This window comes from Rhodococcus artemisiae (assembly GCF_036327795.1).
Lineage (GTDB): Bacteria > Actinomycetota > Actinomycetes > Mycobacteriales > Mycobacteriaceae > Rhodococcus > Rhodococcus artemisiae.
The window spans coordinates 228,922-285,450 of the sequence record NZ_JAUTXY010000005.1 but is presented as its reverse complement, the minus strand read 5'-3'; the positions used below and the strand labels follow the sequence as shown (position 1 = coordinate 285,450).

Genomic DNA, 56,529 nt, shown 5'->3' with positions numbered 1-56,529 from the left:
ACGGGGTGGATACCGGACAGTGAGCCCTTCCGGCGCCCGACGGGGGTACGGACCGCTTCCACGATCACGGCGTCACGCATGAGAAATATCCTTCGTTCGAGAGGTTCGGAGAGGGGTGTGAGGCATCATCGCGGTGCCATCCGGATCGCGCCGTCGAGCCGGATCGTCTCGCCGTTGAGCATTCCGTTCTCGACGATATGGATGGCGAGAGAGGCGAATTCGGCGGGATCGCCGAGCCGGGAGGGATGTGGCACCGACGCGGCGAGCGAGTCGCGGACGTCCTGACGTGCCCTCGCGAGCAGCGGGGTGTCGAACGTGCCAGGGGCGATGGTGCATACCCGGATGTTCCGGCTCGCGAGATCCCGCGCGGCGGGGAGTGTCATGCCGACGACGGCAGATTTGGCTGCGGCATAATTGATCTGCCCGATCTGGCCCTCGAATGCGGCGACGGACGCGGTGAGCACGCATACTCCGCGGTCGCCGTCGATCGGCTCGTTGGAGGCCATCGCCTGCGCCGCGAACCGGAGCACGTTGAATGTGCCGACGACGTTCAGGCGAACCACGGACTCGAACGGCTCCAGGTCGGCGGCGGCGCCGTTCCTGTCCAGGACTCGCATGGGCCTGCCTCGGCCGGCGCAGTGGACAACCGCGCGGACGGGTCCGCTCTCGGCTGCCGCAGCGAACGCCGCTGCCACGGCATCGGCGTCGGTGACGTCCGCCGCGACGAAGCCGGCGCCGGGCCCGAGTTCCTCGGCCCTGACCGCCCCGTCGGAGGAGGGGAGATCGACGAGGGTCACGGTGGCGCCGCCTTCGATCAACCGAGCGGCGGTGGCAAGGCCCAGGCCGGATGCGCCGCCTGTGACGACGGCGTTGATGTTCTTGATCTGCATGGTTTCTTTCGGTTTCGCTCGTGGCTACTTGGATGCGAGCAACGCGGGGAGTGCGCGTGCCAGATTGCGTTCGTGGAGTTGGGACGCTCCCTCGTAGATGCGCAATGCTCTGACGTCGCGCCACATGCGCGGCACCGGACTGTCGCCGACGATGCCCTCGCCGCCGAGAACCTGCACGGCCCGGTCGGCGACCTCCGACGCCATCTCGGTGCAGTACAGCTTCGCCGCCGAGATCCGTTCCTTCGGCGGCCCGGCGAGATCGAACTCGCGGGCGCAGTCGAGAACCAGCGCGCGGCCGGCCTCGAGTTCGGCGTAGCTGCGCCCGAGCATGCTCTGGACGGCACCGAACTCGGCGATCGCCTGCCCGAACTGGTGACGTCGGGTCGCGTGGGTGCTGGCCTCGTCGAGCAGGCGAGCGGCCTGCCCGACTGCGGTGGCGGCAACATGGGTGCGGGCGTGGTTGATGCCCCGCATCGCTTGACGCAGCCCCGACCCCTCGGTCCCGCCGAGCACCGCGTCCCGTTCGACCCGGACGTTGTCGAACACGATCTCCGCGATCGGCCCCTCAGCGTGCCCGTTCATCTGCTCGGGCAGTCGGGTGGTGACTCCGGGCGCGGTCCGGTCGACCAGGAACGCCGACAGCGCACCATTCGATTCGTCCGTGACCGCAAAAACCATCAGGACGTCGGCCCAGGCGCCGTTTGTGATGAAGCGCTTGGAGCCGTTCAGCACGTAGCCGTCTCCGGACCTCCGCGCTGTGGTGCGTACGGCGGTCGCGTCGGTTCCGGCCGCGGCCTCGGTGAGAGCGAACGCCGCGACGCAGTCCCCATTCGCCATCGCCGTGAGGTACCTCTCCCTCTGGACATCGGTGCCGAAGGTGGCGACGGCCTGCGAGACCAGGCCGATGGTGGTGGAGAAGCGTGAGCGGTACACCACGGACGCCCTCGTGAACTCGAAGGTGAGCCGCACCTGCTGCTCGACGGTCCAGCCGAGGCCGCCGTGTCCGCGCGGCAGGGTGATGCCGAACAGTCCGAGTTCCGCCATCCGCCGGACAAGAGGTTCGGGGACGTGACCGAGACGCACCATCTCCCGCTCACCCGGAATCAACTCGTCGTCGGTGAACCGCCGGATGGTGTCGAGGTACTCGTCGAACTCCATGCCCCGGATTGCGTTGTCGATCATGTCAGAGCCCCAGCGATCGGGAGACGACGCTTTTCATCACTTCGCTGGTGCCGCCGAAGATCCGGGTGACCCGCGCATCGGCGTAGAGACGCGAGATCGGGTACTCGCGCATGTAGCCGTATCCGCCGTGGAGTTGCAGGCAGCGATCGACCACGCGGGCCTGCATCTCGGTGCAGAACAGTTTCGCCTTGGCAGCGTCCGCGGCGGACAGCATGCCCGCGTCGAGCGCCACGAGGGCACGATCCACGAGTGCCTGCCCGGCTTCGATCTCCGTGGCGCACTCCGCGAGGACGAACTTCGTGTTCTGGAAGTCGGCGACCCGCTGCCCGAACACCTTGCGGTCCTTGACGTAGTCGGTGGCCAGCTGGAGAGCGGCGGTCGCGGTGGCCTGCGCGGTGACGGCGATGGTGATGCGCTCCTGCGGCAGGTTGTGAGCCAGCATCGAGAACGCCTTGCCTTCGGTTCCGAGCAGGTTCCGGGCGGGCACGCGGACGTTGTCGAAGAGCAACTCCGCGGTGTCCTGGGCCTTCAGGCCGAGTTTCTCCAGATTGCGGCCCCGGCTGAAGCCCGGCATTCCCGCTTCGACGACGAGCAGCGACAGGCCGTCCCGTCGGTTGTCGGAATCGCGGGAGGTGCGGGCGACGACGACGATCAGGTCGGCGTTGATCCCGCCGGTGATGAAGGTCTTGGCGCCGTTCAGGATCCAGTCGTCACCGTCGCGCACGGCCGTGGTGGCCATCCCGGCGAGGTCGGAGCCGGTGCCGGGCTCCGTCATCGCGATGGACGCCATCAGGCTGCCGTCGGTGAAGCCGGGGAACCAGCGTCCCCGCTGCTCCTCGTTCGCGTACTCGAAGAAGTAGGGCAGCACGGTGCTCAGGTGCACCTGGAGTCCGCCGAGGGTGGCGGCCGCGTAACCGGTCTCCTCGATGACGATGGCGTTGAACAGGAAGCTGTCGATGCCGCCGCCGCCGAACTCCTCCGGAACCTGCAGGCCGTTGATCCCGAGTTCCGCGGTCTTGGTGAAGAGTTCACGCGGAACGAGGCCGGCGCTCTCCCAGTCGGTGAGGTGCGGGGTCACCTCCTTGCCGATGAACTGGCGGACGGTGTCGCGGAAGGCGTCATGGTCGGAGTCGAACAAGGAGCGGTGCATGGGGGGCCTCACAGGGTTGATGGGCGGTGCCGCCGGGGCACCGGGTCGTTCTGGTGGATAGGTCTTCTCAGTGGGTGCGCACGACGCCGGAGTCGGCGAGGGTGTCGATCTGGGTCGCTGTGTATCCGAGTTCCGTCAACAGCTCCGCCGAGTGCTGGCCCAGCCCGGGGGCGCCCGTCGTCGAGCGACTGGGCAGGCTGCTCAGATGCCAGGGCGAGCCGAGCGTCGTGTGCTGTGCGCCTTCGGGATCGGTGACGTCGATGAAGATTCCGGATGCCTCGACGTCCGGGTTCTTGCGCACCTCGCCGTACGTGCTGATGCGTCCGGCGACGACGCCGTTCGGCGTGAGCAGGGCCATCGCCTCGTCACTGGTCATCCGGGCGAACTCGGACCGGAGTTCGGTCAGCAGGGCGGCGCGATGCTCGACGCGGGTCTCGTTCGACTGGAAGCGGGGGTCCGCCGCGATGTCCGGCCGGCGGAGCAGGGAGCACAGTCGGTCGAAGTGCACCACCGAGTACGCGGACACCACGATGGCGCCGTCCCTGGTCGGCATGACGTCCGCGGCCGGTGCGACCGTCGGTTGGCCGTTGCCCTTGCGCATCGGCTCGGTACCGGTCATCAGGTATTCACCCCAGTTCGGGCCCTGCAGGTGGACGGCCACCTCGAGGAGAGAGGTTTCGACGGTGTCGCCCTCCCCGGTGCGCAGCCGCCGAATGTAGGCGCCGAGGATCGCCTGGGCGAAGACGTGTGCGGCGGCAGCGTCCACGACGGGAAACCCGACCCGCTGCGGTTCACCGTCGGCTTCACCGGTCACCGACATGATTCCGCTCTCGGCCTGTGCCGCGATGTCCAGTCCGGCACGATCCTTGGACGGGCCGCCGAGTCCGAACCCGCTGACCGTGGCGTACACGACGTGCGGGTTCGCGCCGCGGACATCGGTGGCGCCGAGACCGAACGAATCCATCACTCCCGGCCGGAGGTTCTGCACGATGATGTCCGCGTCCGCGATGAGCTGATGTGCGATCTGCTTTCCCTCCGGGGACTTCAGATCCAGTGCGATGCAACGCTTGTTGCGGTTGTAGTTCCGCAGGATCGCCTCGCCGTACAGGCCGATGAGCCGGGACGACTCGCCGTGCACCGGCTCGACCTTGATCACGTCGGCGCCGAGGTCGACCAGGATCTGGGTCGCGGCCGGGGCGGCGATGAACTGACCGAAGTCGATGACGCGGACGCCTTCCAGGGGTGCGGTCATGATGTTCTCTCCTGTACGAGTGCGTTGAGCTTGGCGATGTCACGTTCGGGGCGGACGAACCACGTGGCCACCGCACCGCCGACCGCCATGAGCAGTCCGGTGAGGGCGAATCCGTGGCCGTAGCCAGTGATCTTGTCCTGTGCGTTGCCGACGAAGAAGCCGAGCACGAGTGGGGCGATGACGCCTGCCATCGAGTAGAAGGCGACGAGGAATCCGAGCACGGGTCCGCGCTTGCTCGGGTGCACGACGTCGGCGACCGCGGTGAAGGCGACCGCGTAGGCGGCGGAGTTCAGCGAGAAGGCGAGGCTGATGAACACCATCTGAGGGAGGCCCTGCGGCAGGAGGGTGAAGGCGACCATCGAGATGCCCGCCGTGACGATCAGTCCTCCGGCGAGGTATCCGCGCGAGATCCGGCGTGACACACCGCGAGCGGTCAGCCGGTTCGACAGCAACCCGGCGCCGATCGCGCCGGCAGCCGCGAAGGCGTAGGGCAGCATGATCAGCCGACCGGTGGTGGCGGTGTCGTAGCCGAGACCGTCGGAGAGGTACACCGGAAGCCAGGCCACCTTGAGAGTGGTCGACCAGTAGGCGAAGAACGTGAGCAGGGCGATACCGATCACGGTTCCGGTGGTGGCCAGGGACTTGTACGAGACGTCGGGGAGAGCCGCAGTGGCCGAGTCGTTTTCGGTCGCAGCACTCACTATCGGTGCGTTCCGTCCGAACGCGAGCCAGGCGGCGGTCCACAGGACTCCGGCACAGATGAGGACGCCGAAGGCTGCGTGCCAGGACCAGGTGACGATCACCCAGGTGAGGATCGGGGCTGCGAGCAGCGGCCCGACGGAGGCTCCGGCGGTCACGATGCCGCCGGGCAGCGCCCGCTTGTTGGCCGGGAACCACGAATGCACGCTGTGGGTCGCCAGGGCGTAGGCGGGTCCCTCGGCGAATCCGAGCACGATGCGGCAGGCGAGGAGGACACCGAAGCTCACCGGCCCCAGCAGGGGGACCATGGTGACGATCCAGACCAGCATCAGCATGGCGAGCAGCCACCGTAGGCCGATGCGCGACGACAGTGCGCCGATGATGATGGCGCCAGCGGCGAACAGCCAGAAGAATGCACTCTGCAGCATCCCGAACTGCTGCGGTGTGATACCGAGGTCCTCCTGAATATGGACTCCGGCAAATCCGAGCACTGCCTTGTCGGCGAAGTTGAGGAGGAGGAAGGCGAACAGGAGGCCGGTGACGATCCAGGCTCGTCTGTACGACGGCGCGGCGGCGACCGGGGTGCGCTGCGTGATGGTTTCGGACATGGGACGGCTCCAGGAGATGTGGTGGAGGGGAGGTCAGCGGCCGGCGAAGCTCGGTGCTCGCTTCTCCAGGAAGGCCGCGGCTGCTTCACGGGCGTCGTCGGAATGGAAGGTGTGCACCATTCGATCGACTTCGGTGACCAGGTAGTCGCCGAGCGAGACATGTTCTGCCTGAAGAATGTTCGCCTTCATGGCGCGCAATGCGAGGGGTGCGGAACGGGCGAGGCGCGAGGCGAATTCGTCAGCCGTGTCGAGGAGGGGGACGTCCTCGACCACGACTTCGGTGACGAGTCCGAGCCGGTGTGCCTGTACTGCCGTGATCTTGCCGGGCGTGAGGAAGAGTTCGCGTGCGCGAGCGCCTCCGAGAATTTGGTTGATCAGCCAGACCCCGCCGAGGTCGCCCGACAGTCCGGCGCCGACGAAGGCGGTGTTGAAGACGGCCCGCAGCGAGGCGATCCGGTAGTCCGCCGCGGCTGCCAGGGACAGGCCGGCTCCGGCGCAGGCTCCGTCGATCGCGGCGACGGTGATCTGGGGCATGCGGTGGAAGTCGACCAGGGTGGTGCTCACCTGGCGGAGTCGGGCGGTGTCGCCGGCGACGGAATCCCGGCGCAGCGTCCGATTCTCCGGGGCGGCCGCGAGGTCGGCTCCGACGCTGAAGTCGGTGCCCTGTCCGGCCAGCACCACGACGTGGATGTCGGGTCGGCGCGACAGGTCGCTGATGACGGTGTCGAGTTCCTCGAACACGGTGTACGACACAGCGTTACGACGACCAGGGTTGTCGAGGAGGACCGTGGCGACGGCTCCGTCGATCGTGCAGTGGACTCGCCCGGTCATGGGCCCTCCTCGGATGTCGGTGAATGCCGTGTGAACTGGCACACATCCATTGAAGGGGTCACGACCGACTAGGTCAAAGACATGTTTTCATCCAAAATGACTGCAATTGGCTATTGGTTACCTGGGCGGACATCGGTGTGCTCGCGCGTGCGTTCGCGAACCCGACGGTCGGCTTCCTGCATCGAGAGCAAGGCGGAATCGAACAGTGAATGCCCGGCCGCCCGGTGTGCCTCGAGGTTCTGAAGCCACATTTCGAAGGATCGCCGGGAGAAGTCGAGGAACGCACGCGCTGCGGCGGTCATCCGCCCCGGACGGTGGACCACTCCCAGTTGCCGGGACAGGTGCGGCGACAGCTCGCGCACCACTCCGTTGTGGCGGTGGGCCTCGAGGGCGATGCGGAGCGGGATGATCGCGGCGCCGCCGCCTGCCATCACGATCGGCAGCACGGCCCCGCGTTGGGGGACCTCGACCACGATCCGCGGCTCCACCCCACGAAGGCGGAGTGTCTCGTCGAGGTAATCCCTTGTGGCGGTACCACGCTCACTCATCACGAAGGGAACGCCCGCAAGGGCGTCGGCGGGCACCGGGTCGGGCCACAGCGCATCGGTGCCCGGCGGGCAGACGAGCACGAAGTTCTGCCGGACCAGATCGGCGGTGACCAGATCGCCGCCGGCGATGGGCATCGGGAGGAAGCCCAACTCGCAGGCACCCGACCGGACCAGGTCGATGACGTCCGCGGCGTCGTCTCGTTCGTCGATCCGGAATTGCACGTCGTGGTTCCTGGCTCGAAATCGGGCTACCCACACCGACAGCGGGTCGGTGGACATGTCCGAGATCGCGGCGATGTCGATGCGACCGCCGCTCGGCCGGCCCGCGCTACGGACCGCGTTCGCCGCGGCCTCCGCGTCCCGCAGGATCATGCGCGCCGGGCCGACGAGCGCCTCGCCCGCCGGCGCCAGTACCAGACCGCGGCCGACCCGGTGAAACAATTCGGTCCCCAGGTCCTTCTCGAGTTTGCGTACCGCCTGGGACAGTGAGGGTTGTGCTACCCGCAAAGCGGCGGCGGCTCGGTTCACCCCACCGTTGTCGACGACAGCGAGGAAGTACTCCATCTGGCGCAGGTCCATGACCCGAAACTAGTCCGATCCGGGTGCGTACCGCCCTGGATCCGACACGAATCCGGATGATGCACTATATCCGCCCGCCGGCACCCTCACGCGGTGTGGGACGCCCCGATAGCCGATTCGACGATCACGACGAGGGTGTCGGTGAGCAGGGTGTGGACTTGTTCGCGGGTCAGTGATCGGCGTTCGATCCATTCCCGGCCGGTGGATTTGATCAGACCGCCATAGGCGCGAATCATCGGGTGGAGCGCCATGGCCTCTTCCTCGGTGATGGCAGGTCCGAGTGCCTCGAGCAGGCGATCCGCGGCAAGGTCGTCTGCATCGCTGAGGATCTTCCCGACGTCCGGGTCGCTTGCCATACCTCCGCCGGCGACCGCGACGAGCCAGGTCTTGCCGTGGCGCTCGAGGATGGTCAGGAACCAGTCGATGAAGGCGTCGGCGCGCTCGGTGAGAGTGCCGTCGGGGACGGTGACCCGGTCCGGTGGTGGCACGGTGACCATCGCTTTGATGACCTCGAGGTAGAGGTCGCGCTTGCCTCCGAAGTAGTGGTTGATGAGTCCTCGCGCGACACCGGCTTCTTTCGCCAGTTCGGTGGCCGACACCGACGCGTAGGGGCGTTCACCGAACAGTCGGATGGCGCAGTCGAGGATCTGTCGGCGACGCGCGTCGGGTTCGAGACGCTGTCGCTGGGGTTCGGCCTCCAAGCTCATGGAAATACCTTCTCACTCCTGGTGGCCCCCGCTTCGGGTGGGCGAACCTCCGGCCCGAAATTCTTATTGACAGTGTGCCAACAAGCACATTACCTTGGTGGCACTCACGGGAACAGAAGCGAACCCGATCATCGCGCGACACCGGAGGCGCCGTGTCCACAGCACTCATCACCACGCCCGAAGCGAGCGAGCCGGCTGCTGTTCGGGAACTCGCCCGTGACTTCTTCACCAAGGAGGTGGCGCCGCTCGAGTCGAAGTTCATCGAGCAGGGTTATCCCGACCGATCCGTCTACCGCAGGGCCGGCGACCTGGGTCTTCTGTGCATGTCGGTCCCCGAGGAGTACGGCGGCGGCGGTGCGACCTTCGCCTACGAAGCGATCCTGTTCGAGGAGCAGATCCGCTCCGGTGACAGCGCGATGCAGCTCGGCGTGCACACCGGTATCGTTCCGCACTACATCCTCGCGTACGGCACCGAAGAGCAGAAACAGCGTTGGCTGCCGAAGCTCGCGTCGGGGGAGTGGATCGGCGCCATCGCGATGACCGAGCCGGGAACCGGATCCGACCTGCAGGCCATCAGTACCCGCGCCGTCAAGTCCGGAGACGACTACCTCGTCTCCGGCGCAAAGACTTTCATCTCCAACGGCCGAAACTGCGACCTGCTGATCATCGCCGCGAAGACCGACCCCGATGCGCGGGCGTCGGGACTGTCGCTGCTCGTCGCCGAGGTATCCGACGACACAACGGGTTTCGAGCGTGGACGTGTACTGGACAAGATCGGGCAGAAGGGCCAGGACACCGCCGAACTGTTCTTCGACAACCTGCGGATCCCGGCGGAGAACCTCCTCGGCCCCGACGCAGGCAGAGGGTTCGTCCAGCTGATGGAACAGCTCCCCAACGAACGCCTGATCTGCGCGGTGGCAAGTGTCGCGATGATGGAGCACGCCGTCGAGCTGACCACCGCATACACGAAGGAACGCAATATCTTCGGCAGGCCGCTCATGGCCATGCAGAACACCCGCTTCGAGCTCGCCGAGTGCGCCACCGTCACCCGCATCGCACGGACCTTCGTCGACGACTGCATCGCCCGATTTCTCCGAGGCGAACTCGACGTCCCCACCGCCGCGATGGCGAAGTACTGGACCAGCGACCAGCAGTGCGCGATCGTCGACCGCTGCCTGCAGCTCTTCGGTGGCTACGGGTACACCAACGAATTCCCGATCGCGCGCATGTTCACCGACAGTCGCGTACAGAAAATCTATGCCGGCGCCAACGAGGTCATGAAGGACATCATCGCCCGTTCGCTGTAAGACCCTCACCGTTCCCCGGACACCTGGAGCTTCGATGTACCTGACCCAAGGCCTGCACCGTGCCCTGCAGTGCACTCCCGAGGCACCCGCCACCATCTACGGCGATCGCACACGCACGTTCCGTGAACACATCGATCGGATCGCGCGTCTCGCCGCCGGACTGCACAGCCTCGGGGTGACCTCCGGCGATCGCGTCGCGATGCTCTCGCTCAACAGCGACCGCTACGCCGAATACCTCCTTGCGATCCCGTGGTCCGATGCGGTTCTGAACCCGGTCAACATCCGGTGGAGCCCCGCCGAGATCGCTTATTCGATCAATGATTCCGGCACGAAGGTGCTCATCGTCGACGACGCGTTCGCCGCAGCCGTTCCCGCTCTTCGTGGTGCCTGCCCCAACCTGACCACCATCGTGTACGCGGGGGAGAACGACGCCTCCGAAGGCGCCGTGTTGTACGAAGAGCTGATCGCCACCCACGATCCGGTCGAGGACGCACGACGTTCCGGCGAACAGCTGGCCGGCATCTTCTACACCGGCGGAACCACCGGATTCCCCAAGGGCGTGATGCTCAGCCACACAAATATGGTGACCTCGGCAGCCGGAACGGTCGCCACCGGCGAACTCTTGTCCGGTGCCGCACGTTTCCTGCACGCCGCGCCGATGTTCCACCTCGCAGACCTGGCAGCGTGGGCAGGTCAGGTCATGCTCGGCGGACCTCACATCATCGTGCCGTTCTTCGAACCGGTCGCGGTGCTCGAGGCGATCGAGCAGCATCGACCCACCGACGTCCTGCTGGTCCCGACCATGTTGCAGCTCCTCGTCGACCATCCCTCCGTGAGCGAATACGACCTGTCGGCGATGCAGCGGATCCTCTACGGCGGTTCGCCGATCGGTGAAGGTCTGGCCAACCGGGTCCTGACGATGTTCCCGGGTGTGCGCATGACCCAGGCGTACGGCATGACCGAGGTCGCGCCCGTCGCCTCGCTCCTGCTCCCGGACGACCACGAGGGCGCCACACTGCGCTCGGGTGGGCAGGCTGCACCGCATTCGGAACTGCGGATCGTCGACATCGACGGCAACCCTGTTCCTACCGGTACCGTCGGCGAGATCTGTGTGCGCGGTGGACATGTCATGCAGGGCTACTGGAACAAGCCCGCCGAAACCGCAGCCGTCCTGCGCGACGGCTGGTACCACACCGGCGACGGCGGCTACCTCGACGAGAACGGATTCGTCTACGTCGTCGACCGACTCAAGGACATGATCGTGACCGGGGGAGAGAACGTGTACTCCGCCGAGGTCGAAAGCGCCCTGAGCAAGCATCCGGCGGTCGCGCAGTCCGCGGTGATCGGGTTGCCGTCCGAGACCTGGGGAGAAACAGTGCACGCCGTGGTGATCCTCGCCGCGGGCGCCGAGGTCAGCGCCGAAGAGTTGCAGGCATTCTGCAAGGAGCACATCGCCGGCTACAAGACCCCGCGCAGCGTCGAGTTCGTCGCCGCCATCCCGATGTCCGGGGCAGGCAAGATCCTCAAGCGTGAGCTTCGCGAAGCCCAGGCCGAGCGGTCCTGATGAGCGCTGAAATCCGTGTACCCGGGGCCCTGATTCGAGCTGATTGCGCCTCGCCGCAAGGCGTACCTGCTGCCGGTTCTTCGGCGGTGCTGGGGCTGTGCGTCACGCCCGGTGAGGCACCACGATCGGAAGCAGCTGGGATTGCGCGAACGACACCAGTTCGTCGTGGGATCCCAGAGGGATCACCGCTTGCGGCGTGAGAACAACGGAATGAGCAACCCGGACGAGTACCTCGGCGCGCGCGCTGAGGTACTCGACGGCGGGCATCAGCCCGGATTCCACAGCTTCGTCGAGGATCGCGACGGCAGCGTGGATCGCGGTGGTCAGGAGCGGGCCCCCATCGGTCGTCAACCGAGGTAACGAACTTGCGGTCTCGAGGGTGAGCATCCGATTCCAGACCGGGTGTTCGCGCATACGCATGACGGTGGTGGCGAAGACATTGCCGATCAGGTCGTCGATGGTTTCGGCGGCGCGGGCCGTGGCGACGACCTCCTCGATCAGGCGCGCCGAGCTGCGGGTGGTCACGGCGTGCGCGATCTCGTCCCGCCCGCCGATTCGTCGATAGATCGTCACCCGTCCCACACCGGCGCGTCGCGCGATGTCGTTGATCGTCGTCAGTTTGACTCCGACCTCGCTGAACTGGGCCTCGGCCGCGTCGAGGATCGACTCGATCTCCGGCGGGTTGGTGGCGCCGACGGTGGACGCGACAGCGGTGGCAGGCGGTTGTTCGGCAGGCATCGTCCTAGGCTATCCCGATCCTTCTGCCTGAAACATTGATACATTAGACGTCCTAATGTATCTTCGCTGTATCTTCCAGTAACACGTAACAACCGAGGAGTCAGGCATGTCGTCACATCACGGTGTTCCGACGCCCTACAGCGAAGAGGCACTTGCGATCACCGCTCGCAACGTGCGCTTCGACTGGTCCGGGGTGCCACTGCAGTACGTCCCCGGCGACTCGTACGCGACTCAGTTCTGGAACGTCATGCACCTCGTACTCCCCGAGGGGGAGCGCGCCATGGCAGACGTCTTCGGCCGATCCCTGGGGTACATCGACGACCCGCGTCTGCACGAAGAGGTCGTCGGATTCGTCGGTCAGGAAGCCACGCACGCGAGCTCCCATGAGAGTTTCCGCAAGTACCTCGCCGAGCACGACGTCGACATCGCGCCCGTCCTCGACCGCATCGGATACATCGTCGACCAGATCTTCGGCGAGCACGGCCTCGAGGGCCGTGCGGGCCGGATCTGGCTGCGCGAACGCCTCGGCATCTACGCCGCCGCCGAACACTTCACTGCCGTCGTCGGCGAGTGGTTGATCGACAACGCGCCGTTCGACCGACGCGGTGTCGATCCGACGATGCTGGACCTGTTGCGCTGGCACGGCGCCGAGGAGATGGAACACCGCAACGTCGCGTACGACGCCTTCCAGTATGTCGACGGCAGCTACGCGCGCCGTGTGCGCACCGCATTCATCGCGTTCGCGGGCCTGGCGATCCTGTGGTTCAGCACCACCGCCTATATGTACCGCATCGATACCACCGAAACCCGTCGCGTGTGGTGGCCCCGCGCCTACCGGCGCTCGGCGAAGGCGTCGATGATCCCCACTCTGACCTTCCTCGCGAAGCAGATCCCGCCGTACCTGAAGCGCGACTTCCACCCCTCGCGCATGGGCGACATCGACAAGGCCGTCCGCTACCTCGCCCAGTCGCCGGCAGCTCGGGAGGCCGCAGCATGAGATTCCTGAGTCAACCTCTACGCTGCGAGCGGTTGGTTTCGGGTACTGCGATGTTCGGGATCGTAGGGGGTTTCGGTGCGCCAACAGGCCCAGATGATGCGGAGCCAGGACCGTCCGAGAGTTCGCAGTGCGTGAGGGTGTCGCTGTCCGCGAGCGCGGGCGTCGGCGTAACGGTGCCGAGCCCAGGGGTCCGCGTGGCGAGTGTTGTCGAACCAGGTGTGCAGGGCTTGTCGGGCGCGGCGGTTGGTGGCGTGGCGGAAGCCGACGACGTGACTCTTGCCGGACGCGCGGGTGATCGGTGCCACGCCGGTCTCGGCGGCGAGCTGGTCGAAGCTGGTGACTCGTTCGAGGATCGGTCCGACCTCGCCGATGATCTGCGCGAGGTTGAGCACACCGATCCTCGGAAGGTCGGCCAGCAGCGGGGCATAGGGATGGGCGGCGACCTTCTCGGAGATGATCTTGTCGAGTGCGTCGATCCCGCTCTGCAGCGCACGTACGATCGCCACCTGCGATCTGATCAACTGTGCAACAACAGGTTCCGAGAGTCGTGCGGCCGACTGAGGCGCGCTGCCCATGCGTTCGGTGAGGGCGACACCCGATCGGCGACCGCTGTAGCTGTGCTTGCGGCAGAAGGCCTCCATCCGCTTGGGTGTCAGTGCCGCGGCGGCTTGCGGGGTCGGATAGCGGTCGAGGAACGCCAGTGCGATCACCGAGTGCAGTGCAGCGAAGACGGTCTTGCCGCCGGGCCAGTAGGTGTCGAGAAGTGCCGCGAGCTGGTTGACTGCCGCGGTCCGCAACTCGAGTTGATCGCCACGCTGGCGGGTCAACGCCTGCAACTCGAGGGTTTCGACCCCGGTTCCGGTCAGACGCCGCAGGCGGTGCCCGTCGGTGCGGGCGTAGTCGGCGAGCGTGAACGAGTCGCCCGGGTCGCTCTTGGCGCGAGCCGCACCCCATCGCGGCCTGGCAGCGTGAAAGGCATTGGGATGTATCGGAATAACAGGATGTCCGGCGGCGAGGAGGCGGTCCACGACGAGGCCGCGGGTCGTCTCGATGGCTACCGGCAGATCGGTCGCATGACCGTGGTCGGCGAGTGCGGTGATCGCACGGCCGATGCCATCCTCGGTGTGCGGGACCGTCATGCGGTACACGCGCTCGCCCTCAGCGTTGATGACGGTCATGTCGTGGGCGGTGTTGCCCCGGTCCCAGCCTACGAACATAGGTGTTCTCCTCACAGGTCGTCACGCGATCTGCTCGGAGTGGGGAGCCGCTGCCGGAAGCTCACTGATCGGGCCTCGTTGGGGCATGTTCTTGACGCCGGTCGACGGCGTCCGGCCCGGCGGGGCCGGCAGTACTCATGCGGGCCCTCGAAGGGCGTGCACACAGGGCCGTGCACCCACCGGTACCGAGAGATCACAACCCTAACCGATAGGGCTGCAGAAAGGATGGTGCCCTAGTGAGCACCGTCACCACACCGTCGCCGTTCCTCGGCGCCGTGATGCGCGCAACCCGTGGCTACTCGAAGTTGGTCAGCGAAAGCCGCCTCGCCCCGATCCTGTCGCGGCCCGCCCCCGTGCGGCACACCGACTACGAACGCGTGCTCGACGTCGAGACCCGCACCGCCGAAGCCGACGGAGTCGTATCCCTGGCACTGGCCTCACCCGACGGTGGGCCTCTGCCCACCTGGATTCCCGGTGCGCACCTCGACGTCTTCCTGCCGTCGGGTCTGCAACGTCAGTACTCCCTGTGCGGCGACCCCGCGGACCGGAGCCGCTACCGCATCGCTGTCCGCCGCGTCGGCGACGGCGTCGGCTCCGCCGAAATCCACGACGCGGTCCACGAACGCAGCACACTCCGGGTCCGCGGCCCCCGCAACGCATTTCCTCTCGCCGACGCACCCTCGTACCTCTTCGTAGCCGCCGGGATCGGAATCACGCCGATCCTGCCGATGATCCGCAGTGTCGCCGGCGCCGGGACTCCGTGGACGCTGCTCTACCTCGGCCGATCCCGCGACACCATGCCTTTCCTCGATGAACTGTCGACACTCCCCGGTGGTGACGTCCTGATCCGGCCCGGCGACGAAGTCGGCATCAGCCCGATCGCCGACATCCTCGGCCACGCCCGGCCGAACGGCGCCATCTACCTGTGCGGTCCGTCGCCCCTCATCAAGGATGCATACCTGCTTGCCCCCCTCGTGGCACCGACCTGCTCGCTGCACACCGAACGATTCAGCCCGCCGCCTGTCGTCGGAGGAGAACCGTTCGTACTGCGTCTCGCCAGGACCGGAACCACCGTCGAGGTCGCTGCGGACGAGACCGCCCTCTCGGCACTGCGGCGTGCCGTCCCGTCCGCGACCTATTCGTGTCGGCAAGGCTTCTGCGGAAGTTGCAGGGTGCGCGTGGTGTCCGGCGACGTCGACCACCGCGACACGCGCCTCCTCGACGAGGAGCGCGCAGAATCGATGCTTCCGTGCGTGTCGCGCGCTGCCGGATCCACACTCGAAATCGACCTGTGAAGCGAGTCGGACCATGACTGACACACACCTGCGCGTCGCCATCATCGGTGCCGGCTTCGGCGGCCTGGGGACGGCAATCAGACTCCATCAGGACGGAATCGACGACTTCGCGGTCTTCGAACGCGCGGAGACGCTCGGCGGAACCTGGCAGGCCAACACCTACCCGGGCGCCCAGTGCGACATACCTTCGATCCTCTACTCCTTCTCGTTCGCGCCCAAACCGGACTGGAGCAGGCTCTACCCGCTGCAGGAAGAAATCCAGCAGTACCTCGAGGACTGCGCCGACAGCCACCACCTCCGCCCCCACCTGCATCTGGGGACCGAGGTGGTCGAGGCAGCGTGGAACGGTACGGCCCAGCACTGGCGCGTGGAGACCGATCGCGGGACTTACACCGCCGACATCCTCGTCGCCGCGATGGGCCCGTTCAGTGAACCGTCCGTGCCGAACCTTCCCGGCCTCGACTCGTTCGACGGTGCCACCTACCACTCGGCGTGCTGGAACCACGAGCACGACGTCGCCGGGCGCCGCGTCGCGGTGGTCGGCACCGGAGCATCTGCCGTGCAGTTCATTCCGCGCCTGCAACCGCAGGTCGAGCACATGACGGTGTTCCAGCGGACCCCCACCTGGATCCTTCCACACCCCGACCGCCCGGTCGCTCCCCGTGTGCAGCGCCTCTTCGCGAAGGTGCCGGCCACCCAGCGTGCCGCCCGCAAGGCCCTGGATCTCGTCCAGGAAGCCCTCGTGCCCGGGCTCGTCCACCGCCCCGGATTGCTCAGCGGCGCTGCAGCACTCGGACGATGGCACCTTCGCCGCCAGGTCGAGGACCGGACATTGGCCGAGAAGCTGACCCCCACATACGCATTCGGATGCAAGCGGCCGACGTTCTCCAACAGGTACTATCCGGCCCTCGCATCCGACAACGTCGACGTCGTCACCACCGGAATCGATCACGTCGAACGCGACGCGGTCGTGACCGTCGACGGCACCCGGCACGAGGTCGACACCATCGTGTTCGGCACCGGCTTCAAGCTCGCGAACAACAGTGGCTTCTCCCGACTGCGCGGCCGCGACGGCCGCCTGCTGTCGGAGCAGTGGGCGGACGGTGAGATGACCGCCTACCTGGGGACGACGATCGAGAACTTCCCCAACATGTTCATGCTGCTGGGCCCGAACTCCGTGGTCTACACGTCGCAGGTGGTTACCATCGAAACGCAGATCGACTACCTGCTCGCAGCCCTGCATGCCATGGACGACACGGACATCGACAGCGTCGAGGTGCGAGCCGATATCCAGCAGGATTTCGTCGAGGACACCGACCGACGCCTGGCCGGATCCGTATGGAACTCCGGCGGATGCAGCAGCTACTATCTGAGCCCCTCGGGCCGCAACTTCACCTTCTGGCCAGGCTTCAACGCCTCGTTCCGCCGCAGGCTGTCGACGTTCGACCTCTCCGACTATCGACTCGGCAAGTCGCTCGGCTCTGCAGCAGCAGCCGCAGAATCGAAGGAGGTGCCGGCGTGACACGTTCGGGGCAAGCGAAGCGACGGGGAATGGCACTGAACCTGTCCGGCAAGGTCGCCCTCGTCACCGGCGCGGCGCAGGGAATCGGGCTGGCAGTGGCCCGAGAGCTGCTCGGCCGTGGCGCGCGCGTGGTCCTCGTCGACCGTGACGAGGCCACTGTGAATGCTGCCGCTGAGTTGCTGAATCCGAGCTCAACCCTCGTCGCGGTCGCCGACGTCACCGATCGCGGTGCGATGGCCGCGGTCGTCGCTCGCGCCACGGAGGATTTCGGCCCGATCGACGTGGTGATCGCCAACGCCGGCATCACCCCCCCGCCTGCGACGATCCGGACGTCCGATCTCGCGGAGTTCGACCGCGTGATGGCGGTCAACCTCACGGGCGCGCTCAACACCATTCAGCCGACGCTCGACGGCATCGTCGCCCGTGGTGGCCACATCGTTGTCGTAGCGTCGGCCGCTGCGTTCAGCCCGGGCCTCGGTGGATCGGCGTACATGTCGAGCAAAGCCGCCGTCGAACAGGTCGGGCGCGCGTTGCGTCTCGAACTCGCCCACACCCCCGCGACCGTCACCGTCGCGTACTACGGCTTCGTCGACACCGAACTCGCCCGCAACACCCTCGATCGCGACCCGCTGGGAGCGCGTGTCGGTGAGTTGCTCCCGTGGCCGATGAACCGGAGGGTCAGCGCGGAACATGCCGCCGCCGTGACCGTCCGCGCGATAGAACGGCGGGCGCCGCGGGTCGTCACGCCGAGACTGTGGGGCGCGTACTCGGTACTGCGCGGACTCGTCAACCCGGTGATCGACGAGTGGATCGTGCGGAATCGCAGGGTGCACACCCTCATCGGGGACCTCGAACGGCGCGAGTCGATCGATCCGTGACCGCGGTCATCTGTTCCCGCGCGCATCCCGGCCTTCGGCGCATGCTGTAACTGCCGCGGACGGCCGACCGGCACCTGCGAAAATGTGAACCGTTGTGCTATCGATGTCCTTGAACTCGACTCGGGTGAACCCGTCGACTTCGTCCTGTCGGTGTCCGAGAAACTGCCGATGCGGACCGTGTCGCAAATGATCGGGATAGATCAGGCAAACCACGAAGCGGTCGCATACGCAGCGGAAGCGCTCTTCAGCACCAGCGACGACGAGTATGCGAGCATCGAAGAGTGTGCAACGCACATGGTGACCCAGCTCGGCGTGCTCACACAGACGGGCGGCGAACTCGCGCGGAAGCGCAGAGCTGATCCGCAGGGCGATCTGATGACCAACATCGTGCAGGCGCGTTCCTTGACCAGCATCTGCTGGAGAACTCGTACATCAACGGCGAGGTAGTGCGTCTCGACGGGGCGCAGCGGCTCCAGACTCGCTGAGGCGGCAAGCGAATCGAAGGCGGCGGTCGCGCATCGGCGACCGCCGCCTCGGTCAGGCATGCCGGGTCGCCGATACCTGGTCGGAGGGCTGATGTCGGCGGAGCATGCTGTGCAGGGTTCGGCCCGCGATCAGTCCCAATGCGACCATCAGGACGGCGCCGATCGTGGCGTACCGCGAGATATCGGCGAGTTCGTCCGGCACCACCGAGAGCACCAGCAAGAATATGCCGATCGAGAGAAACGGTGCACCGGTGAACCACACGAGGGCGGCGGCGAGTGTGGTTCCGCGTCGTTGCGCGTACGCCAGAGCCGGAACCACGGCCACGGCAGCGACGATCAGAACCGTGTCGGCGACACCGGTACCGCCGAATCCCGACTCGACGAACCCCATGATCTTCAGTGTGATGACGGCACACGCGACACCCGCGGCGACCAGCAGTACGAGGCCGTCGTGGGATGCGCGACCGAGCCGGGGCACGTAATGGGCGCGGGCATCGAGTACGAAGTTCGCGATGAGTGAGATTCCGAGCACGAAGAATCCCGCGTACACCGTGGGCCACACCCATGGTTCGAGTGAGAGGGGGCTCCCCGAGTCGGCGGTGGTATCCACTCCTATCGCGAGCTGGATGGGCAGACCGACGACGATCACGGCGAGAAAGCCCGTCGCGATCCACATCGGCAACAGAACCACCACGTCCGGAACGCGACGGCGCCACGATGCGATGAACGCGACCGCGAGGAATACCGCATAGGTCTCCATGGTTGCCGTTCCGAGGTTGGCGATCCACATGGTTGTTCCCCAGTCGGATCCAGGCATACGGCCCAGGTCGAAGCCGGCGAGCCAGGACAGTTTCAGCGTGAGATAGGGGAGGCAGGCGATGATCGACGCGGTCGTGAGAACACGCTGAATCGTCACGGATCCGCGCTGTACAGGTGCAGTTGTCGTGGTCATGGTTCGACGTTCCCTCGTCCTCGATCACGCCGCCTCCCCCGGAAGAGATCTTTGTTCTCCCCTGCGTGGGGGAGGTGCACCGTGCCTGCGATGCGGTTCAATGACGGATGTGTCGGTGGCGATCTCTCGAGTCCTCTTCGCCGGCGTGCACGTGCTCATCGGCGCGGCCGCGGCGTCCTCGGTCATTGCTCTCGGTGTGTTGTTCGGGACGGCGTTCGCGGCCAACATGAATCTCGGGCGCTGGGAGGTCGCGCTCGCCCTGTCTGCATTGGGTGTACTCACTTTCGGGGTGGTCGCTGCGGTGCTCACAGCCCCGGGCGTGAAGTCCCTCGAAGTCACTGCCGCGCGTGCGCTCCTCGACGTGACCGTGCCCGATACTCGTAACCCGCGAGAGTGGGCGACACGCCTGCAAGGCCTGTGGTGGGCGCTGTCGGCAATGGCACTCGGGTGCGTGGCGCTCACCGCGTTGCTGATCGGTCTGCCCACCGGAGTCGGCCTGTTCCTTCCAGCAGACCGAGTCGGTTCATCCGGAATACTCACGGACTTCGGTGCGGCGGTGCGCGCTGCGGCCGGGATCGCCGCGGTGATCTTCGCACTGGCGGTGTTCGTCGGGGTCGCGTTCCTCGAACGACGCCTCGCCCCCGTAATGCTCGCACCGACCGCCGCCGATCGCCTCGACGAATTGCGGGCCGCGAACACCGAACTGACGTGGCGCACGCGCCTCGCGCACGACCTGCATGATTCCATCGGGCACACACTCACGGCGATGACGGTCCAAGCTCAGGCAGCGAAAGCAGTATCACTGGAGCCCAACCGGCATCTCGATGCGATCGAGGAGCTCGGACGTGACGCGCTCGCACAGTTGGACAGCACCCTCGGCCGCATGACCGGAACCGGCGACGGCGCCTCCACCCACGGACAGGGGCTCGAGGAGATCCGGTCGATGGTGGGCCTCGCAGGTGCCGTACTCAGCGAAACAGGCGAGACACCGCAGGATCTCGCGCAGCCCACCGTTGCGGCGGCGGTGGAGGTGACGCGCGAGGCGTTGACGAACGCGCTCCGTCACGGTGATGGCAGGGTCTCGGTCGAACTCCGTCATGGCGACACGCTGGAGATTGTCATCCGGAACCGGATTGCCGAACCTGCGATGTCACCCGGCCGTGGAATGGGATTGACGACGATGCGTGCCCGAGTCGCCCGTGCAGACGGCGTCCTCGTCGTCGGCGAGAAGGACGGATGGTGGACGGTGCAGGTTCGGTTCCCGATGGAGCGGTCGTGATCAATGTCGCGGTGGTGGACGACGACCCTCTGGTTCTCGACGGTCTCACCACGATCCTCGGTGCCATCGTCGATATCGAGGTCGTCGCGACCGCCACCGACGGGGCCGCCGCGATCGACCTCGTCGAACGATACAGCGGGGATCTCGATGTGCTGTTGCTCGATGTGCGCATGCCCCGTATGGACGGACTCGAGGCCGCGCACCGCATAGTGAGGAACCCGAGCGCCCCGGCGGTGGTCATGATGACCACCTTCGACGACGATGCCTATCTCGTGGAGGCCTTGCGGCTCGGGGCGTCCGGGTTCGTTCTCAAACGGAGCGGTGGCACGGAACTGGCCAATGCGGTCCGCACGGTCGCGGAAGGTCATTCGGTGCTCTTTCCGGAACGGGTGCGTGATCTGATGGTGGCGCCGAGGCGCACCCGCAGCGGACCGGCGCTCACCCCAACCGAGTTGCGCGTTCTCGAAGCGCTCGTGCGGGGGGACGAGAACCGCGAGATCGCCGAAGCGCTCCACGTCACCCGCGAGACGGTCAAGACGCATGTGTCGTCGATCCTCGCCAAGTTCGGTGCGCGGAACCGCACTCACGCGGCGGTCCTGGCACTCGACGCCGGTATCGTCTCGTGGTGAGTGATAGGGCTACTCGGTCCCGAGCGACGCAGCTTGCTGGCGCGCCCAACGGTAGTCGGCCTTACCGACGGGACTGCGCTGAATAGCCTCGGTGAAGATCACCGACTTCGGAAGTTTGTACCGTGCAACGGATTGCGCGGCATGCATGTTCAGTTCGTCGGCCGTTACGGTGTGGTCCGGGAGAAGCTGGACGATCGCGACGACCGCTTCACCCCACGTGTCGCTCGGGCGTCCGGCGACGAGAACGTCCGCGACGGCAGGATGCGAGCTGATCGCCATCTCCACTTCTTCGACGAAGATCTTCTCCCCGCCCGAGTTGATGGTCACCGAGTCGCGGCCCAGCAGATGGATCGATCCGTCGTCGAGTCTTTGCGCTCGATCTCCGGGCAGTACGAACCGCTCGCCCCCGACGACGGGGAACGTTGCCGCGGTCTTCTGCGCATCGCCCTTGTAGCCGAGCGGGACATGTCCGCGTTGTGCGAGCCACCCCAGGTCTTCGTGCCCAGGCGCGGCGAGTCCGTCGAGATCCTCGGTGAGGACGCAGGTGTTCGACCCGGGAGTGAATCGTCCGGTCGACACGGAACCTGCGCTCGAGACGTGGGTCATCTGCGTTCCGGACTCCGAGGAACCGACGCCGTCGATCACCACGGAGCCTGGTACGAGGTCGAGGAGGCGCTGCTTGACCGTGGGTGACAGGATCGCACCGCCGTTCGCCAGGATCGACAGCGACGACAGGTCGGCATGGGTCTTCTCGAACTCGGCGGCGAGGGGTCGCGCGATCGCGTCACCCACCATCATCAACGCGGTGGGGCGTTCGGCCTCGATCGTCTGTGCCACTGCCGTCGGATCCAATCGGTCGACCACCGGCGAGAACACCAGGGTCTGTCCGGTGAGGATGCCGGTGAGTGATGCCCATTGGGCCGCGCCGTGAATCAAGGGGGGAAGCACCAACATCGTGAATCCGGAATTGTCGGCTGCGGTCGATGCCACTTGGTCGGGTGAGACGATGCACTCTCCGGTGTATACGTTCCGGCCACCGCAGGACGCCATGTAGATATCGTGCTGGCGCCACAGCACGCCCTTGGGCATCCCGGTGGTGCCGCCGGTGTAGAGGATGTAGAGATCGTCCGGTGACTGCGCAGCACGCGGCCGGTCGGGCGAGGTTTGCGCCAGCACAGTTTCGTAGTCGACAGCACCGGGGAGCAGAGGGTTGCCCGAGTCGTCGGCGATCTGGATCAGCACCTCCAGGTGAGGAACCGCCGGCAACACCTGAGCGAGCTGCGGCGCGAATGCCGCGTTGTAGACGATCGCGCTCGCTTCCGCGTCGGCGAGAAGATACTCGAGTTCCTTCTCCACATATCGGTAGTTGACGTTGAACGGCGCGACACGGGCACGGAAGGCGCCGAGCATAGACTCGAGGTACTCGTTGCCGTTGTAGGCGTAGATGCCGAGGGTGTCCTGGCCGATCTCGTGTCCCTCGAGCCGGTCGCGTTCGGTGCGGGCCCCGAGCCCGCGGGAGGTCAGATATGCGGCGAGGCGGCGAGATCGCTCTGCAAGCACGCTCTGGGTGATCCGCCGGTCGCGGAAGATGACGACTTCTCTGTCAGGGATGGACGATGCGACGGCATCAACGAGCTCCGGGATGGTGAACTCTCGGGTGACTGTCGCTGGCTGGGCGGTGCGGTCGGTCAAGATGACTCCTGTGGGATCAGCTAACCCGTCACATGAATTATTCGCTCGACTGTAATCCATACGGGAACACCTGCGGTAGGGTTCCGCGTCCGATCGTCGGCATGCAGCCCCGCCGCACTCACCGCCGGACCGCCGGTCGGCTGCCGGCATAGATACCGTATGGACAACAGTAAGCATCTAGCCTAGTGTCGACGTGAGGAAATTTGCGCGCCCGCTGTGTACCGAAACTTCGACCGGAGGTGAACGACGATGACCGTCGTGCCCGAGAAATCAACCCGCAGCGACGAAGTCGTGTACGACCGGCCTGTCGATTGCGACAACCACTACTACGAGAAGGTCGACGCCTTCACTCGGTACCTCGACCCGGCATTCAAGGACCGCGGTGTCGAAGTGATCCAACGTGGCAAGCACACCGAATTACTCGCCGGGGGAAAGCTTCTCGAGTTCGTTCCGAATCCGACGTTCGACCCAGTGATCGTACCGGGCGCTCTGGACCTGCTGTTCCGCGGGCAGATTCCGGAGGGAGTCGACCCACGAAGCCTGATGAAGGTGGAACCGCTCAATCCTGCTTACCAGGATCGCGACGTCCGGATCGACATGATCGAGCAGCAGGAGATGTCGGGGGTCATTCTCCTTCCGACGCTCGCGTGCGGTGTCGAAGAGGCGCTCAAAGAAGACATCCCGGCAACGATGGCGAGTGTCACCGCATTCAACACATGGTTGGACGAGGACTGGGGATACAACTACAAGAGCCGAATCATCTCGGCGCCGATGCTGGCGCTGGCCGACCCCGATGAAGCGATCGCAGAGATCGACCGACTCCTCGAACGAGACGTGAAGCTGGTCTACATCCGTCCGGCGCCGGTACCAGCCGGGCACGGGACGTCCAGGTCGCTCGGTCACATGATGTACGACGAGGTGTGGGCGAAGCTGGAGGAATCCGATATTCCGGTGGCGTTCCATCTCAGCGACAGCGGGTACAACGGCTCGATCGCACGTGCGTGGGGAGCACCGGCACGGTTCGTGCCCTTCAAGACGTCGAATCCGCTCGCAAACATTGTGGTCTCCGACCGCGCAATCCACGACACGGTCGCGAGCCTGATTCTCGACGGCGTGTTCGCGCGTCACCCGAAGCTACGTGTGGCCAGCATCGAGAACGGTTCGGACTGGGTGCAGTTGCTCGTCAAACGCTTGAAGAAGCAGGCAAACCAGACCCCGTGGGCGTTCGCCGAGTCGCCCGTCGACACGATTCGCCGGCACCTGTGGGTGGCGCCGTACTACGAAGACGACGTCCGGGCTCTGGCCGACCTCGTCGGGTCCGATCGCGTCCTGTTCGGCTCCGACTGGCCGCACGGCGAAGGTCTCGAGAAGCCGACGGATTTCATCAATGAACTCGGCGACTTCGACGAGGGTGAGCAAGACCGGATCATGCGCACCAACGTGCTGGATTACCTGGGGATCACTGCCGGTCGCTGAGGCGTCGCGTGTGTGCACTCGTCTGCTGGAACGAGCGCACACACGCGAATGCTCCGATGTGCAGATGCTGCACTACGAGAGGTTATTTCGCGCGCGAGGAGCGCACAGCCGACTTCTTCGGTGTGGCCTTCGTCGGTGTGGGCTTCTGCTCGAGGAGGCGGCTGGTGTAGTCGAGGATGCAGTTGAGCCCGTACTCGAAGTTGTAGTCGTCGGGTACGCCGCCGACGCGTCCACGCCCTGCAGCTTCCGCGAGAAGCGGGGTGCTCTCCGGTGTGATGACCAGATTCTCGTAGTAGGCCTGCGATGTCGGGTCGTACTTCTTGCCACGCTCCTGCAGGCGCGCGAGCACGACGGAACCGCGGACATGTAGCTGGACGGCGGAGTATGCGTCGAACGCGTCGTCGAGAGGCAGGCCGCCCTTGACGAGGTCGTCGATGATGTGCTCGATCTCGCGCGCGCCGAGTGTGGCGCTCTTGGGGCTGAGCGACGACCTGATCAGGATCAGATCGCACAGGATCGGGTTGGACAGGAATGCCCTGCGCGCCGCGTGTGCGTGGTTGTAGAGGCGTTCGCGCCAGTCCGAGCCGGAATCGCCCATCACGGCCTCGACCTGCATCTGTGCGAGAGCGCGGTCCGTCATCGCGTTGAGCAGATCGTCCTTCTTACGGAAGTACCAGTAGATGCTGGTGACACCCACGCCGAGATGCTTTGCGAGCTGCGGCATGCTCAGGTTGTCGACCGGGACGTTCTCGGCGAGTTCGAACGCGCCGGCGATGATGTCCTCGGGATTGATGGATCCGCGCTCGCGACGTTCGCGCTTCTGAGGCTCTTCTTTTCTCGCCATTGCTCTCCGACTTCCGACCACAGTTTCGTCCATCAGGACGGCAGCACAGGCACGAAGCGGCCCGTGCGGTGGTACGGACTGCCGGTGGCACTGAGTGCTGCCGACCATTTCGGCTCACTGTAGCGCATACCGGAACGTTGCCGGGATGTGCCGTCGAGCGGCGATCACGAGCACATCGTCGTGCTTCCCACTCACTCGGAAACAGAAATGCCGGCGAAGGCGTCCGTCAAAGCGACGCCGGAACCCCCAACGCCTATACTGTTAGATCTACGGTATGTAGTACCGTTGCGTTCCGCGCACGTTGACGTGAAACCCGGGCCGGACCTGACGTGAGTTCCCCACAGGAGGATGCAGTGACCCATACGAAGCTCGTCTTCGACCCGTTCTCACGGGAGTTCTTCGACGGCCCGTACGACATCTACGCCAGGATGCGCGAGGAAGCACCCGTCTATTACAGCGAGGAATACGACTTCTATGCGCTGAGTCGGTACGAAGACGTCGCTCCGGCGTACCGGGATTTCGAAACCTACTCGTCGGCGCGGGGACTCGACCTGGCCACCGTGCGCAAGGGCGAGATCTCGTCGTTCAAGTCGATCATCGTCCTCGACCCGCCCGAACACCGCCACATGCGACGACTCGTGAGCAAGGTGTTCACGCCCCGTGCGATCAACGACCTGCGCGATATGGTCGACGCGCAGATTGTCCGATATCTCGACCGTGTGGACCCCACGGGTTTCGATATGGTCCAGGACTTCTCGGCATACTTTCCGATGGAGATCATCTCGGAGATGCTCGGTGTCCCAATGGAGTACCGCACCCAGCTGCGCCTGTGGACCGACGTGTCGCTACATCGCGAGATCGGGCAGATCGAGATGAGTGAGGCCGGAACAGATGCGGTCGTCGAAGCGATGCGGTTCTACTACGGACTCGTCAAGGAGCGTCGTGCGAATCCCCAGGACGACATGATCAGCAAGCTCATCGAGGCCGAGATCGAACGCGACGACGATCAGCCGCCGACGCTGACCACGATGGAGATCGCGATGTTCGCTTCACTGCTCGGCGGAGCCGGTGCCGAGACGGTAGCGAAGCTGGTCGGCGGAGCGCCGGTGACCTTCGCGCGATTCCCGGAACAGTGGGCAAAGCTACGAGATGACCACTCGCTGATTCCGGATGCGGTCGAAGAACTGCTGCGTTTCGAGTCCCCGAATCAGTACAACGTGCGGTATTCGATGCACGACGTCGAACTACACGGGGTCACCATACCCGCAGGCAAGCCGGTGTTCCTGATGTTGGGCTCGGCGAACCGGGATCCTGCCGCGTTCGACGAACCGGATGTCTTCGACATCGAGCGTGATCGTGGGGGACGGCCGAGTCTTGCCTTCGGACTGGGAATCCACAGTTGTCTCGGGGCAGCGCTCGCGCGGATGGAAAGCGCGCTTGCCCTCGGTCATCTGCTCGACTTCATGCCCGAGTTCGAGGTCGACTTCGACAACTGCACACGTGTGAGCATGCAGAATGTCGCGGGTTACGAAAGCGTTCCGGTCAGAGTTCGTGCCCGGCAGCAATGACAGCGGACGGCGATCGCACCGCAAACGTCAGTTCGGTAATGCGCCGCCGTCGATACCTCCCACATCGGTGATCATCCAGTCCGCAGTGCTGTCGAGAGTGATGCTGTAGGTGACGGTCGACGTCGCACCTTCCGGCGCTTGCGTACTCGTCGACGACACCGACACGAACGCATCGACGGTGTACACGCCATCCGATTCGGACCTGACCTTGGCGGTGATCGGAGACGCCGCCGAGACCCAGTTCAACGGTACGAGAATCTGCTGAAGCGAAGGTGCGGTCGCTTCGAACTTTGCCGCGAGCTGCGGCGACGTATTGTTCCCGAGTCGGTCGAACCACCCCTGGATGTCGCGGTAGTCGGTGGTTGCCGCACCGACCGCGTAGTCGGTGGCGATCTGCTCGGCCTGTTCCCGCGCGTGTGCACTGCGATCGGACGCGTCGATCGTCGACCGCGCAGAGAAGTACAGGCCCGCGAAGGCAACGCTGCACGCGGCGAGCGCAATCATGACGAGCCCCGCGACGACCGAGGACAGTGATACCTGACGGCGTAGCCGGTCGCCGCGGCGGCCCGGATCTGCTGCGCCGTCCCGCGAGTTCGTGTCGTTGTTCTTCTCGTCGAGCGATGCGGTTGTAGACATTCAGCTTCCTCAATTCTCCGAGGTCCGGACATTGATCCGGAGGTTGACAGTGCCGTCGTCGTCCACGACCGAGAGAGCCTGATCGAGGAGTGTGCCGATGTCGAGCGCCGTAAGACCGTTCGTCGCTTCGGTGACCGCGGGTTGCAGGACGGGGACGAGCGCGGCCACCTCGGGTCCGATCTCCACCAGCAGGTCGTTGAGCGTGCGCAGCGTCGGGAGCAGTCCATCTCCGGTGACGTAGCTGTCGGGGTCCCGTTGCTCGGCGAGCAACGACATCTCGCGGGCCAACGGGGCGATCACCTCGTCGCCGACGGACGCCCACGCCGGCCCACCTGCCTCGAGGGTCGGACCGAGCCAGCCGAGGTCGTCGCCCAGAGCCTGGATGTCGGCGAGTAGAGACTCGAACTGCGGATTGTGCAGCAGAAGTGTCTCGGCGAGAAGGCGCATCGACCGCCGAAGCGTCGGCATCACGTCCTCGGTTCCATCGAGCGCTGTGTCGAGAGTTCCCACCAGGCGGCCAATGACATCGGGGTCGAACTGATCGATCAGCGCGACCGCCCGGGACACCGCCGCCGACACAGTCACCGGGCCGTCCTCGGTGCGCGCGTCGATGCGTTCGTGATCTGCAAGAAATGGCCCGCCGCTGCTGTTCGGCGCGAACTGCAGGTACGGCTCACCGAGTGCCGACAGGGTTTCCACGGCCAGGGTGCTGTGCTGCGGGATCGGGTGACTCTCGTCGTACCGGATGTCGATCTCTGCGCCGAGCGAATCGACGCGCACTTCCGTGACCCGCCCGATCTCGTAGCCTACGAGGAGCACCGGTGAGTTCACCCGCAGTCCTCCGGAGTCGTTCAGCAGGACGGTGGCCGACAAGTGCTCTTTGAACGGATTCACCTGCAGTACACCGAAAACGAGGTAGGTGACGCCGAACGCCAGAACCAGCGCGATCGTTCCGAGAGAGAGTGCGGATTGCTTGGTCATCGGACCAGCCCCAGCATGCGGAGCGCCTGAACGATCCCGTCCGCTTGCTCGTCCGCGGAGATCGTTGTGGGCGACGGTCCGTCCAGGTGGACTCGGGTGATGTCGATCTTCGCGCCGGACTCGGCGAACGGAATCAGCTCGTCGTGCACAAGGTCGAGCAGACCGCTCATGACGGCGGGGTCGCCGGTATCGGCGGGACTCGAACCGAACAGCGCCGGAAGGGCCACGCTCACCACCTCGTTCATCGATCCGAGCAGCGGAGCGAGCCACTGGGCAGGCGGTGCGATCTGGCCGAGGTCGGTGAGAATGAACAGGATTCCGACCACCGACGTCATGGACTCAGTCGTGTGCTGCACGCCGTGTTCGGACAGGAGCGTCGAGAGTATGTCGCTTTCGTCTGCGACAGCTCGCGCGGTCGCATCGATTCCGCCGAGCAGGGAATCCACCGAATCCTGATGGTCGGCAAGATCCTCGAGGTTCCGGCCGATCGTGTCGAAGACCCGCGCCGTGTGAGCGGTGTCGTCCGGAAATGCGCGATTGACCTCGCGCACGGTGGTCAGGAAGTTGCTGATGGTCCCGTTCCCGGTGGCCGTGGCCAAACCTGCCAGGGTGTCCTCGATCTGGGGAGGCTTGGTGGTGCGGTCGAGGGGGATCGTCGCCCCGGGTGTCAGTGCCGCTGCGTCGGAGGCGATGTTCGACAGAATTGCGATGTGCACGTCCGCGAGGGGAGCGGGTTGTCTGAGTGTGGCTGTCACATCCGAAGGCAGCTGCACGTCGCCGTCGACCTCGATGTCGGCGACCACGAAGCCGCCGTCGTCGATGTGCATGCCGGTGAGCCGACCCACGCGCACACCGTTGTTCATGACGGGCGCACCGGAGGGAAGGTTGAGTACATCGGCGAACTGGATGTGCAGCGGATAGGTGTTCGGCGACGACGTGAAGGCCGGCAGCGAGGGGGCGCTGCCGCACCCGGTGCAGACGAGAGCGCACAGGACCATCGCGGCTGCGGTGCGCAGCGCGAGGCGTCGGAATGTGGAGATCATCGTGGCGCCCCCTGGGTGAGAAGGTCAGGGAGAAGTGCCGTCACTGTGCCGGGCGCAGCGCACGACTGGGTCGCCGGTGCGGCGGCGTTCATCAGCGAGCACAGCGTCGAGGCGACTTCGCTGGGAAGTGCGTTCGGGGGCGCGGTGTAGGCCAGGCCGATGTGTCCGGTGGCGGGATCGATTGCCTGCTCGAATGCGCCCGCGTACACCGGAACCAGTCGGAGTGCTTCGCTCAGCGACGAGACGCCGGTCGAGATCATCTGCGGAAGATTCCCCTCCGCCTCGACGTTCCGGATCATTTCGCCCCCGTAGAGCATCATGACGTCGTTGATCTGCGGCAGCACATCGCGCAGCCGCGCGACGATGTCCACCGCCGGACTGATGAGAAGTTCTTCGACCGCCACGAGTGTCGACGGAAGCCGCGTGAGCATCAGCTTCACCTGCGGCCAGTAGCCGACCACTTTGTCGGACAATTCCGAGAGCACCTCGATGAGAGTGCCGATCCGCCCGATCGCCGCATCCGGAGCGTCCAGTGCAGCCGCGAGTTGACGCACTACCCTGTTGATGTCGTCGCCGGTGCCGTCGGTCGCGTCGGTGAACGCAGCCAACCCATCGGCGACCGCATGGTTCTGTGAGTCGTCCCCGGTCATCTCCTCGGCAAGGTCGGACAGCGCGGTGAGCGTGACCGTCATCGACTTCGGAGTGACCGTCCGGGTGATGCACCCGTCGCTGTCCCAGGATTCCGCACCGGGCGGTGGTTCGTTGCCGACCAGCGCGAGCCGGCGGTCTGCGATCAACGTCTGCGACAGCGTCGTAGCCCCGACATCGCTTGCCAGACGCCGATCTGCGGAGATCTCGAACTCCACCCGCGCGTGTGTTCCGTCGGGCGTGATTCCGGTGACGGATCCGACGGGTACGCCGAAGATCGTCACCGAGCTCCCGGGGAACAGTCCGATGCTGTCGGGCATCAGCGCGCAGTAGGTCCGGGTTTCGTCCGGCTGGGTGACGATCCGGAGTACCCCGCCGACAACTGCGACGGCAGACAGCAGGGCGACGATGTGCACAACACGCCGTGATCGGAACGTGGGGTGAGCCATCAGCAGTGCCTCTCTGGAAGCGGAACACAGATTGTCACGTCGGGTTCGGGTCCGGCCAGGGGACGGAGTTGATCACCGAGAGCGCGGGCGGAGTCCAGGAAGGCGGTCAAGCGGAACTGCAAATCCTGCAGCGGCGGAATCGACTCGTCGAGTGCCTCGATTCGCGGACGGAGTTCGCTGTCCCAGTGCGTTCCGAGGGGGCCCAGTCGCTCGAGCATCCGCGCCACCGTGCTCAATGCACTGCCGACGGATTCCAAGCTCTGTTCGGCCATGTCCTCCATGATGTTCCAGGAGTCGATGATCTGACGGACGGACGACCGGTTCTCGTTCAGCGCGGTGAGATACTCCTCGGCCATGGCGAGCGTGCGCGAGACATCGGCGTTCTGCCGGTCGAGTACTCCGACAAGACTGTCTGCCGCCGAGACCAGTTCACGTATCGATGCTGGACTCTCGGTGAGGGAACCGGACAGTTGGGCGAGTGTCTCGCGGAGGGGGACGCCGTCCATCCCGTCGAGGGGCTCGATCGCATCCTGGAAGAGCTCGGGCAGGTTGTAGGGGGTTTCGACGGGGTAGCGGATCTCGCGGTCGATCAGAGTGCCGGACCCGGACGGTATCAGTGCGACGTAATTGCCTCCCACCACGGTGAGCATGCGCACCGACAGTGTCGATTCCGAGCCGACGAACACGTCGGAGTCGACCTCGAGCTCGATGCGCACGTGGTCGTCGGCGAGGGTGACTGCGGTGACCTCGCCGACCGGGATGCCTGCGACGCGGACGTCGTCTCCGACGCCGATCGCTCCCGCGTCGTACGCCTTGGCCGTGTATGTGCTGGTCCCGAAATCGACCACGGAGGCAACCGACACGACGAGACCGACCACGGCGAGCAATGCCAGCCCCACCACACCCCAGCCGAAATCGGAGGTCCGCGGTGCTCCAGCGGACCTCTTCGGCAACCGGATCATTCGGCGTTGCACAGTGTGATCCTCTGTCCTGAAACCAGTACCGCGATCTCCCGATCGAGTGACGCCTCGCCGTTCGAGCACTGCAGTCGCCCTTCGGACGGGGTCAGCGCTGCCATCGTCTGCAAGACCCCCGGGAGTATGCCGAGTGCATCGACGGCGGCCGGGGCATCCGAGAACGCCTGTGCAATCAGGCTGTTGAGCGGCTGGTGTGGAGCACCTTCGAGGCCCGCGCTCGCAAGCATCGAGTCGAGCGGATCGAGAATCGGCGGGATCTGGGCGGCGAAACTGATCAGCCCGGGCAACTTCTCCTGCAGGCTCTGGAAGAGCCGAGTCAGTTCGGTGATCAGTGTCATGGCATCACCGGACTTTCCGTCGAGCTGCTCGGAGACGACGGACAGATTCCGCACGAGTACGGAAATGACCTCCTGACGGTCGACCGTATAGGTGCTGAGGTCCTCGATCGCGTCGAGCGCCGGTCCGATTCCGGAGCCTTCACCTTCGACGACGGCGAGCAGGCTCGACGTGAACTTGTTGAGTTCGTCGGGTGAGAGTTCCTTCAGGACCGGCTGCAACCCATTGAACAGAGTGGTCACGTCGAACGAGGGTACGGTGTGATCGGTCCCGATCACCGAGCCGGGCTCGAGCGGTGCGCCGGGTTGTCCGGTGTCCTGAACGTCCAGATATCGCTGTCCGGTGAGGTTCTGGTAACGGATTGCCAGTCTGTTGCTCGTCGATACGGAATGATCGCGGGCAACGGTGAACTCGACACGTGCCTGGGTGCCGTCGAGGGACAGGGATGTCACCTTTCCGACCGAGACACCGTAGAGGCGGACGTCGTCGCCGGGATGCAATCCGTTGGCATCGACGAACATCGCTGTGTAGGTGCCGGTATCCTTGCCGATCGGTTGTTCGATCGTGCGGAGAACCATGACGAGGACGACCACCATTGCGGCGGCGAACGCGACGATGCGGAACGAGGTGTGCCACAGCGACTTCATCGGGTTCCCCCACTTCCGGTGCCGGATGCCGACGGGGCCCCACCGATCCCGACTGCCACCCGAAGGATCGGACCTGCGGGGCCGTCCACGAACGCCGAGTCGAGGCGGTCGACGAGTTCGCGCAAGTCACCACTGTTGGCAGTGGTGGCGCCGGCTCCGGCGACGGCATCGAGGAGGGGCACGATCAGCCCTGTGAGTCCCTGGTAGTGGGGCTGCAGTGTGGTGAGCAGATGTGCGACCGACGGGATCAGCTGCTGCCCCAGCATGCTGACCGTCTTGTCGAACTTCTCCCGGTTCGAGGGGTCCTCGAGGTACGGCTCGCTGTAGACGGAGTCGAGCAGGACAAGTCCGCCGTGCAGCGTGGAGGGGAGCCTGTCGAAGGTCCTCCCGAGATCGTCGAGGATCCCGGAGTACGGCATGCGCTGGGTGGCCTCGATCGACTCGGCGGTAGCGAGGATCGCCTGGATCATCGGAGTGAACGCACGGCTTTCTCGTGCGAGTGTGGCGGCCAGATCGGCCAGTTCGGGTGTCAGGACGTCGTTCGTCAGTCCGCCGAGCGAATCGAGAAACGTGGAGGTGGTGGCATCGTGGACACGTTCCGCAGTGCCGCCGGTGAGATCGAGTTGGTCGCCGTCGGCCAGAGGAGTGCCACCGTGTCCCGCGAACAGGGTGAGCTGGGTGATTCCGAACAGGTTTGCCGGGCTGTAGTCGATGGTGAGCGTGTCCGTCAGGTCTCCCACATCGGAGCGGTTCAGCGCCACCCTGATGTGCTGTCCGGAGTCGGCACGTTCGATCGACGTGACCGACCCGACGGTGACTCCGTGGCGCCGCACCTCGGTTCCGGGTTCGACACCTTCGCCGACGGTGTCGGCTACGAGCGTGATGTTCATCGTGTGGGTATCGGGGTGTTCGGGGAGGATCCGCCATGCGACGAGCGTGAGCAGGACGACGCCGATGAGCCCGACACCGACGGTGCGAGCTGTGTGCTGGGAGATCGAAATCCCGGGGAGACCGTATGCTGGCATGCCCTATCCGGTGAACTCGAGCGGGGACTGGAGTCCCCACAGAACGATGGTCATGACCATGTCCAGTGCGATGACTGCGACGAGGCTTGCTCGAATGGCACGGCCGGACGCGATTCCTACGCCTTCCGGTCCGCCGGAGGCGAAGAAGCCGTGGTAGCACTGGATCAGAATGATCGCGATCGTGAACACCAGCACCTTGATCACGGCTGCGACCATGTCCCAGCCGAGGACGAATTGTGTGAAGTAGTGGTCGTAGACGCCGCTCGGTTCACCGTGGAACGTAGTGACGACCGTGCGGGTGGCGAAGTAGCCGACGACGAGCGCGATGACGAAGGTCGGCACCATCGACACAACACCGGCGATGACCTTCGTGGTGACGACGAAACCGATGGACCTCACGCCCAATGCCTCGATCGCATCGATCTCCTCGGAGATGCGCATGGCGCCGATTTCGGCGGTCATCCGGCACCCGGCCTGGGCCGCGAATCCGATCCCGGCGGCGATCGGGGCGAGCTCGCGGGTGTTGGCGAACGCGGAGATCACACCGCTGAGCGGTCCGAGTGAGACCAGTTCCAGAGCGGCGTATGCTTCGATTCCGATCGATGCGCCGATGGCCGCGCCCATGATGAGCATGACGGCGGCGGTGCCGCCACCGACGATGAGTGATCCGCGACCCCACGTCATGTCGGTGATCGTGGCGAGTGTCCTGGCTCGATAGTTTCTCAGGGTCAAGGGGATCGAGGCGACGACATGCCAGCAGAACACGACGGCGAATCCGAGCGATTCGATGGTGCCGGAGAGTCCGATCTTCCGGCCGATCCAGTGGAGCGGGCGAAGCGCGACGGGCACGTACGGGGCTGGTGCAGACATGCCTATCCGATCCGTAGCGGTGCGAACATGGTGGCGATCTGGGTGATCCCGGTGTTGACCACGATGATCGAGACCACCGACAGCACGACCGCGGCGTTGACTCCGTCGGCGACCCCCCGGGGGCCGCCTTTCGCCTCGAGTCCGCGTTGGCATCCGATGAGGACCACGAGGAATCCGAATATCACCGATTTGAGAAGTGAGATCCAGACGTCGAACCCGGAGGTGAAAGCGCCGAAGGACATCCAATAGCTGCCCGGCGTGATTCCGAGAGCGGTGACCGCCACCAGGTAACCTGCGCCGACGCCGATCGCGATGATCAGGATGTTGATCAGGGGTGCGACGACGATCATCGCCGCGATCCGGGGCACGACGAGCCGCTGTGTCGGATCGACACCCATGACGCGCATCGCGTCGACCTCTTCGCGGATCGTGCGCGATCCCAGATCCGCGGCGATCGCGGCTGCTCCGGCGCCGGCGAGGAGCAGTCCGGTGGCGACCGGTGCGCCCTGTTTGATCACGCCCATGCCGCCGGCTGCACCGATGAGTGAGCTCGCGCCGAGCTGATGGACGAGGTTGCCGACCTGCGCCGAGACGATGACCCCGAAGGGGACGGCCATGAGGATGCCGGGTATCGCGGTCACCGAGATCAGGAACCATGTCTGCTGGAGCGTTTCCCGCCACTGGAATCGCCCGCGGACGAGATCGGTCGATCCGATCGCGATCGCCGATGCGCCCATCCGGGTGGCGCGTCCGAAAGTGCCGACTGCGGTGGCGATCCGTCCGGGTGTGGGGGGTGATCGGTCGACGCGATGCGCGGAAGTTCCGGTGGATTCTGGACGCATCACGCCTCCTTCCGGGTGTGCCGGGCTGTCGCCCGATACGCATGTGCGGGCCTGATGGCGTCGGACGTTAGCACGACCAGTGGTCTATCCGGTAGTACTTGCGGTAGATGCAACTGGAGCATGTTTTCACGGTTGTACGGCACTGGGTATTGCCACGTCGAGATCCTTACGGAATGGTATACGGTATGGGTGTTCGGAGGCGGGTTCGATCCAGTGCGGAACTCCGATGCGCCCGCCGTTTCATGGCCACAGTCAACCGGTATCCGGAGGTAACATGACCAACGCAGCCGCTCCCGCATCGACGCGGCCGTTCCACCCGCTCGACATTTCCGATTCGTCGTTCTGGGAACGGCCCTTTTTCGAGCGGGAAAAGACGTTCGCCCGGCTGCGTGAAGAGGAGGGCGTCACCTGGCACAGACCGGCGGAATCGCTGTTCCCTCACGACGAATCCGGATACTGGGCGATCACTCGTCACGCCGATATCCGCCATGTGAGTGGCCACCCCGAGCTGTTCTGTTCGTCGGCGGGCATCAGCATGGACCCGATGCCCGCCGAGATCCAGTGTGCGATCAGCTTCTTCCTCACGATGGACCCACCGGAGCACACCCGGTACCGGCGGTTGATCAGCATGGCGTTCACCCCGAAGCAGGTGCGCACGATCGAAGCCCAGATCCAGGCGAATGCGAAGGCTATCGTCGATGACTTCCTGCGCGAACTCGACAAGGGAGCACCCGTCGACTTCGTGCAGGCCGTGTCGAGGCACCTGCCGATGCGGACCGTGTCCGAGATGATCGGAATCGCACCGGAGAACCACGAGGCGGTCGCCTACGCGGCGGAAAGCTTGTTCAGCACGAGCGATGACGAATACGCGAACCTCGAGGAACGCGCCACTCACCTGATGACGCAGCTGGGCATCCTCACCGGCTCCGGCGTCGAACTCGCCAAGGAACGGCGGGTCAACCCGCAGGACGACCTCATGACCAACATCGTCCAGGCCGAGGTCGACGGACACCGCTTGACCGACGAGGAAGTCGGGGCGTTCATGGTGCTGCTCGCGTCCGCCGGCAACGACACCACGAAGCAGGCGACCTCGCATTGTTTCAAAGCTCTGATCGACAATCCCGACCAGGTGGCCTGGCTGCTCGACGACTGGGACGAGCGTGCATCCGGTGCGATCGACGAGTTCGTTCGATGGTCCACCCCGGTGCTCGAGTTCGCGCGTCACGCGGTGGTGGACACCGACATCGCCGGAACACCGATCCGCGCTGGTGAGAAGGTCGTGCTGTTCTACTGCTCGGGCAACTTCGACGAGATGGTCTTCGACCGTCCACTCGACTTCGATCTGTCCCGATTCCCGAACCCGCACGTCGGTTTCGGTGGTGGAGGCCCGCACTTCTGCCTCGGCAAGCAGCTGGCCGTTCTCGAGCTGAAGCACCTGTTCCACGAGTTGCTCACTCGCATTCCGCCGGTCGAACTCTCCGAGCCCGAATACGTGCGTAGCGACTTCGTGCACGGTATCAAACGGATGTCGGTCCGGAAACTCTGAGAAAGCAAGGAACTTTCGACAACCGGGGTGCGCTCGACGTCACCCCCGATCACGCGAGGTGGAAACATATGCCCCAACCTGTCATCGTCGGCGCGGTCCGAACACCGATCGGACGGTCCTTCAAAGGCACCCTGGTCAACACGTCGGCCGAGGAACTGGCCACGGCCATCATCCCGGAGGTCATCCGGCGCTCCGGTCTCGATGCCGCGGACATCGACGACATCATCCTGGCCGAGGCGAACTACGGTGGCGGCGACGTCGCCCGCTACGCGGCTGTGGCGGCCGGCCTCGACCATGTTCCGGGCCAGGCCGTCAATCGGCACTGCGCCGGCAGCCTGACCGCGATCGGCAACGCGTCGGCGCAGATCAGTTCCGGCATGGAACGCGTCCTCCTCGCGGGGGGCGTGCAGTCGCTCTCGACCGGACCGCTGATGAAGTGGAGGGTCCCGACGCCGGGCAGTCTCGAGTTCCGGGAACCGTGGATCCCGCCGAGTCACCCGGAGACCCCGGACGCACCGGCGCTGGACATGGCGATCACCGTCGGATGGAACACGGCGCAGTCCGAGGGCATCACGCGCGAGGACATGGATGCGTGGGCCGCGCGGTCGCATCAGCGTGCTGTCGCCGCCATCGACGCTGGCAAGTTCGTCGACGAGATCCTTCCCCTCAAGGTCGCCGCGGCGGACGGTTCACTCGTCGACTTCAGTGTGGACGAGCATCCGCGCCGTGACACCACTGTCGAGCGGCTCGCCGGACTGCCGGTGTTGCATCCGGAGATCCCGGGCTTCTCGATCACGGCGGGAAACAGCAGCGGCATCAATGACGCTGCCTCCGCGGTCGCCCTCACCAGCGACGACTATGCGCAGGACAAGGGTCTGAAGGTCTTCGGGTCGGTGAAGGCATGGGCGACGTCCGCGGTTCCACCGCGCGATTGCGGCCTCGGTGCGCTCGCCGTGATCGAGAAGGTTCTCGGGCGCGCCGGTCTGGTGTCGTCCGATGTCGACCTGTGGGAGATCAACGAGGCCTTCGCGTCCGTCCCCGTCGCGGCGTGCCGGAAATTCGGTCTCGACGAGGACCTCGTGAACGTCTTCGGCAGCGGATGCAGCCTCGGCCATCCGATCTCGGCCTCCGGCGCCCGAATGGTCACGACGATGGTCTACGAACTGTCCCGGCGCGGTGGCGGTATCGGTGTCGCCGCGATGTGTGCGGGGGGCGGTCAGGGCGGCGCGGTCGTCATCGAAGTGCAGGGCTGACAGAAGTGCAGGGCTGACAGAAGTGCAGTACTGACAGAGAAGCAGAGCTGAAGGGGAGGAACGGACGATGTCCGACGAAGTACTGCTCGAGCGCCGCGGGCGCATCCTGATCGTCACGATCAACCGACCGGACGCGCGTAACGCCGTCAACCTGGCGGTGAGCCGTCAACTGGCCGACGCGATGGACGAGCTCGACGAAAGCTCCGACCTTTCCGTCGGAATTCTGACAGGTGCAGGGGGAAACTTCAGCGCCGGAATGGATCTGAAAGCCTTCGCGGCCGGCGAGATTGTCGCCATCGAAGGGCGTGGACTCGGGTTCACCGAGCGTCCTCCGGCGAAGCCGCTGATCGCCGCTGTCGAGGGTAACGCCCTTGCCGGTGGCACCGAGATCGTGCTCGCGACCGATCTGGTCGTTGCTGCGCGGGACGCGAAATTCGGGCTGCCCGAGGTCAAGCGCGGCCTGGTCGCGGGCGGTGGCGGTCTGCTCCGCCTGCCCGACCGCATTCCGTACCAGAAAGCCGTGGAACTGGCGCTCACCGGCGACACGTTCACCGCCGAGGAAGGCGCCGGCTACGGCTTCGTGAACGTGGTGGCCGAGTCCGGCAAGGCGCTCGACGAAGCTGTTCGGCTGGCTGAACGCATCACCGAGAACGGACCACTCGCGGTTGCCGCCACCAAACGGATCATCGCAGAATCCCGAACTTGGACGGACGAGGAGAAGTGGCGCAAGCAGATCGAACTGCTCGCGCCGGTATTCATGTCGAAGGATGCCGCCGAGGGCGCCAAGGCTTTCGCGGAGAAGCGGAAGCCGAACTGGACCGGAGCCTGATCTCCGGCCGGAACGAAGCACGAAGTACAACGAACACGAGGAGAAGACATGTCATTCGAAGGTGAGGTCGTACTGGTCACCGGTGGTGCCGGTGGTCTGGGAGCGGCAACCGTTCGTAAGCTTCACGCAGAAGGGGCGTCGGTTGTCATCGCCGACCTCGCGGACGAACCGGCGCAGAAGCTGGCCGACGAACTCGGCAACAAGGTCGTGTACTCGCGCACCGACGTTCTCGACGACGATTCGGTCGAAGCCACGCTGGCGGCGTGCGACAAGCTGGGCAAATTGCGCTACGCGGTCATCGCACACGGCGGTTACGGCGTCCTCGAGAAGGTCGTCAATCGCGACGGAACTCCTCACTCGCGCAAGGGGTTCACCGATACGATCAACCTCTACCTGACCGGCACGTACAACGTGTTGCGTCTGGCCTCCGCGAAGATCGCCACGCTCGAACCGAAGCCCAACGGTGAGCGCGGCGCCATCGTCATGACGAGCTCGATCGCAGGGTACGAGGGACAGATGGGCCAATCCGCGTATGCGACCGCGAAGGCCGGCGTCATCGGTCTGACGCTGGCCGGTGCACGCGACCTGAGCTCGGTCGGTATCCGGCTGAACTCGATCGCCCCGGGCACCATGCGCACGCCGCTGCTCGAACTCCTCGGCGAGGAAGCGCTCGACAAGTTCGCCAAGAACATCCCGTTCCCCAAGCGCCTCGGAGCGCCGGACGAGTACGCGTTCCTCGCGCAGCACCTGCTCGAGAACCCGTACATCAATGGTGAGGTCGTGCGCGTCGACGGTGCGCAGCGCTTCCAGCCGCGCTGACGGACTCACTGGTTCTTCACATACGAGGGGAGGGACCGCCCGGACGGGCGGTCCCTCCCCTCGTATGTCGGTGAGGATCTATGCGGTTCCGAGGGTGGCGGCCTGCTCCTTGGCCCACCGGTAGTCGGCCTTACCCACTGGACTTCTCCGGATCTCCGAAGTGAAGAGGACAGATTTCGGAAGCTTGTACCGTGCTATGGATTCCGATGCATGCGCGGCGATGTCGTCTGCCGTTGCCGTGTGCCCCGGGAGAAGTTCGACGATTGCAACGACTGCCTCACCCCACTTGTCGCTCGGCCGCCCGGCGACGAGCACGTCGGCGACTGCGGGATGTGAACCGATCGCCACTTCCACCTCCTCGACGAAGATCTTCTCGCCGCCGGAGTTGATCGTCACCGAATCGCGGCCGAGCAACGCGATGGAGCCGTCCTCGAGCCGGCGGGCCCGGTCGCCGGGGAGGGTGAATCGTTCGCCGTCGATGGTGGGGAATGTGGCGGCTGTCTTGGCCGGGTCACCCTTGTAGCCGAGTGGCACGAATCCGCACTGCGCGAGCCAGCCGATTCCGTCGTGTCCGGGTTCCGCGATTGCGCCGAGGTTCTCGGTGAGGACGCAGGTGTTGTTGCCGGGTGTGAACTTCCCCGTGGACACCGCGTTCGCGTTGGAGACGTGGGTCATCTGTGCCCCGGTTTCGGACGAGCCGACGCCATCGATCACGACGGCCGCGGGAAACCGATCGAGCAGGCGCTGCTTTGCCGTGGGCGACAGGACGGCACCACCGTTCGCCAGGATCGACACGGACGACAGGTCGACGTCGGTGTCGGCGAACTCCGCTGCCAGGGGGCGTGCGATGGCGTCGCCCACCATCATCAGGACGTTCGGCCGCTCCGTCGCGATGGTCTGCGCGACCACACTGGGATCGAGCCGATCGACGACGGGGGAGAACACCAGGGTCTGCCCGGTGAGGATCGCGGTCAGCGCCGCCCACTGGGCGGCGCCGTGGATCAGTGGGGGTAACACAAACAGGGTGAGGCCGGGATTGCCGGCGGCACGGGTGGCAACTTCGTCGGGCGAGGCGATACAGGTGCCGCTGTAGACGTCGCGACCACCGCAGGCTGCCATGAAGATGTCGTGCTGCCGCCACAGAACACCCTTGGGCATGCCGGTGGTGCCACCGGTGTAGAGCATGTAGAGGTCGTCGGGTGACGGGTGCTCGGTCACCGGTTCGGGATCGCTTTCGGCCAAAGCGGTTTCGTAGTCGACCGCACCGGGAAGGAGGCTGTTCCCCGAATCGTCGGCGATCTGGATGAGCAGCCGAACGTGGGGGAGCGACGGCAGGACTTCGGCGAGTTGCGGGGCGAACGCCGCGTGGTAGACGATCGCGGTGGCTTCCGCGTCGGCGAGGAGATACCGGAGCTCGGTCTGCACGTAGCGGTAGTTGACGTTGAACGGTGCGGTGCGAGCGCGGAACGCGCCGAGCATCGATTCGAGGTATTCGTTGCCGTTGTAGGCGTATATCCCGAGGGTGTCCTGACCTACCTCGTGACCTTCGAGGCCGTTGCGTTCGGTGTGGACCCCGAATCCGTTCTTCTTCAGAAAAGTCGCGAATCTCCTTGATCTCTCGGCCAGTTGGGCTTGGGTCAGACGCCGATCGCGGAACACGACGACTTCGCGGTCGGGAATGGCTGCGGCAACCGCATCCACGAGTTCCGGAATCGTGAACTCCCGGGTGGATGTTGCGGGCGGGGCGGTGAGGTCGGTCAAAGCAACTCCTGAGAGATCGGCGCGCTCAACACGTGAACTATCTTAGAAACTGTAATGCATACGGCAATTATTGCGGTAGTGTGTTTGGCAGTAAAGGCAACTCGTGGAACGGGGCGGGATGAGCGCAGTCGACAGTGCCGGTATCGCGACGTCGAAGGTCGACGGGCGGGTCATACACGACGAAACCCTCGACCGGATCCTGAAACTACAGCGCACGGCGTTCCTGGCCGACGGGTTCCCGTCCGCCGGCGTGCGCCGCAACCGCATCGACCGCCTCGTCGCGCTGGTGCTGGACAACGCAGACGCACTGGTCGATGCCATCGTCTCCGATTTCGGAAGTAAATCGCGCGCAGCGACTCTGGCGACGGAAATCGTCGGGAGCCTCGAAGGTATCGAACATACCCGAGCCAACGTCGAGAAGTGGATGAAACCTGAACGTCTGATGCGCGGAGGGAGGCTGACGGGAATCCGCGCCGAGGTGGTGCCGACCCCGCTCGGGGTGGTCGGGATCATCGGGCCGTGGAACTTCCCGTTGCACTTGGTGATCCTGCCCGCGGCTGCCGCGTTCGCCGCCGGCAACCGGGTGGTGATCAAGATGTCCGAGGTCACCCCTGCCACATCGGATCTGTTCGCCGCGCTCGTCGCGGCCCGGTTCGACGAATCCGAACTCGCTGTGGTCACCGGCGGGGTCGAGGTCGGTGCGGCATTCTCGTCGCTGCCGTTCGACCACCTCTTCTTCACCGGATCCCCGGGGGTGGGCAAGCGGATTCTGGCCGCAGCCGCACCCAATCTGGTTCCGGTCACTCTCGAGCTCGGGGGCAAGAACCCGGTGGTGGTGGGTCCGCGCACCGATATCGACCGGGCTGCAGAACGAATTGCACTCGGCCGCATGGTCAACGGAGGGCAGGTGTGCATCTGTCCCGACTACGTGATGGTTCCCGAGAGCAGGGCCGAGGAGTTCGCGGCTGCGGTGACAGCCACATGGCGTAACCGTTTCCCCGTGGTACTTGCCGATCCGGAGTACCCGTCGTGCGTGAACGATGCGAACTACGAGCGGGTGACGGCACTGATCGACGACGCCCGAGAAAAGGGTGCGCTCGTGCGGGTTGCGTCACCGCACGGTGAACGCCTACCTGATGCCCGCTCCCGCAAGATTGCCCCGACACTCGTCTCGGGCGTATCCGACGACATGGACATCGCCCAGGAGGAGATCTTCGGTCCGGTGTTGCTGCTCCGGACCTACCGGGACCTCTCAGAGGTCGTGGCCTACGTGAACGAGCGCCCGTCGCCACTGGTTGCGTACTGGTTCGGTGAGGACGACGACGATTTCCGCCGGTTCGTAGGGAGTACGCGCACCGGTGGGGTGGCGCGCAACGAGTTCGGTATTCACATGCTGCCGGCTACCGCCCCGTTCGGCGGGGTCGGTAACAGCGGGATGGGGGCCTATCACGGGCGCGCGGGCTTCGACACGTTCACTCACCGGCGGTCGGTGGTGGGGACGGACCTGCCGTTCATGGTGACGACGTCGAGTGCTGTTCCGCCCTTCGGGGTCGTTCCCCGCTTGATCTCGGTCCTGGTGATGGGAATTTCGCGGCTGCGGTCCGACTGGAGGCTGCGGCGCCGCTGACGTGTGAACCCGCCATCGTTGCAGGCGCGCACCCTCGGAAGGGTGCGCGCCTCTGCGAAGCTGGGCACGCTACCGAGCGGCCGTCCGTGATCGCGGGTGGTCAGTCTGCGAATCTCAGGGCCGCGGACGGGCAGCCGTTCACCGCGGTGCGCAGCGCCGTCTCGGCTGCCGTGGCTGCGGCAGCGTCGTCGACGGTGACGAACCCTCCGTCTCCGACCTCGAATACCTCGGGTGCAGCAGCTTCACACAGCCCGTGACCGACACATCGGTCGGTATCGACGACAACGCGCATGGTTCTGCTCCTCGTCATAGTTCTTCTACTTCCGCTCAATACGCCATGAACAGGATCTCGTCGCGCCCGTACTCGAGGTCCGGGTGGCGATCGGTGAGGTGCTGCTGCGCTTTCGCGACGAGATCATCCTCGCTCTCACCTGCGATGTACTCGCCGCACGGGCACGACAGTCGTTTCTTCATGAGGTCCTCTCTGTTGTCACGGGTTCGGTTGATGGCGGTTCGGTTCTTGTCGGATCGAGACCGAATTCCTCGGCGAATCGTTCGATGTAGCGGAGCGCGTGTGCGGGGCTCGATCCGTCGACATGCACGACCACCCACGTGGCACCGCGGTCGCGTAGATCGTCGATGAGATCGTGCGCTGCGGCGACAGCGTGCCGATCGTCGAGATCGGTGGGTGGACAGACGATCTGAACGTCCACGGATTCCGGGTTGCGGCCGGATTCGGCGATCCGGCCGTGCAATTCGGCGAGCCGGGCCGAGAACTGATCGGCTGTCTCGATGGCATCGGTGCGGATCGCCGTTGCCATCGCGCGGTCGACGATCAGGGGCATCCATCCGTCGCCGTGCGCTGCGACCCGACGGAGCGCGGCACGGCTGTTGCCGCCGATCCACAGCGGCGGGTGTGGCCGCTGGGCGGGGCGCTGCAGCCACACGTCGCCGACCGCGGTGTATCCCGGTCCGCTTCGCGGGGTCGTGGGGTCGTCCCAGATCCCTCGGAGAGTGGCGATTGCATCGTCGAACACGGCAGCGCGATCGGTGAATTCGACGCCGACCGCGGTGAACTCCGAACGCAGGTAACCTGCACCCACACCGGCGATGAGGCGGCCACCAGAGATGATATCGACGCTGGTGAGGGCCTTCGCCGAGAGGTAAGGCGTGCGGTAGGGCAGCACATACAAGTTGGTCATCAACCGGATGTCCTCGGTCGCGGCAGCCATGAAACTCAGTGCGGCGATCGGATCGAGTGTGTTGTGCCCACCGTTGTCGTGCCACTTCACCGACGGCGCCGGATGCTCACTCAGAGCGACAGCGGAGAAGCCGCACGCCTCGGCTTTGCTGCTCACCGCCCGGATCACCTCGGGAAGGAGGAAGTCGTCGGGTGCGGTGGGGAGTTCGCTGGGGTATTCCAGAGTGAATCTCATGCTGGTCTCGTTCCGTTCACCGGTGCGGATGTGGTGTGGTTTCCGGCGGTTGTTCCCAGCCGCGCCAACCGGTCGCGGAGACCGCGGGCGTCGACCTTGCCCGTTCCGCCCCGGGGGATAGTCTCGTCGGAGTCGAGAACGAGCCAGACCGTGGGGACCTTGAACGAGCTCAGGAGTTCCTTGGCGGCGGTGCGTAGTTCGGACGGATCGAGCGGGGGACGGCATACCACGGCGGCTCCGATACGCGGTCCGGAGTCGCCGTCGATGTGGGTGACGAAAGCGTTCTCGACCCCGGTGATCCTCCTCAGTGCTGCTTGCACTTCGCTCGGATACACGGTGGCTCCGTTGACCTTGACCATGTCGTCGATGCGGCCGCGGTGGAACAGGAAGCCATCGGTGTCGAGACAACCGAGGTCGCCGGTGCGGTAGAACCCGTCCGGCGTGAATACTTCCTCCCGTGAGCGTCCGCAGATCCCCTGCAGAATGTGGGGGCCTCGTACTTCGATCTGCCCTTCGGCGCCGGCCGGAACGGGCACACCCGATTCGACGTCGGTGATGCGCACCGTCATGCCGCCGAACGGTGTACCGCAACTGCCCCACTGTGCACGCCGCAACGCGGTGTCCAGCGGGAAGCCGGCGTAGGGACCGAACGTCTCGGTCATGCCGAAAAGATTTGCCTGGGAGCCGGGCTCGGGGCGCCGGTCCGCCGGCAACAGCGCGGGCAGGCTTCCCGGCCGAAGTGCAGACAGGCCGATGTCCACCTCGTCGGCCCGCCGCGCCAGGGCAACGGCCTGATCCGGCCAGCCGCGGAACAATGTCACTCTCTCTCGTTCGAGGAGTGCCAAGGTCGTGTCGGCAACCGGGATCTCCTCGGTGACGAGTGTGGCGCCGGCGATCAGGGCCGACAGGATGCCCGCGCCGAATCCGCCGACCCAGAAGAACGGCATCGGCAGGTACAGGCGGGTATCCGACGTGATGCATCGGGCGGTGAGGCCGGATGCAACGGCACCGAGCGCACCGGCGTGCGAGTGGAGGACGCCCTTGGGTGCGCCACTGCTGCCCGAGGTGAAGATGACGATCATCGTGTCGCCGGGAGCCACCGCGGTTTCGAGTGACTCGGCGACGGCCTGTATTTCGGGTCCGGGCTGAGCATCGAGAACATCCGGTAGCGTCCACACACGTCGCAGTGACGGTAGATCCGCCAGAATCGCCTCACCCGGCGGCAGTGCAGGACCGCCTATCTCGTCGGACAGCAGGTCGAGGTAGCGGCGACCTCGGAATTCGTCGACGGACACCAGGTGAGAGATCGATGCGGTGCGGATCTGCGCGCGGAGTTCGGCCCCTGAGAGCAGGGTGCTCAGCGGGACCAGCACCGCGCCGATGCGGGTGACGGCGACGGCGATCCGTACCCAGTCGACGTTGTTCGGCATGATCAACCCGACGCGGGTGCCGGCGGTGACCCCACCGGAGACGAGAGTCGCGGCGATCCGGCGGGCCGACTCGTCGAGTTCCCAGTACGACATGCGGTTCGCGGTGTCGACAACGGCGTCCTTCGAGGGCTGCTCGCGGGCACGTTCACTCACCAGCGAACCCATCGTCGTGCACATCCGACGGTCAGGCACGGGAACCTCCCGGCGTGGTGCCGGCTGCGAACAGTTGTTCCTTCACGGCACCCAGGTCGGGTTTACCGGACGGTGTGCGGGGGATGGCGTCGACGACGGTGATCGAGGTGGGGATCTCGTAGCGGGCCAGGCGCGGGACCAGGTGGTCGACCAGCTCGGATTCGGTGACGGTGGCGCCGGTGCGAATCTCGACCATTGCGACCGGTGTCGCGCCGAGACGCTCTTCGGGGCGCCCGACCACCACGGCGCTCGCGACCGCGGGGTAGGTCTCGAGGACCTTTCGTACATCATCGGGGATGATCTTGAAGCCGCCGCGGATGATCGCCTGATCGGCGCGTCCGTGGATCCACAGGAAGCCGTCGGTGTCGATGCGGGCGAGGTCGTTCGTGCGGATCCATTCGCGTCCGCCCCCGATCTGCGCGGGTGCGACCTCGAGTAGTCCCACGGTGCCGGGGGCGACCTCGGTTCCGTCCTCGTCGACGACCCGCAGCCGTGAACCTGCGGTTGCCCGTCCGACGCTTCCCCGTTTCGCCGCCCAGAACCTGCGATGGTCTGCGAGTGTCCATCCGGCTACGCCGCCCCCGAATTCGGTTGCCGCATAGGAGGTGAGTACCGGAACACCGAACTTCTCGGTGAAGGCGTCGGCGTCCTCGGCGGACAGCGGTGCAGTGCCGGAGGTGACCACTTCCAGGCCGGGCAGGTCGTCGCGGGTGAGATCGGAGTGCAGGACCATGCGAAGGGCGGTGGGAACGAGCGAGACGGCCTTGGGCCGGTGTCGGCGTACCGCGTCGGCCCAGCCGGCGAGCTCGAATCGGGGCAACAGTGCATATGGGCGCGCGGCGGCGATGCACTGCAGCGTCCGGTACACGCCGCCGATGTGCACGAGCGGTGCGTTGACGATCGCGACGCCGGAGCTGAGTCGGTCGGGTGTCTTCTCTTCCGAGGTTTCCGGCCCGAGCACGCTGTGCGCGAGCATGTCGTAGGTGAGCTCGACGCGTTTGGGAGGTCCGGTTGTGCCGCTGGTCAACATCAGTAGCGCGGTCCCGAACAGGTTCTCGCACACCGGTGCCGTCTCGGTCCCTGGCGATACAGCAGGTTCACCGGTGATATCCGGAAGCGCGACCGTGGTGACGACCGGGGAAGGCTCGACGAGGGTGGCGAGATCGTCCGGTTCGCCGATGACGACGGGCAGGTTCAGAGCTGTGATGTCGCTGCGTGTCCGTTCGTTGCCGCGCGACGGGTTGATGACGACGAGGCATCGCCCCGACAGCAGGACACCGAGCAACGTGGCGACGTGGACGGGCCGGTTACGGAGCAGTACACCGATCCGGCTTCCCTCGCCGGACCCGTACTGCCTGCACAGCGCATTGATGCGGTCGGCGAGGTGGGCGATCTGCCCCCACGTGAACCAGGTGCCGTCGTACTCGATTGCGCCGACGTCGGGATCGAGGTCGAGGACCGCCGCGATCCGGCGGGCGAGCCGGTGATCGACGACGGTTTCGGTCAGCACGGTCGGGGACATCAGCGGATCCTCGGTCTTGTCGTATGGGCGGGATTCTGCGCGGCGCGTTCGTCCTTGCCGATCGGATTGCCGAGCCGCGTGTAGATCAGTCCCTGATCCATCGCGGCCCGGTACGGCTTGTCCAGCGACTCCCAGATGGCCTTGACGGTGCCCTGGGTCGCGGTAGGAGGTTTCGCGGCGATACCGGCGGCGATCTCGTGGGCGCGTGCCCACAGGTGTTCGCGTGCGGTGATCTCGGTGACGAGCCCGATGCGTAGGGCAGTGTCTGCGCCGACGCGTTCGTCGTTGCCCGACAAGGCGATCCGGAGGGTCTCGGCGAGGCCGATACGGCGCATCAGCCCGACGGGTTCGAGCGCGGAGACCAGCCCGGCGGAGACGTGGGAATCGAAGAAGGTCGCGTCGTCGGAGCAGATCACCACATCGGATTCGTTGACGAAGTAGAGGGCACCGGCCGTGCAGATCCCGTGGACCGCGCACACGACCGGCTTCCACATCTTCTGCCACTTGGGGCTGAGCAGTTCGCCGGGATCTTCGTGGTTCCAGATATTGTCGGGCTGGCCGTAGTCCGATTTGATGTCGAGGCCGGCGCTGAATGCGCGTTCACCTGCCGCGCGGAGCACCACTACGTGGACCCGGTCGTCGCCTTTCACGGTATGCCACGCGCGGCGCATCTCCTGGCACATCGCCCGATCGAACGAGTTCAACCGCTCGGGCCGGTTCAGCGTGATCGTGGCGACGTGGTCGTCGGTGTCGACGTGGAATTCGATGGTCTCGAACTGCGGTGGTGCCGGGTCGCGGGTGGTCGAAGGTGCAGCCATGGAGGTTCTCTCCGGTTCTCGATCGGTGTCGGATGTGGGCTATCGGCCGTGGAACTCGGGTACGGTCCGTTCCTTGAAGGATTTCAGGCCGGATTTGAAATCATCGGTTCGGCAAGCAAGTTCGAGTGCGTACAGCTCCTGGTTCATCGCCTCGGGCAGCGAGGTCGTGTGGCTGCCGTTGATCGCCTGCTTGGCGAGTCCGAGCGCCACAGTGGGCCCGGACGCGAGCCGGTCCAGCAGTGCGGAGGCCGCGGCGTCGACGTCGGACGGTGGAGTACTGCGGTAGATCAGGCCCCAGTCGCATGCATCGGATGCGCCGACCTTCTCACCCAGCATCAGCATCTGCTTCGCGCGGGCGATCCCGGCGAGCCGGGGTACCAGCCAGGTTGCGCCCGAGTCAGGGCTGAATCCTCGTGCCACGAAAGGTTCCCAGAAGGTCGCGTCGTCGGCGGCGATCGTGAAGTCGGCGGCGAGGGCGAGGTTGCACCCGAGCCCCACCGCCCATCCGCGCACAGTGCAGACGACCGGCAGGTGCAGGCCGTGGACGAGTTCGATGATGCGGTGGGCTTGGTGCGGGACCCTCCGGACAAGGTTCCCTGCGCGTGGGCGCGGGCCGCCGGTGCGATTGGTCGATACCCAGTCTGCGCCGCCGCAGAAGTTCGATCCGGCGCCGACGATGTGCACCGCGCGGAGCGAGTCGTCGTGGGCGGCGTCGGTGAGTTCGTCCACGAGTGTGGTCACCATCGGTGGGCTGAGCGCGTTGAGGGTGTCGGTCCGGTCGAGGGTGAGTCGCAGTATCGGTCCGTCGTGGTCGACGTGTACCTGCCCGGCCTGTTCGGACGAACTTGTCGAGTCGCTCGCCATGCCGACCCCTTCCTGAACTCGAGTGTGGAGCAAACGGCTTACTGTGATGTATACGGTATGTAGTACCGTTGCCTTCTGCACAAGTTAGCAAGGAACCGGGGCCGACGGAACCTTCGACATTCGAAAGAGGTTGTATGGCCGTTCATGAGGGAAACCCCGACCCCGAGACGCACGCACGTCCCGAACTGCGTGGATTCGGTGAGAAGCCGCTTGCCCAGACCGCGCGTGCCGCGGCGTCGCTGCGCAGGTTGAGCGCACTGCTGCTCTCACTCGAGCATGAACACGACGTGGTGGACGAGATGGTCGCCCGTTTCGAGGAGTGGGAACAGGTCCTGGCTGCGTCGGCGCCGCCGGATCCTCGCCCCCGGGTCGGGGCGCATCAGGGCAGTGAGCGGCGTGTGTACCTCGATCACGCGTTCGATATCGGATCGTTCAACCCGCACTTCCCCGAATACGAGTTCCTTGACATCGAACCCGGGAACGCGTCGGGGATCGTGAACTTCCCCGTGACCTACGAGGGGCCGCCGGGCCTCGTTCACGGAGGTTTCCTCGGTGTGTTCTTCGACTGCGTCATTCAACAGCACAATTGTTCGGTCGGTGTCGCGGGCAAGACCCGCATGCTCGGAATTCGGTACCGGCGCCCCACGCCGCTGTCGACCGTCCTGGACTTCCACATCGATCGCCGGGTCACCGAACGGGAAGTCCTATCGGAGGCGCGCCTTGAACTCGACGGCCAAGTGCTGTGCTCGGCAGAACTCGATTCGGTGGCAACGCCGGCCGACCGACTCACCACCACCGCATACGGCAGACGGCGATGACGGCCACCACGGAGGCGACGACGTTCGTCGACACAGCAGTTCTCGTCGACACAGCAAATTCTCGTCGAACTCGGGTTCGACGTAACCATGATTCAGGAGGGCAATCGATGAACGACGCCGTGACTTCCGACGGAAGAGTGCTGTTCGAAGTGGACCGGGATACCCGGATCGCAACGATAACGCTGAACAATCCGTCACAGCGTAACTCCTACGACAAGCCGATGCGCGACGACATCGCACGGTACCTGGACATTGCCGTCGACGACGACGACATCACCGTGGTGCTACTACGCGGTGCGGAAGGAGTCTTCAGCACCGGGGCGAACATGAACAACGCGTACGGGTGGTACGACGACGGACCGAACGGTGTTGCCGCGGACCAGAAGCGTCGGCCGAGTCAACGTCGGCGGCTGATCGTGGACCGCAAGACATTCGGCTTCTACCATGAGTTCTTGGGATTTCCGAAGATCACGGTCGGTGAGATCAGCGGGTTCGCGCTCGGCGGCGGGTTCGAACTCGCACTGATGACGGATATTTCGGTGATCGGGCGCGACGCCCGTATCGGTATGCCTGCCACCAGATTTCTCGGCCCGGCGCTGGGAAGCCTGCACATGTTCTTCCACCGCCTCGGCCCGGTCCTTGCCCGGAGGATGCTGCTGACCGGGGACATCGTCACTGCCGGTTCCGTGGAGCACCTCGGTGTGTTCACAGAAACCTGTGAACCTGCTCATGTGGAGGCACGCGCCCGGTACTGGGCTCAGAAGGCAGCGAAGATGCCCGCCGACGGCGTGGTCATCGCCAAGGAGGCGTTCCGACTGGTGGAGCAGAACCAGGCGTACCAGGGGGAGGAAGTGTCCAGCTACCTGTTCCATGCGTTCGGGACGAATCTCCAGTTCTCGTCCGACGAGTTCAACTTTGTGAAAACCCGTGCGCAACACGGGACCAAGGAAGCCTTTCGGCTCCGTGACGAGCACTTCCATGTTCCCGAGCCCGATCTGACATGAATTTCGGGGCGGCCTTATGTCGGCCGTTCCCCCACAGGAGGATGCAGTGACCCACACGAAGCTCGTCTTCGATCCGTTCTCTCAGGAGTTCTTCGACGGCCCGAACCATCTCTACACGAGGATGCGTGACGAAGCGCCCGTCTACTACAGCGACGAGTACGATTTCTATGCGCTGAGCCGCTACGAGGACGTCGCACCGGCGTACCGGGACCACGAAACGTATTCGTCGGCGCGGGGGCTCGATCTCGCGACGGTCCGCCACGGTGAGATTCTCCCGCACAGGTCGATCATCATGATGGATCCGCCGGAGCATCGGCACATGCGCCGCTTGGTCAGCAAGGTATTCACCCCGCGCGCGATCGCAGGCCTCCGCGACACGATCGACGAGCAGATCGTGCGGTTCCTCGGCCGTGTCGATCCGGCCGGTTTCGACATGATCCAGGATTTCTCGTCGCTGTTCCCCATCGAGGTCATTTCCGAGATGCTCGGTGTTCCGCACGAGCATCGGACACAGGTGCGTCTGTGGACCGACGATCTGCTGCATCGTGAGGTCGGACAGATCGAGATGACCGAGGTGGGTTTCGACGCGGTCGTCGAATTGGCCCGCTTCTATTACGGTTTGGCGAAGGAACGCCGCGCGAATCCATGCGACGACATGATCACCAAGTTGACACAGGCGCAGATCGAGCGCGACGACGACGAACCTCCGACGCTGAGCAACATGGAGATCTCGATGTTCGCGTCGCTGCTCGGGGGTGCCGGTGCCGAAACCGTGGCGAAGCTGATCGGCGGTGCGACGGTGACGTTCGCGAAGAACCCCGACCAGTGGGAGAAGGTCCGGGCGGACCGGAGTCTGATTCCTGATGCAGTGGAGGAACTTCTGCGATTCGAGTCACCGAATCAGTACAACGTACGGTATTCGATGCGCGATGTGGAGCTGCACGGGGTCACCATCCCGGCGGGCAAGCCCGTGCTGCTCCTGCTCGGCTCCGCGAACCGTGATCCCGAAGCATTCGACGACGCCGATGTGTTCGACATCGAGAGGGATCGTTCGGGCGCGCCGAGTCTGGCGTTCGGAATGGGAGTGCACAGTTGCCTCGGTGCTGCGCTCGCCCGTCTCGAGAGCAACGTGGCGTTGGGGCATCTGCTCGATTTCATGCCGGAGTTCGAGGTCGACTTCGACAAGTGCACGCGGGTGAGTATGCAGAACGTCGCCGGATACGACCACGTGCCGGTGCGAGTGATCAGCTGATCTGCGGCGTGTGTGCACATTCCGTCGTGAAACAGCGTCCGCGACAGGATGTGCACACTCGCCGAGCCGGTCCTACGTGGTCACGATCGTTGCCCCGGCTGTGCCCGGCGCACCGTACAGCAGGGCGAAACCCGCGGTCGGGTTGCCGGGTACCTGCCGGGGCCCTGCGTCGCCGCGCAACTGTAGTACCAGTTCGTGCAGCTGCCGCAGCCCGGATGCTCCGATGGGCTCGCCGTTGGCGATCAGCCCGCCGTCGGTGTTGACGGGCAGGGCGCCACCGATCTCGGTGACACCGTCGGCGATCAGCTTCTCCTGGTCACCGTCCGCACAGAAGCCGGCTTCGGCCATATGGATGACCTCGGCTCCGGCATCCGTGTCCTGGAGCTGGACGACACCGATGTCCTGAGGGGATATGCCTGCGGATTCGAAGGCGGCGCGGGACGCGAAAACCGAGGGTGCGGGCACCTCGTCGACCGGTGCGTAGGTGGTGTTGACCTCGTAGGCGCCGTAGGTGCGGGTGCGGACCTCCACCGCGCGCACATACACCGGGTTCGAAGTGAATCGATGCGCGATGTCTGCGCGGCACATGATCACTGCAGCCGCGCCCTCGTCCGGTGCACAGAACATGTAGTGCGTCAGCGGGTAGTTGATCATCGGCGAATCGAGGATCTTCTGTTCGGATATCGGCTTGCGCCGGAACGCATTCGGATTGTCGACGCCGTTGCGATAGTTCTTCGCCGCGACCTTCGCCAACGTCTGTACCGAGATGTCGTGGTCGTGCAGGTAGCGGTTGGCCTTCATGCCGAAGAACTTCGTCGTGAGGTATTGGCCGTTCTCCCCGTACCACTTGGGCATGCCCACCAGGGTCGGGTCGACCGTGAACGCGCCGCGCGGATGCTTGTCGAGACCGATGGCGATACCGATGTCGTACTTGCCGAGCCGGATGCTGTCCGCGCACGCTTCGGTTGCGCTGGCGGCCGTCGCGCACGCGTTGAAGACGTTGGTGAACGGGATGCCCGTCAAACCCATGAGTCCGACGATCGCGTCGGGATTGGCGACCTCCCAGCTGCCACCCACAGCGAACTCGATGTCCTTCCATTCGAGGCCGGCATCTGCAAGTGCGCCGCGGATGGCATGTGTGCCCATCTGCATCGCGGTGCTGTCGAAACGGCCGAAGGGGTGCATTCCCACGCCGATGATCGCTACGTCGTGCATGTCAGGACCTTTCGGGGTCGATGGGGCGGAAAGCGAAGGTGACGACCTCGTCGCTGTTCTCGTCGTGGCCGAGCGGAATCATCGTCAATTCGACGTCTATGCCGAACTGGAGCACGGCGGGATCGTTCTCGGTGAGGCGTGACTCCACCCGGATGACATCTCCCAGTTGAACGAGGCCGACGCCGAACGGTTCGAACGTGTCGGTGGTCTCGTCGCCCAGATAGGGAGCACCGGGTAGGAAGCCCTGCGTCGTCCACGTGATGAGGGTTCCGGTGCGGGGAAGAGCGATCTGTGTCATCGCTTCCCTGCTGCACCGTGGACACTGGGGCTGCACCGGGAACACAGTGGCGCCGCAGTGGTCGCAACTGCTGGCGAGCAGTTGGGGATCTTCGTCCGGCCAGGTCGATATCTCTGGTGCGATGGCTCGTTGCACGGTCCGTCCTAGGGATTGCTCGGTTGCGGGCGGCGGGTTTCCGTCCGCCTTGCGGAAGATCATACCGATAGGTGTACAGTAGCGGTCATCTAAGCGCGATCGAACGCCTTGTCGCCCGAACGGAGTCCTTATGCCGCGCAATGTCATCGACCCTCTCGTCAACGTCCATTTCGGGGAGACCGACCTCCAGCCGAAATGGATGACGTCGGTGCGCGACAACTACTTCAAGGGGCCGAAGTCGATGTTCGCTCCGGTGGACATGGCGGAGCTGCTCGATGAAATGGATGAAACCGGTGTCCGTAAAGCGGTCCTGATGGATTCGCTGACGAAACCGTCGGTGACGGCACGCAAGTTCGTCGAGGCGCATCCGGAGCGGTTCTCGTTGGCCATGGGGGGCATGAATCTGCTACGGCCCATCCCTGCACTCCGCGAGCTCGAGGCAGTGAGCCGGGATCTTCCGGTCACCTACACGGTGATCGGGCCGAGTTTCTGGGGCGACGGTGTCTATCCGCCGAGCGACGCCGTCTACTACCCGCTGTACACGAAGTGCGCGGAGATGGGCCTGCCGCTGTGCATGAACACCGGTATCCCCGGGCCGCCGATTCCCGGTGAAGTCCAGAACCCGATCCACCTCGACACAGTGTGTGTGCGCTTCCCGGAGCTCAAACTGTGCATGATCCACGGCGCAGACCCATGGTGGGACGTCGCGATCCGGATGCTCATCCGATTCCCGAACCTGCGACTGATGACATCGGCGTGGTCGCCGAAACGGCTCCCGGATTCCCTGCTGCACTTCATGCGGACCCGCGGGCAGGCCAAGGTGATCTTCGCATCCGACTGGCCGGTCCTCACACACCGGCGGATCGTCCCGGAGGCGCTGGCCCTCGACCTTCCAGAGGAAGCTCTGGACAACTACCTCTTCGGCAACGCCGAAGAGTTCTTCTTCGGTGGCAGGTAGTCCACGCCCAGCGGCTCCGGCCCTCAGCACGCGACAGTTGCCCCGCTGAAAATCGACACGGCTCACAGAGGAGTAGCGAGATGGATCGGTACGAGCTGAGGCGCGAAGACTACAGTCTGAGCGCCGACCAGCTGGATCTGCAGAACGCGTATGCGAAGTTCTTCGAAACGCACGCGACGCAGGAGGTGCTAGGCAGAGCCGAGGCCGAAGGATTCGACCGGTCACTGTGGGAACGGCTGTGTGCCACCGGTGCGACAACCATGGCGCTTCCCGAAGATCTGGATGGAGACGGCGCGACCCTCGTCGATCTGACGATCATCGCCGAGGAGATCGGCCGGACACTGGCGCCGGTACCGTGGATCGATCACGTGTGTGCGTCGCGCCTGCTCGGCCGCTTGGTCACGCAGGGCGCGCCGATCGATGACTTCGGCGCGATCTCGTCGGGACGGACGATCCTCGGATTCGACCCCCACCTCGGTGACACCCGTGGGCCACGGCTCGTTCCGGCAGGTGCGATCGCCGATCATATCCTCGTCCGCGAGGGGGACGACATCGTCTCTCTCTTGTTCGCCGAGAAGCCCGACTTCGTGGAGAACATCGGAAAGTTGCCGATGGCGTGGATCGATCCGTTCGACGCTACCGAGCGCACCGTCCTCGCCAGCGGGCCGGCCGCTGTGGCCGCCTTCGATCAGGCTCTCGACGAATGGCGGATCCTGACTGCGTCGGCACTCGTGGGGTTGGTCGACAAGACCATGCGCATCGCCGCGGAATTCTCGACAACCCGCTACACACTCGGTGTTCCCATCTCGTCCCTGCAGGGAATCTCGCATCCGCTCGCGAACATCGCGGTCGCGGTCGAAGGCGGTCGGGCGCTGTCCCGCAAAGCCGCGTGGTACCTCGACAACGAACCCGATAACCGTCGCGAACTAGGCGGTGCGGCATTTTTTTTCATGACCGAGGAGGCATCGCGTGCCGCCACGATGGCGGTGCAGGTCCAGGGTGGCCTCGGCGTCTCGACCGAGGCAGCCGCGACTTCCTACCTGGTGCGTGCCCGCGGATGGTCGCTGGCCGGAGGTGATCCGGCAGAGACCGCGCGACACATCGCGACGATCGTGGCGGAGAACCGAACTGCCGACTCCGGCACGAATCTTGTTGCGGTGTAGAGGGGAAAACGATGGATTTTTCACGGGTGGAATTGACCGCCGACGAGCAGGGGTTTCTCGACGAGATCAGGACCTTCCTCGGAACACACGTCACAGACGACGTCCGCAGGCGTGACCGAGAGACAGGCGACAATTTCGACGAAGCCGTGCATCTGGCGATGGGCGAAGCCGGGTATCTCGAGCGGGAGTACCGCTCCGAGGAAGGAGGCGGATTCACCCGCGTCGAGCGACGGCTGTGGGCTCTCG

At 65.2% G+C, this 56,529-nt stretch carries 55 protein-coding genes (2 of these 55 cut by a window edge); 22 read left to right on the top strand and 33 right to left on the bottom strand.

The genetic code is table 11. The annotated features are described in order from the left end of the window. The 9 genes from Q7514_RS13775 to Q7514_RS13735 all read right to left on the bottom strand — a co-directional run. On the bottom strand, positions 1-80 hold the 5' end (the start) of the coding sequence (locus Q7514_RS13775; protein ID WP_330133824.1) for a thiolase family protein. It extends 1,084 nt beyond the left edge of the window; the window shows 80 of its 1,164 coding nt (coding positions 1-80); the start codon lies at positions 78-80; its stop codon lies off the left edge, out of view. Between the two features lie 45 nt (positions 81-125). Then, positions 126-890: an SDR family NAD(P)-dependent oxidoreductase gene (locus tag Q7514_RS13770; protein WP_330133823.1), complete on the bottom strand. Its 765-nt coding sequence runs from the start codon at positions 888-890 to the stop codon at positions 126-128. 24 nt (positions 891-914) lie between these two features. Next, positions 915-2,072 carry an acyl-CoA dehydrogenase family protein gene (locus Q7514_RS13765; protein WP_330133822.1) on the bottom strand — a complete coding sequence of 386 codons (1,158 nt, stop codon included), beginning with the start codon at positions 2,070-2,072 and terminating at the stop codon, positions 915-917. Position 2,073: 1 nt separating this feature from the next. Then, on the bottom strand, positions 2,074-3,222 hold the full coding sequence (locus tag Q7514_RS13760) for an acyl-CoA dehydrogenase family protein (RefSeq protein ID WP_330133821.1): 1,149 nt from the start codon (positions 3,220-3,222) through the stop codon (positions 2,074-2,076). Positions 3,223-3,289: 67 nt separating this feature from the next. After that, positions 3,290-4,474: a CaiB/BaiF CoA transferase family protein gene (locus Q7514_RS13755; protein WP_330133820.1), complete on the bottom strand. Its 1,185-nt coding sequence runs from the start codon at positions 4,472-4,474 to the stop codon at positions 3,290-3,292. Next, on the bottom strand, positions 4,471-5,781 hold the full coding sequence (locus tag Q7514_RS13750; protein ID WP_330133819.1) for an MFS transporter: 1,311 nt from the start codon (positions 5,779-5,781) through the stop codon (positions 4,471-4,473). Before Q7514_RS13750 ends, Q7514_RS13755 begins: the two co-directional genes overlap by 4 nt. Positions 5,782-5,814: 33 nt before the next feature. Next, the gene (locus tag Q7514_RS13745) at positions 5,815-6,612 is read right to left on the bottom strand and encodes an enoyl-CoA hydratase/isomerase family protein (RefSeq protein WP_330133818.1); all 798 of its coding nucleotides are present in this window, start codon (positions 6,610-6,612) and stop codon (positions 5,815-5,817) included. Between the two features lie 110 nt (positions 6,613-6,722). Beyond that, positions 6,723-7,739 carry a LysR family transcriptional regulator gene (locus tag Q7514_RS13740; RefSeq protein WP_330133817.1) on the bottom strand — a complete coding sequence of 339 codons (1,017 nt, stop codon included), beginning with the start codon at positions 7,737-7,739 and terminating at the stop codon, positions 6,723-6,725. A gap of 86 nt (positions 7,740-7,825) precedes the next feature. Continuing rightward, a complete protein-coding gene (locus tag Q7514_RS13735) occupies positions 7,826-8,446 on the bottom strand; it encodes a TetR/AcrR family transcriptional regulator (RefSeq protein WP_330133816.1) in 621 nt (206 codons plus the stop codon). 152 nt (positions 8,447-8,598) lie between these two features. Between Q7514_RS13735 and Q7514_RS13730 the strand changes: the two genes are divergently transcribed. Next, positions 8,599-9,753 (top strand): acyl-CoA dehydrogenase family protein, encoded by a 1,155-nt coding sequence (locus Q7514_RS13730; protein WP_330133815.1) that lies wholly within the window; start codon positions 8,599-8,601, stop codon positions 9,751-9,753. Between the two features lie 34 nt (positions 9,754-9,787). Next, the gene (locus tag Q7514_RS13725) at positions 9,788-11,317 is read left to right on the top strand and encodes an acyl-CoA synthetase (protein ID WP_330133814.1); all 1,530 of its coding nucleotides are present in this window, start codon (positions 9,788-9,790) and stop codon (positions 11,315-11,317) included. A gap of 102 nt (positions 11,318-11,419) precedes the next feature. On the opposite strand, the gene Q7514_RS13720 is transcribed toward Q7514_RS13725, so the two are convergent. After that, the gene (locus tag Q7514_RS13720; protein ID WP_330133813.1) at positions 11,420-12,055 is read right to left on the bottom strand and encodes a TetR/AcrR family transcriptional regulator; all 636 of its coding nucleotides are present in this window, start codon (positions 12,053-12,055) and stop codon (positions 11,420-11,422) included. A 106-nt stretch (positions 12,056-12,161) separates the two neighbouring features. On the opposite strand from Q7514_RS13720, the gene Q7514_RS13715 reads away from it, so the two are divergent. Next, positions 12,162-13,052, top strand: a complete 891-nt coding sequence (locus Q7514_RS13715) for a metal-dependent hydrolase (protein WP_330133812.1) — start codon at positions 12,162-12,164, stop codon at positions 13,050-13,052. Positions 13,053-13,069: 17 nt separating this feature from the next. Here the strand turns inward: Q7514_RS13715 and Q7514_RS13710 are convergent, their stop codons facing one another. Further along, positions 13,070-14,269 (bottom strand): IS110 family RNA-guided transposase, encoded by a 1,200-nt coding sequence (locus Q7514_RS13710; protein WP_330133811.1) that lies wholly within the window; start codon positions 14,267-14,269, stop codon positions 13,070-13,072. Positions 14,270-14,547: 278 nt separating this feature from the next. On the opposite strand from Q7514_RS13710, the gene Q7514_RS13705 reads away from it, so the two are divergent. The 4 genes from Q7514_RS13705 to Q7514_RS13690 all read left to right on the top strand — a co-directional run bounded on the left by Q7514_RS13705 (position 14,548) and on the right by Q7514_RS13690 (position 18,411). Next, positions 14,548-15,564, top strand: a complete 1,017-nt coding sequence (locus Q7514_RS13705; RefSeq protein WP_408016093.1) for a PDR/VanB family oxidoreductase — start codon at positions 14,548-14,550, stop codon at positions 15,562-15,564. Positions 15,565-15,577: 13 nt separating this feature from the next. Continuing rightward, entirely contained in the window at positions 15,578-17,086 is a 1,509-nt protein-coding gene (locus Q7514_RS13700; RefSeq protein WP_330133809.1) for a flavin-containing monooxygenase, read from the top strand. Continuing rightward, positions 17,083-17,964, top strand: coding sequence for a short-chain dehydrogenase/reductase (locus tag Q7514_RS13695; protein WP_330133808.1), 882 nt, complete (start codon positions 17,083-17,085; stop codon positions 17,962-17,964). The genes Q7514_RS13700 and Q7514_RS13695 overlap by 4 nt, the downstream gene beginning before the upstream one ends. A gap of 186 nt (positions 17,965-18,150) precedes the next feature. After that, entirely contained in the window at positions 18,151-18,411 is a 261-nt protein-coding gene (locus Q7514_RS13690) for a hypothetical protein (RefSeq protein WP_330133807.1), read from the top strand. Between the two features lie 90 nt (positions 18,412-18,501). Here Q7514_RS13690 and Q7514_RS13685 read toward each other — a convergent pair whose 3' ends face one another. Then, entirely contained in the window at positions 18,502-19,401 is a 900-nt protein-coding gene (locus Q7514_RS13685; protein WP_330133806.1) for a hypothetical protein, read from the bottom strand. A gap of 115 nt (positions 19,402-19,516) precedes the next feature. Here Q7514_RS13685 and Q7514_RS13680 point away from each other — a divergent pair, with 115 nt between their 5' ends. Both Q7514_RS13680 and Q7514_RS13675 read left to right on the top strand, forming a co-directional pair. After that, positions 19,517-20,680, top strand: a complete 1,164-nt coding sequence (locus Q7514_RS13680; RefSeq protein ID WP_330133805.1) for a sensor histidine kinase — start codon at positions 19,517-19,519, stop codon at positions 20,678-20,680. After that, positions 20,677-21,309, top strand: a complete 633-nt coding sequence (locus tag Q7514_RS13675; RefSeq protein WP_330133804.1) for a response regulator transcription factor — start codon at positions 20,677-20,679, stop codon at positions 21,307-21,309. Before Q7514_RS13680 ends, Q7514_RS13675 begins: the two co-directional genes overlap by 4 nt. A gap of 9 nt (positions 21,310-21,318) precedes the next feature. Here the strand turns inward: Q7514_RS13675 and Q7514_RS13670 are convergent, their stop codons facing one another. Beyond that, positions 21,319-23,001, bottom strand: coding sequence for an acyl-CoA synthetase (locus tag Q7514_RS13670; protein WP_408016082.1), 1,683 nt, complete (start codon positions 22,999-23,001; stop codon positions 21,319-21,321). A gap of 249 nt (positions 23,002-23,250) precedes the next feature. On the opposite strand from Q7514_RS13670, the gene Q7514_RS13665 reads away from it, so the two are divergent. Further along, entirely contained in the window at positions 23,251-24,477 is a 1,227-nt protein-coding gene (locus Q7514_RS13665; protein WP_330133802.1) for an amidohydrolase family protein, read from the top strand. A gap of 82 nt (positions 24,478-24,559) precedes the next feature. Here Q7514_RS13665 and Q7514_RS13660 read toward each other — a convergent pair whose 3' ends face one another. After that, positions 24,560-25,321 (bottom strand): TetR/AcrR family transcriptional regulator, encoded by a 762-nt coding sequence (locus tag Q7514_RS13660; RefSeq protein WP_330133801.1) that lies wholly within the window; start codon positions 25,319-25,321, stop codon positions 24,560-24,562. Positions 25,322-25,674: 353 nt separating this feature from the next. Here Q7514_RS13660 and Q7514_RS13655 point away from each other — a divergent pair, with 353 nt between their 5' ends. After that, complete coding sequence (locus Q7514_RS13655; protein ID WP_330133800.1) at positions 25,675-26,889, top strand: cytochrome P450; 1,215 nt, start codon at positions 25,675-25,677, stop codon at positions 26,887-26,889. Positions 26,890-26,916: 27 nt separating this feature from the next. Here Q7514_RS13655 and Q7514_RS13650 read toward each other — a convergent pair whose 3' ends face one another. From Q7514_RS13650 to Q7514_RS13610, 9 genes are read right to left on the bottom strand one after another with little or no spacing between them, the layout of a single operon-like run. Then, positions 26,917-27,525 carry a hypothetical protein gene (locus tag Q7514_RS13650; RefSeq protein ID WP_330133799.1) on the bottom strand — a complete coding sequence of 203 codons (609 nt, stop codon included), beginning with the start codon at positions 27,523-27,525 and terminating at the stop codon, positions 26,917-26,919. Between the two features lie 9 nt (positions 27,526-27,534). Then, complete coding sequence (locus tag Q7514_RS13645; protein ID WP_330133798.1) at positions 27,535-28,506, bottom strand: MlaD family protein; 972 nt, start codon at positions 28,504-28,506, stop codon at positions 27,535-27,537. After that, entirely contained in the window at positions 28,503-29,549 is a 1,047-nt protein-coding gene (locus Q7514_RS13640; protein ID WP_330133797.1) for an MlaD family protein, read from the bottom strand. Before Q7514_RS13640 ends, Q7514_RS13645 begins: the two co-directional genes overlap by 4 nt. Continuing rightward, positions 29,546-30,646 (bottom strand): MlaD family protein, encoded by a 1,101-nt coding sequence (locus tag Q7514_RS13635; protein WP_330133796.1) that lies wholly within the window; start codon positions 30,644-30,646, stop codon positions 29,546-29,548. Before Q7514_RS13635 ends, Q7514_RS13640 begins: the two co-directional genes overlap by 4 nt. Beyond that, positions 30,646-31,620 carry an MlaD family protein gene (locus tag Q7514_RS13630; RefSeq protein ID WP_330133795.1) on the bottom strand — a complete coding sequence of 325 codons (975 nt, stop codon included), beginning with the start codon at positions 31,618-31,620 and terminating at the stop codon, positions 30,646-30,648. Before Q7514_RS13630 ends, Q7514_RS13635 begins: the two co-directional genes overlap by 1 nt. Then, a complete protein-coding gene (locus tag Q7514_RS13625; RefSeq protein ID WP_330133794.1) occupies positions 31,605-32,606 on the bottom strand; it encodes an MlaD family protein in 1,002 nt (333 codons plus the stop codon). The genes Q7514_RS13630 and Q7514_RS13625 overlap by 16 nt, the downstream gene beginning before the upstream one ends. Then, positions 32,603-33,631, bottom strand: a complete 1,029-nt coding sequence (locus Q7514_RS13620; protein WP_330133793.1) for an MlaD family protein — start codon at positions 33,629-33,631, stop codon at positions 32,603-32,605. The genes Q7514_RS13625 and Q7514_RS13620 overlap by 4 nt, the downstream gene beginning before the upstream one ends. A gap of 3 nt (positions 33,632-33,634) precedes the next feature. Further along, positions 33,635-34,501 carry an ABC transporter permease gene (locus Q7514_RS13615; RefSeq protein WP_330133792.1) on the bottom strand — a complete coding sequence of 289 codons (867 nt, stop codon included), beginning with the start codon at positions 34,499-34,501 and terminating at the stop codon, positions 33,635-33,637. Between the two features lie 2 nt (positions 34,502-34,503). Further along, a complete protein-coding gene (locus Q7514_RS13610; RefSeq protein ID WP_330133791.1) occupies positions 34,504-35,343 on the bottom strand; it encodes an MlaE family ABC transporter permease in 840 nt (279 codons plus the stop codon). Between the two features lie 274 nt (positions 35,344-35,617). Between Q7514_RS13610 and Q7514_RS13605 the strand changes: the two genes are divergently transcribed. The 4 genes from Q7514_RS13605 (at position 35,618) to Q7514_RS13590 (ending at position 39,790) form a co-directional block, all read left to right on the top strand. Next, a complete protein-coding gene (locus Q7514_RS13605; protein WP_330133790.1) occupies positions 35,618-36,889 on the top strand; it encodes a cytochrome P450 in 1,272 nt (423 codons plus the stop codon). Positions 36,890-36,957: 68 nt separating this feature from the next. Further along, entirely contained in the window at positions 36,958-38,142 is a 1,185-nt protein-coding gene (locus Q7514_RS13600; RefSeq protein WP_330133789.1) for a thiolase family protein, read from the top strand. A gap of 67 nt (positions 38,143-38,209) precedes the next feature. Beyond that, positions 38,210-38,971 (top strand): crotonase/enoyl-CoA hydratase family protein, encoded by a 762-nt coding sequence (locus Q7514_RS13595; RefSeq protein ID WP_330133788.1) that lies wholly within the window; start codon positions 38,210-38,212, stop codon positions 38,969-38,971. A gap of 48 nt (positions 38,972-39,019) precedes the next feature. Further along, a complete protein-coding gene (locus tag Q7514_RS13590) occupies positions 39,020-39,790 on the top strand; it encodes an SDR family NAD(P)-dependent oxidoreductase (RefSeq protein ID WP_330133787.1) in 771 nt (256 codons plus the stop codon). A 78-nt stretch (positions 39,791-39,868) separates the two neighbouring features. Here Q7514_RS13590 and Q7514_RS13585 read toward each other — a convergent pair whose 3' ends face one another. Then, entirely contained in the window at positions 39,869-41,551 is a 1,683-nt protein-coding gene (locus tag Q7514_RS13585; RefSeq protein ID WP_330133786.1) for an acyl-CoA synthetase, read from the bottom strand. Between the two features lie 118 nt (positions 41,552-41,669). Here Q7514_RS13585 and Q7514_RS13580 point away from each other — a divergent pair, with 118 nt between their 5' ends. After that, complete coding sequence (locus tag Q7514_RS13580) at positions 41,670-43,178, top strand: aldehyde dehydrogenase family protein (RefSeq protein ID WP_330133785.1); 1,509 nt, start codon at positions 41,670-41,672, stop codon at positions 43,176-43,178. Between the two features lie 100 nt (positions 43,179-43,278). On the opposite strand, the gene Q7514_RS13575 is transcribed toward Q7514_RS13580, so the two are convergent. From Q7514_RS13575 to Q7514_RS13545, 7 genes are read right to left on the bottom strand one after another with little or no spacing between them, the layout of a single operon-like run. Beyond that, positions 43,279-43,470, bottom strand: a complete 192-nt coding sequence (locus Q7514_RS13575) for a ferredoxin (RefSeq protein WP_330133784.1) — start codon at positions 43,468-43,470, stop codon at positions 43,279-43,281. A 35-nt stretch (positions 43,471-43,505) separates the two neighbouring features. After that, positions 43,506-43,652, bottom strand: a complete 147-nt coding sequence (locus Q7514_RS13570) for a DUF1059 domain-containing protein (protein WP_330133783.1) — start codon at positions 43,650-43,652, stop codon at positions 43,506-43,508. After that, positions 43,649-44,614, bottom strand: coding sequence for a TIGR03619 family F420-dependent LLM class oxidoreductase (locus tag Q7514_RS13565; protein ID WP_330133782.1), 966 nt, complete (start codon positions 44,612-44,614; stop codon positions 43,649-43,651). Before Q7514_RS13565 ends, Q7514_RS13570 begins: the two co-directional genes overlap by 4 nt. Continuing rightward, the gene (locus tag Q7514_RS13560) at positions 44,611-46,221 is read right to left on the bottom strand and encodes a class I adenylate-forming enzyme family protein (RefSeq protein WP_408016092.1); all 1,611 of its coding nucleotides are present in this window, start codon (positions 46,219-46,221) and stop codon (positions 44,611-44,613) included. Before Q7514_RS13560 ends, Q7514_RS13565 begins: the two co-directional genes overlap by 4 nt. A gap of 7 nt (positions 46,222-46,228) precedes the next feature. Beyond that, positions 46,229-47,758 carry a class I adenylate-forming enzyme family protein gene (locus Q7514_RS13555; protein ID WP_330133781.1) on the bottom strand — a complete coding sequence of 510 codons (1,530 nt, stop codon included), beginning with the start codon at positions 47,756-47,758 and terminating at the stop codon, positions 46,229-46,231. Beyond that, a complete protein-coding gene (locus Q7514_RS13550) occupies positions 47,758-48,576 on the bottom strand; it encodes an enoyl-CoA hydratase/isomerase family protein (protein ID WP_330133780.1) in 819 nt (272 codons plus the stop codon). The genes Q7514_RS13555 and Q7514_RS13550 overlap by 1 nt, the downstream gene beginning before the upstream one ends. A 39-nt stretch (positions 48,577-48,615) precedes the next feature. After that, complete coding sequence (locus tag Q7514_RS13545; protein ID WP_330133779.1) at positions 48,616-49,440, bottom strand: enoyl-CoA hydratase/isomerase family protein; 825 nt, start codon at positions 49,438-49,440, stop codon at positions 48,616-48,618. A 134-nt stretch (positions 49,441-49,574) separates the two neighbouring features. On the opposite strand from Q7514_RS13545, the gene Q7514_RS13540 reads away from it, so the two are divergent. From Q7514_RS13540 to Q7514_RS13530, 3 genes are all read left to right on the top strand, one after another. Further along, positions 49,575-50,258, top strand: coding sequence for a hypothetical protein (locus tag Q7514_RS13540; RefSeq protein ID WP_330133778.1), 684 nt, complete (start codon positions 49,575-49,577; stop codon positions 50,256-50,258). Between the two features lie 107 nt (positions 50,259-50,365). Further along, entirely contained in the window at positions 50,366-51,262 is an 897-nt protein-coding gene (locus Q7514_RS13535) for an enoyl-CoA hydratase/isomerase family protein (RefSeq protein ID WP_330133777.1), read from the top strand. Between the two features lie 46 nt (positions 51,263-51,308). Beyond that, positions 51,309-52,514, top strand: coding sequence for a cytochrome P450 (locus Q7514_RS13530; protein WP_330133776.1), 1,206 nt, complete (start codon positions 51,309-51,311; stop codon positions 52,512-52,514). Positions 52,515-52,586: 72 nt separating this feature from the next. Here Q7514_RS13530 and Q7514_RS13525 read toward each other — a convergent pair whose 3' ends face one another. After that, positions 52,587-53,729, bottom strand: a complete 1,143-nt coding sequence (locus Q7514_RS13525; RefSeq protein WP_330133775.1) for a thiolase family protein — start codon at positions 53,727-53,729, stop codon at positions 52,587-52,589. Between the two features lies 1 nt (position 53,730). Further along, positions 53,731-54,162: a Zn-ribbon domain-containing OB-fold protein gene (locus tag Q7514_RS13520; protein WP_330133935.1), complete on the bottom strand. Its 432-nt coding sequence runs from the start codon at positions 54,160-54,162 to the stop codon at positions 53,731-53,733. A 130-nt stretch (positions 54,163-54,292) separates the two neighbouring features. Here Q7514_RS13520 and Q7514_RS13515 point away from each other — a divergent pair, with 130 nt between their 5' ends. The 3 genes from Q7514_RS13515 to Q7514_RS13505 all read left to right on the top strand — a co-directional run. After that, complete coding sequence (locus Q7514_RS13515) at positions 54,293-55,120, top strand: amidohydrolase family protein (protein WP_330133774.1); 828 nt, start codon at positions 54,293-54,295, stop codon at positions 55,118-55,120. Between the two features lie 80 nt (positions 55,121-55,200). Continuing rightward, complete coding sequence (locus tag Q7514_RS13510; protein WP_330133773.1) at positions 55,201-56,283, top strand: acyl-CoA dehydrogenase family protein; 1,083 nt, start codon at positions 55,201-55,203, stop codon at positions 56,281-56,283. Between the two features lie 11 nt (positions 56,284-56,294). Beyond that, positions 56,295-56,529: the 5' end (the start) of an acyl-CoA dehydrogenase family protein gene (locus Q7514_RS13505; protein ID WP_330133772.1), read on the top strand. Its footprint extends 953 nt past the window's final position; 235 of the gene's 1,188 nt are visible here — the first part of the coding sequence; the start codon lies at positions 56,295-56,297; its stop codon lies off the right edge, out of view.

Bases quoted from the DNA above. Each gene is read 5' to 3' on its own strand.
- Q7514_RS13745 (WP_330133818.1), bottom strand. From the start codon at position 6,612: ATGACCGGGCGAGTCCACTGCACGATCGACGGAGCCGTCGCCACGGTC.
- Q7514_RS13595 (WP_330133788.1), top strand. From the start codon at position 38,210: ATGTCCGACGAAGTACTGCTCGAGCGCCGCGGGCGCATCCTGATCGTC.
- Q7514_RS13625 (WP_330133794.1), bottom strand. From the start codon at position 32,606: ATGAAGTCGCTGTGGCACACCTCGTTCCGCATCGTCGCGTTCGCCGCC.
- Q7514_RS13685 (WP_330133806.1), bottom strand. From the start codon at position 19,401: ATGACCACGACAACTGCACCTGTACAGCGCGGATCCGTGACGATTCAG.
- Q7514_RS13555 (WP_330133781.1), bottom strand. From the start codon at position 47,758: ATGTCCCCGACCGTGCTGACCGAAACCGTCGTCGATCACCGGCTCGCC.
- Q7514_RS13545 (WP_330133779.1), bottom strand. From the start codon at position 49,440: ATGGCGAGCGACTCGACAAGTTCGTCCGAACAGGCCGGGCAGGTACAC.
- Q7514_RS13540 (WP_330133778.1), top strand. From the start codon at position 49,575: ATGGCCGTTCATGAGGGAAACCCCGACCCCGAGACGCACGCACGTCCC.
- Q7514_RS13535 (WP_330133777.1), top strand. From the start codon at position 50,366: ATGAACGACGCCGTGACTTCCGACGGAAGAGTGCTGTTCGAAGTGGAC.
- Q7514_RS13660 (WP_330133801.1), bottom strand. From the start codon at position 25,321: ATGGCGAGAAAAGAAGAGCCTCAGAAGCGCGAACGTCGCGAGCGCGGA.
- Q7514_RS13565 (WP_330133782.1), bottom strand. From the start codon at position 44,614: ATGAGATTCACTCTGGAATACCCCAGCGAACTCCCCACCGCACCCGAC.
- Q7514_RS13690 (WP_330133807.1), top strand. From the start codon at position 18,151: ATGATCGGGATAGATCAGGCAAACCACGAAGCGGTCGCATACGCAGCG.
- Q7514_RS13525 (WP_330133775.1), bottom strand. From the start codon at position 53,729: ATGCACGACGTAGCGATCATCGGCGTGGGAATGCACCCCTTCGGCCGT.
- Q7514_RS13560 (WP_408016092.1), bottom strand. From the start codon at position 46,221: ATGTGCACGACGATGGGTTCGCTGGTGAGTGAACGTGCCCGCGAGCAG.
- Q7514_RS13750 (WP_330133819.1), bottom strand. From the start codon at position 5,781: ATGTCCGAAACCATCACGCAGCGCACCCCGGTCGCCGCCGCGCCGTCG.
- Q7514_RS13640 (WP_330133797.1), bottom strand. From the start codon at position 29,549: ATGATCTCCACATTCCGACGCCTCGCGCTGCGCACCGCAGCCGCGATG.
- Q7514_RS13610 (WP_330133791.1), bottom strand. From the start codon at position 35,343: ATGCGTCCAGAATCCACCGGAACTTCCGCGCATCGCGTCGACCGATCA.
- Q7514_RS13755 (WP_330133820.1), bottom strand. From the start codon at position 4,474: ATGACCGCACCCCTGGAAGGCGTCCGCGTCATCGACTTCGGTCAGTTC.
- Q7514_RS13665 (WP_330133802.1), top strand. From the start codon at position 23,251: ATGACCGTCGTGCCCGAGAAATCAACCCGCAGCGACGAAGTCGTGTAC.
- Q7514_RS13645 (WP_330133798.1), bottom strand. From the start codon at position 28,506: ATGACCAAGCAATCCGCACTCTCTCTCGGAACGATCGCGCTGGTTCTG.
- Q7514_RS13575 (WP_330133784.1), bottom strand. From the start codon at position 43,470: ATGCGCGTTGTCGTCGATACCGACCGATGTGTCGGTCACGGGCTGTGT.
- Q7514_RS13710 (WP_330133811.1), bottom strand. From the start codon at position 14,269: ATGTTCGTAGGCTGGGACCGGGGCAACACCGCCCACGACATGACCGTC.
- Q7514_RS13515 (WP_330133774.1), top strand. From the start codon at position 54,293: ATGCCGCGCAATGTCATCGACCCTCTCGTCAACGTCCATTTCGGGGAG.
- Q7514_RS13725 (WP_330133814.1), top strand. From the start codon at position 9,788: ATGTACCTGACCCAAGGCCTGCACCGTGCCCTGCAGTGCACTCCCGAG.
- Q7514_RS13615 (WP_330133792.1), bottom strand. From the start codon at position 34,501: ATGTCTGCACCAGCCCCGTACGTGCCCGTCGCGCTTCGCCCGCTCCAC.
- Q7514_RS13605 (WP_330133790.1), top strand. From the start codon at position 35,618: ATGACCAACGCAGCCGCTCCCGCATCGACGCGGCCGTTCCACCCGCTC.
- Q7514_RS13590 (WP_330133787.1), top strand. From the start codon at position 39,020: ATGTCATTCGAAGGTGAGGTCGTACTGGTCACCGGTGGTGCCGGTGGT.
- Q7514_RS13720 (WP_330133813.1), bottom strand. From the start codon at position 12,055: ATGCCTGCCGAACAACCGCCTGCCACCGCTGTCGCGTCCACCGTCGGC.
- Q7514_RS13705 (WP_408016093.1), top strand. From the start codon at position 14,548: ATGCGCGCAACCCGTGGCTACTCGAAGTTGGTCAGCGAAAGCCGCCTC.
- Q7514_RS13650 (WP_330133799.1), bottom strand. From the start codon at position 27,525: ATGTCTACAACCGCATCGCTCGACGAGAAGAACAACGACACGAACTCG.
- Q7514_RS13510 (WP_330133773.1), top strand. From the start codon at position 55,201: ATGGATCGGTACGAGCTGAGGCGCGAAGACTACAGTCTGAGCGCCGAC.
- Q7514_RS13735 (WP_330133816.1), bottom strand. From the start codon at position 8,446: ATGAGCTTGGAGGCCGAACCCCAGCGACAGCGTCTCGAACCCGACGCG.
- Q7514_RS13740 (WP_330133817.1), bottom strand. From the start codon at position 7,739: ATGGACCTGCGCCAGATGGAGTACTTCCTCGCTGTCGTCGACAACGGT.
- Q7514_RS13770 (WP_330133823.1), bottom strand. From the start codon at position 890: ATGCAGATCAAGAACATCAACGCCGTCGTCACAGGCGGCGCATCCGGC.
- Q7514_RS13700 (WP_330133809.1), top strand. From the start codon at position 15,578: ATGACTGACACACACCTGCGCGTCGCCATCATCGGTGCCGGCTTCGGC.
- Q7514_RS13600 (WP_330133789.1), top strand. From the start codon at position 36,958: ATGCCCCAACCTGTCATCGTCGGCGCGGTCCGAACACCGATCGGACGG.
- Q7514_RS13580 (WP_330133785.1), top strand. From the start codon at position 41,670: ATGAGCGCAGTCGACAGTGCCGGTATCGCGACGTCGAAGGTCGACGGG.
- Q7514_RS13635 (WP_330133796.1), bottom strand. From the start codon at position 30,646: ATGGCTCACCCCACGTTCCGATCACGGCGTGTTGTGCACATCGTCGCC.
- Q7514_RS13550 (WP_330133780.1), bottom strand. From the start codon at position 48,576: ATGGCTGCACCTTCGACCACCCGCGACCCGGCACCACCGCAGTTCGAG.
- Q7514_RS13620 (WP_330133793.1), bottom strand. From the start codon at position 33,631: ATGCCAGCATACGGTCTCCCCGGGATTTCGATCTCCCAGCACACAGCT.
- Q7514_RS13760 (WP_330133821.1), bottom strand. From the start codon at position 3,222: ATGCACCGCTCCTTGTTCGACTCCGACCATGACGCCTTCCGCGACACC.
- Q7514_RS13765 (WP_330133822.1), bottom strand. From the start codon at position 2,072: ATGATCGACAACGCAATCCGGGGCATGGAGTTCGACGAGTACCTCGAC.
- Q7514_RS13715 (WP_330133812.1), top strand. From the start codon at position 12,162: ATGTCGTCACATCACGGTGTTCCGACGCCCTACAGCGAAGAGGCACTT.
- Q7514_RS13570 (WP_330133783.1), bottom strand. From the start codon at position 43,652: ATGAAGAAACGACTGTCGTGCCCGTGCGGCGAGTACATCGCAGGTGAG.